The sequence below is a fragment of the Streptomyces sp. NPDC001544 genome (genome assembly GCF_042894285.1).
Classification (GTDB): domain Bacteria; phylum Actinomycetota; class Actinomycetes; order Streptomycetales; family Streptomycetaceae; genus Streptomyces.
On record NZ_JBIAVN010000001.1, the window covers coordinates 968374 to 1023939 of the forward strand.

The window sequence follows — 55566 nt, forward strand, 5'->3', positions numbered from 1 at the left end:
CCGGCCGCGACCAGGGCGGGGCCGAGGCGGTCGTCGGGCGCGTCGAGCAGCACCTCGTCACCGGCGGGCGGTCCGGCCGGTCGCGAGGGGATCCTCTTCATCCGGGTGGGGCGGATGAACGTGGGGAGAAGAGCCATGGTGCCGACCATTGAAAGACCGCTGGTCGGCGCCGCGCCACCCCCTGACGCAAGGCCGATGAAAGTTGTACGCGCCCCGGTCAAGGACCGGTAAAAGTTGATTACTTTTCAACTACTGATGGGTACCTGCCAAGCCGAGCCTCAGCTGCGCCGCAACAGCCGCGTCGCCCCCGCCGCCACCGTCGTCGCCAGGACCCAGCCCAGCAGCACCATCACCGCCGCCAGCCACTGCCAGCCGCCGCGCAGCTGCCACTGGCCCACCTGGCCCAGGTCGATGACCGGCAGCAGCAGGTCCAGGACGAACAGGGCCGGGCTCCAGGCCGGATGTCCGTCGGGGTTGGTCGGCGGATGGCCGGCGTGCGCGAAGGCGAGCGTGCCCGCCGCCCACAGCACCGCCATCCACACGGCCGCGCGGCCCGGCCGGTACCCGTAGGCGACCGTCCAGTCCTGCGCGTACCCCCACAGCTTGGCGGCCGGCGGCAGGGTCTCGCGGCGCCGGCGCTGCTTGGCGAGCAGCACCTCCCGCGCGTCCTCGTCCTCCCCCGCCCCGCGCAGCACGGCGGCCAGCCGCTCGTACGGCTCCGGGTTGTACTCGGCGGTCGCCGCCGCCACCCACTCCAGGCGCTCGGTCAGCGGGAACGGTCCCTGCGGCACCAGGCTCTCGTACGTGAAACCGCCCATGTGCAGGCTCCCCGGCCCCGGCCAGCTCGCCGCCCGGTCCACGAGGTTGACCACCCGCGCCCCCGACAGCACCACCTTGCCGCGCTGCGGCCGTTCCCCGAGGAAGCGCAGCTCGGGCGTCTGCACCCGGCGCAGCGACAGCTCCTGCTCGTCGGTGAAGACGAACCGGGCCCGCTCCAGGTCGACCGCGTCCCCGAACCGCCCGTCGTCGAAGCGCACCCCGCCCTGGCACTCGAAGCGCTGGATCCGCGTCCCGCGCGCGGGGGTGGTGCCGCTCAGCAGCGGGCTGCCCACCCCGGCGGGGGTCAGGTAGAGGGTGCGCTCGACGGTGAGCTGGGGGGCGTTCAGGGCCAGCCGCGCATACGGGTTGGTCAGCTTCGCGCCGCGCAGGCTCAGCGAGACGCCGACCTTGGCGCTGCGCAGGCTCAGCTCGCCGTGCGACTCCAGCAGCTCGGCCTGGAGGTCCTGGCCCACGGTCATGCCGTCGGCGGCGATGGAACGGCCGAGGCGGTCCCGGTGCACGATCGCCTGGTTGAGCAGCAGGTCCGTGCCGATGTGCGCGTCGGTGAGCCGGACGCCGCCGAGGAAACGACAGCGGGGCAGGTGCAGATCGCCCTCGGTGTGCACCCGGGCGGCCTCCAGACGGGGGACCGAGCAGTCCACCATGCGCAGGGTCGTGAAGCGGGCCTCGGGCAGCAGGACCTCCCGGTCGAAACGGCAGCCCTTGAGTTCCACGTACGGCACCACCGTGCCGCCCGCCAGGTCCAGGGTCCCGCTGATCCGCACGCCGGACAGCTTCAGCGACGACACCCGGCCGGCCAGCGCGGGCGGCCCGTCCAGCAGCAGCCAGCACACGATGCGCGCCCGTACGGTCCGCTCGGGCCCCCAGGGATGCCGCCCGTGCGGGTCGTCCACGACGGCGTCCCCGCTGCTCAGGTCGTACACGCTGCCGTTGCGGAAGGCCTGCCACATCCCCGCCTCGGCGGCGGTCAGGTCCTCCGGCAGGTCCCCCGCCCGGAGGCCGTCCTCCTCGGTCACCCTGTTCCCTCCCCCCTCGGCTACTCGTGGGTCGGCCCGCTGGTACAGCCGGTGATGCCCGCTGAGTGACGCCCGAACGCTATGCGTGAAGGGGATCTTCCGCGTTCCGGCCACGTTCTGTATCAGCCATTGATACGCGCGGACGACAGCCGACGCCGGTCTGAGAGAATTGAGCACGTGATCTCCCGAATCGATCTGCGCGGCGACGCCCTCCCGGAGGGACCCGCCCTGCGCGACCTGCTGCCCCGAGCCGACTTCGACGTAGCGGCCGCCCTCGAGAAGGTGCGTCCGATCTGCGAAGCCGTGCATCATCGGGGCGACGCGGCGCTGATCGACTTCGCCGAGAAGTTCGACGGAGTCCGGCTGGAGTCCGTACGGGTCCCCGCGCGGGCGCTCGCCGACGCGCTGGAACAGCTCGACCCGGCCGTGCGTGCCGCCCTGGAGGAGTCCATCCGCCGGGCCCGCCTCGTGCACCGCGAACAGCGCCGTACGTCCCACACGACCCAGGTCGTACCCGGCGGCACGGTGACCGAGAAGTGGGTGCCGGTCGAGCGCGTCGGGCTGTACGCACCCGGCGGCCGGTCGGTCTACCCGTCGTCCGTGATCATGAACGTGGTGCCCGCGCAGGAGGCCGGCGTCGAGTCGATCGCGCTCGCCTCCCCCGCCCAGGCCGAGTTCGGCGGCCTGCCGCACCCGACGATCCTCGCCGCCTGCGCGCTGCTCGGCGTCGACGAGGTGTACGCGGCGGGCGGCGCCACCGCCGTGGCCATGTTCGCCCACGGCACGGAGTCCTGCGCCCCCGCCAACATGGTCACCGGCCCCGGCAACATCTGGGTCGCCGCCGCCAAGCGCTACTTCACCGGCAAGATCGGTATCGACGCGGAGGCGGGCCCGACCGAGATCGCGATCCTCGCGGACTCCACCGCCGACCCGGTGCACGTCGCCGCCGACCTGATCAGCCAGGCCGAACACGACCCGCTCGCGGCGGCCGTGCTCGTCACCGACTCCACCGAACTGGCCGACGCGGTGGAGAAGGAGCTCGAACCGCAGGTCGCGGCCACCCGGCACGTCGACGACCGGATCGTTCCCGCCCTCAAGGGCAGGCAGTCCGCGATCGTGCTGGTCGACGGCATCGACGAGGGCCTCAGGGTGGTCGACGCCTACGGCGCCGAGCACCTGGAGATCCAGACGGCCGACGCCGCCGCCGTCGCCGACCGGGTGAAGAACGCGGGCGCGATCTTCATCGGCCCCTGGGCGCCCGTCTCGCTGGGCGACTACGCGGCCGGGTCCAACCACGTCCTGCCCACCGGCGGCTGCGCCTGCCACTCCTCCGGCCTGTCCGTCCAGTCCTTCCTGCGCGGCATCCACATCGTCGACTACACGAAGGACGCGCTGGCCGAGGTCGCCCACCACGTGGTGACGCTGGCGGAGGCGGAGGACCTGCCCGCGCACGGCGCGGCGATCAAGGCCCGTTTTGCCGGAGGCGAACGCGACAAGCACAGTGCCGGAGGCGAACGCGACAAGCACAGCGCCGGAGGCGAACGCGACAAGCACAGTGGGTGGAAGGTACCGACGAGCAAGTGAGCTTCGGAATCGACGATCTCCCCGTACGGGACGAACTGCGCGGCAAGTCCCCCTACGGCGCGCCCCAGCTGGACGTCCCCGTACGGCTGAACACGAACGAGAACCCCTACCCGCTGCCCGAGCCGCTGGTCGAGCGGATCACCGAGCGGGTGCGCGAGGCCGCCCGGAACCTCAACCGCTACCCCGACCGGGACGCCGTCGAGCTGCGCACCCGGCTCGCCAAGTACCTGACCGACACGACCGGCCACGAGGTCGGCCTGGCCGACGTCTGGGCCGCCAACGGCTCCAACGAGGTCATCCAGCAGCTGCTGCAGACCTTCGGCGGACCCGGCCGTACGGCGATCGGCTTCGAGCCGTCGTACTCGATGCACGCGCTGATCGCCCGCGGCACCGGCACCGGCTGGATCTCCGGCCCCCGCACCGACGACTTCACCATCGACCCGGCGGCGGCCGAGCGGGCGATCGCCGAGCACCGGCCCGACGTCGTCTTCATCACCACCCCCAACAACCCCACCGGCAACGCGGTCCCGCCCGAGACGGTGCTCGCGCTGTACGAGGCGGCTCAGGCGGCCAAGCCGTCCATGGTCGTCGTGGACGAGGCGTACGTCGAGTTCAGCCACGGCCGCTCGCTGCTGCCGCTGCTCGAAGGTCGGCCGAATCTCGTCGTCTCACGGACCATGTCCAAGGCGTTCGGGGCCGCCGGCCTGCGCCTCGGCTATCTCGCCGCGCACCCCGCCGTCGTGGACGCCGTCCAGCTCGTCCGGCTGCCGTACCACCTGTCGGCGGTCACCCAGGCGACCGCCCTGGCCGCCCTGGAACACACGGACGTCCTCCTGAAGTACGTCGAACAGCTGAAGGCCGAGCGCGACCGGCTGGTGAGCGAGCTGAGGTCCATCGGCTACCAGGTCACCGAGTCCGACGCGAACTTCGTGCAGTTCGGGCGGTTCGAGGACGCCCACGCGGCCTGGCGGAAGATCCTCGACCGGGGCGTCCTGGTCCGTGACAACGGCGTACCGGGGTGGCTGCGGGTGAGCGCCGGGACCCCGGCGGAGAACGACGCGTTCCTCGACGCGGTCCGTGACCTGAAGAAGGAGCAGAACACATGACTCGCGAGGCGCGTGTCGGAAGGATCGAGCGCACGACGAAGGAGACCTCGGTCCTCGTCGAGATCGACCTCGACGGCACCGGGAGGACCGACATCGCCACCGGCGTCGGCTTCTACGACCACATGCTCGACCAGCTCGGCCGGCACGGTCTGTTCGACCTGACCGTGAAGACCGACGGCGACCTGCACATCGACTCCCACCACACCATCGAGGACACCGCCCTCGCGCTGGGCGCCGCCTTCAAGCAGGCCCTCGGCGACAAGGTGGGCATCTACCGCTTCGGCAACTGCACGGTCCCGCTGGACGAGTCCCTCGCCCAGGTCACCGTCGACCTGTCCGGCCGGCCCTACCTCGTGCACACCGAGCCCGAGAACATGGCGCCGATGATCGGCGAGTACGACACCACGATGACCCGGCACATCCTGGAGTCCTTCGTCGCCCAGGCGCAGATCGCCCTGCACGTGCACGTGCCCTACGGACGCAACGCCCACCACATCGTGGAGTGCCAGTTCAAGGCGCTGGCCCGGGCACTGCGCTACGCCAGCGAGCGGGACCCGCGCGCGGCGGGCATCCTCCCCTCCACGAAGGGTGCGCTGTAACCCCATGAACGGTCTGTCCACCGTCCTGATCGTCGTCGGCCTCTTCCTGGTCGGCGGCATCTACTCCTTCGTCAAGCAGCAGATGCCGAAGAGCCTGATCGTGCTGCTCTCGATCGCCGCGGCGATGTGCCTGGTCGCCGGCGTCATGCGGCTGGAGGTGTGGAACTGATGAGCGCGCCGAGGAAGGTCGTGGTCTTCGACTACGGCTTCGGCAACGTCCGCTCCGCCGAACGCGCCCTCGCGCGCGCGGGGGCCGACGTCGAGATCACCCGCGACTTCGACAAGGCGATGAACGCCGACGGCCTGCTGGTCCCGGGTGTCGGCGCCTTCGCCGCCTGCATGAAGGGCCTGCGCGAGGCCCGCGGCGACTGGATCGTCGACCGCCGGCTGTCCGGCGGGCGGCCGGTGATGGGCATCTGCGTCGGCATGCAGATCCTGTTCGCGCGCGGCATCGAGCACGGCGTCGAGGCCGAGGGCCTCGACGAGTGGCCCGGCACGGTGGAGCCGCTGCAGGCCGACGTCGTGCCCCACATGGGCTGGAACACCGTCCAGGCGCCCGCCGGCTCCGCACTGTTCGCCGGCCTGGAGGCGGACGCCCGCTTCTACTTCGTGCACTCCTACGCCGTCCACGACTGGACCCTGGAGACCCACAACCCGGTGCTGCACCCGCCGAAGGTCACCTGGGCGACGCATGGCAAGCCCTTCGTGGCCGCCGTGGAGAACGGCGCCCTGTGGGCCACGCAGTTCCACCCCGAGAAGTCCGGCGACGCCGGAGCCCAGCTGCTCACCAACTGGATCGGAACCCTGTAGAGACATGGCCAAGCTCGAACTCCTCCCCGCCGTCGACGTCCGCGACGGCCAGGCCGTCCGCCTCGTGCACGGCGAGTCCGGCACGGAGACCTCCTACGGATCCCCGCTGGAGGCCGCCCTCGCCTGGCAGCGCTCGGGCGCCGAATGGCTGCATCTGGTCGACCTGGACGCCGCGTTCGGCACCGGCGACAACCGGGAGCTGATCGCCGGGGTCGCGCAGGCCATGGACATCAAGGTGGAACTGTCCGGCGGCATCCGCGACGACGCCTCCCTGGCCGCCGCGCTCGCCACCGGCTGCACCCGGGTGAACCTCGGCACCGCCGCCCTGGAGACCCCGGAGTGGGTCGCCAAGGTCATCGCCGAGCACGGTGACAAGATCGCGGTCGGTCTGGACGTCCGTGGCACGACCCTGCGCGGACGCGGCTGGACCCGCGACGGCGGCGACCTGTACGAGACGCTGGCGCGGCTCGACAAGGAGGGCTGCGCACGGTACGTCGTCACCGACATCGCCAAGGACGGCACGCTGCAGGGCCCCAATCTGGAGCTGCTGAGGAACGTGTGCGCGGCGACCGATCGCCCGGTCGTGGCCTCCGGTGGCGTGTCGTCGCTCGACGACCTGCGGGCCATCGCCGAGCTGGTACCCCTCGGTGTCGAGGGTGCCATCGTCGGGAAGGCGCTGTACGCGAAGGCGTTCACTCTCGAAGAGGCCTTGGAGGCGGTAGCCCAGTGAGCGATGTACGACGTGTCACGACCGGCGCGCCCTGGGAGGAGAGCTTCGGCTACTCCCGTGCGGTGGAGCTGCCGAACGGGCTGGTGCTGGTCTCCGGCTGCACATCGATAGTGGACGGCGAGATCGCCGGAGGCGACCCGTACGAACAGACGGTCAACGCCTTCAACGTCGCGTTCTCGGCGCTGGGGCAGCTGGGCCTCGGCCGTGACGACGTCGTGCGGACGCGCATGTACATCACGCACGCCCGGGACGTGGAGGACGTCGGGCGCGCCCACAAGGAGCTGTTCGACTCCGTCCGGCCCGCCGCATCCATGATCATCGTCTCCGGCTTCGTCGACCCCAGTCTGGTCGTCGAGGTCGAGGTGGAGGCGTTCCGAGGAGTGTCCGGAGCATGACCCTCGCCGTCCGAGTCATTCCCTGCCTGGACGTGGACAACGGCCGGGTCGTCAAGGGCGTGAACTTCCAGAACCTGCGCGACGCGGGCGACCCGGTCGAGATGGCCAAGGTGTACGACGCCGAGGGCGCCGACGAGCTGACGTTCCTGGACATCACCGCTTCGTCGGGCAACCGCGAGACGACGTACGACGTGGTGCGCCGAACCGCCGAGCAGGTGTTCATCCCGCTGACGGTCGGCGGCGGCGTCCGCACGGCCGAGGACGTGGACAGGCTGCTGCGGGCGGGCGCCGACAAGGTGGGCGTGAACACCGCGGCGATCGCCCGCCCGGACCTGATCCGGGAGATCGCCGAGCGCTTCGGCCGCCAGGTGCTGGTCCTCTCGGTGGACGCCCGCCGCACCCCGGAGGGCACCTTCGAGGTGACCACCCACGGCGGCCGCAAGGGCACCGGCATCGACGCCGTCGAGTGGGCGCACCGGGCGGCCGAGCTGGGCGCGGGCGAGATCCTGCTGAACTCCATGGACGCGGACGGTACGAAGGACGGCTACGACCTGGAGATGATCACGGCGGTCCGCAAGCACGTGACCGTCCCGGTGATCGCCTCGGGCGGCGCGGGCAAGCTCGCGGACTTCGCCCCGGCGGTCGCCGCCGGCGCCGACGCGGTCCTCGCCGCCTCCGTCTTCCACTTCGGCGACCTGCGGATCGGCGAGGTGAAGCAGGCGCTGAAGGAGGCCGGTCACCCGGTGCGGTGACGCCGCGCTGAGCTTCGGCCCCGGTTGCCACTCCGGCAGCCGGGGCCTTTCCACGCCCCGATAGGAAAGAGAAGTTGCGCAAAATATATTGCGCAAGTTTTCTTTCCTATCTAGGGTGGGGGCATGGCAAGCAAAGAGGACCGGCGCATCACTGACGTCGGGACGCTCAAGGCGTTCGCGCATCCACTCAGGGCGAACCTGTACCGGCTGCTGTGCGTCGAAGGGGTCGCGACGGCGTCCCAGCTCGCCGAACATGTGGACGAGGCCGTGTCGCTGGTCAGCTACCACCTGCGCAAGCTCGCCGAGCACGGGCTGATCGAGGAGGCGGAACCGCAGACCGGTGACGGACGGGAGCGCTGGTGGCAGCCCGCGTCGGGCGGGGTGACCATCCGGGGCGAGGACTTCCGCGGTGAACCGGCGAAGGCCGCGGCCCACCTCGCGGCCACCCGCCTCTTCCACGACCAGCGAGCCGACCGCTACCGCCGCTACCTGGACGAACGCCCCACCTGGAGCCCTGAGTGGAACACCGCGTCCGTGGACAGCGAGGCCTGGATGCGACTGACCCCGGCGGAACTCACCGAATTGAAGCAGGAACTGGTGTCGCTCCTGCGCAGGTACGACGAGCAGGGCCGCGCCGCCGAGGCCGCGGGCGAGACCGAGGGGCGCGAACACGTCGCCCTCTACATGTACGGCTTCCCCTTCCGTGTCTGAGAGAGGCCACCACCGTGACCACCGCGACCGCCCTACCCGTCGAGGAGCACGCCCAGGACCGCCCCGCCCATCGCGACCCCAACGTGCTGCGCTGGCTCGGGGCGTACGGGTCCTCGATGGTCGGGGACAGCGTCTACTACATCGCCCTGTCCTGGGCCGCCGTACAGACCGGGACACCCGCGCAGGCGGGGATCGTGATGTCGGTCAGCGCGCTGCCGCGGGCCGTGCTGATGCTGGGCGGGGGTGTGATCGCGGACCGGCTGGGGCCGCGCAGGGTCGTCATCGGCAGTGACGCGGTGCGCTGCGCGGCCGCGCTCGCGGTGGCCGCCCTGCTGTTCCTCACCAGCCCCGGCCTGTGGCCGCTGGCCCTGCTGGCCCTGGTCTTCGGCACCGTCGACGCCGTGTTCGTGCCCGCCGTGGGCGCCCTGCCAGCCCGGATCACCGGCAAGAACCAGCTCGCCCGGGTCCAGGGCATGCGCGGCCTCGCCATCCGCTTCGCGAACATCGTCGGCGCCCCGCTCGGCGGCCTCGGCGTGGCGCTCGGCGGCGCGGCGGCCGCGTTCGGGCTCGCCGGCCTGCTGATCGCCGTGTCGGTGCCGCTGCTGATCGGCGTACGGGTGCGGGAACTGCCCGCCGACGACACCGCCCCCGCCGGTACCGCCTGGAGCGACCTCGCCGCCGGCCTCCGCTACATCCGCGGCCACCGCGTCCTCGCCCCGCTGATGATCGTCATCGCCCTCGGCGACCTGGGCTTCGTCGGCCCGCTCAACGTCGGCCTGACCCTGCTGGCCGACCGGCGCGGCTGGGGCGCCTCCGGGATGGGCTGGGTGCTCGCGGGATTCGGCGCCGGCGCGGGCGCCGCCTCACTGCTGCTGACCGTCCGGGGCCGGCTGCCCCGGGCCGGACTGGTCGCTGCGCTCTCCATCCTCGCGGGCTCGGCCGCGATCGGCGCCCTCGCCTTCGTCCCGGATCTCGTCGGCGCCGCCGGGATCGCCCTGCTGATCGGGCTGCTGGCCGGACTCAGCGGCGCCATGTGCGGCGCCCTCCTCCAGACCCAGTCCGACCCCGCCTACCTGGGCCGGGTCACCGCGGTCTCCAGCCTGGTCAGCCTCGGTCTGACCCCGCTGAGCATGCCGTTCTCCGCCGCCGCGATCGGCGCGTGGGGCCTCGGCCCGGTGTACGCCGTCAGCGCCGCCGTGTGCGGCCTCGGCGGGGTCGTCGCCCTGTGCGTACCCGACCTGCGCCGCGCCGAACTGCCGCGCTGAGGCGTCACCCCTTCGGCTGGGCCAGCTGCACCAGGTTGCCCACGGTGTCGTCCAGCACCGCGGCGATCACCGGCCCCTGCTCCCGCGGCTCGTGGGTGAACCGCACCCCGAGCCCGCGCAGCCGCCCGTACTCCGCGACGATGTCGTCCACCGAGAAGACGATGGCCGGGATGCCGGCCTCGTACAGGGCCCGGTGGTACGGCTCCGCGATGGGGCCCGCCCCCGGCTCCAGCAGCAACTGCAGGTCCGGCTGGGCCCCGCCGGGCGCGCCCACCGTGACGAACAGCGTGCCGCCGCCGAGGTCCAGGTGGGTGCGGGTCTCGAAGCCGAGCACGTCCGTGTAGAAGGCGTGGGCCTTCGGCACGTCGTCGACGTACACGCCGGTCATCGCGACCTTGATCATGGCGGGCCCCTCACCTGCCGAGCTGCTTCTCAGAGGCCGAGCTGCTTCGACTCGTGCAACGTGGTGATCGCGTCCTCGTCGCCGTCCAGGTCCACCTTCGCGGCGTTCTGCCGGCCGAAGGCGAACAGCAGCAGCTCGGACGGCTCGCCGGTGACCGTCACCACCGGCGTGCCCCGGTGGGCGACCGCCGTCTGCCCGTCCGGCCGGCGCAGCACCAGGCCCGTCGGCACCCCCCGGCCCACCAGACGCGCGGTCCGCTCCAGACGGGACCACAGCGCGTCCTGGAAGACCGGGTCCAGCTCGCGCGAGCCCCAGTCGGGCTGGGCCCGGCGGACGTCCTCCGTGTGGACGTAGAACTCCACGACGTTGGCCGCCTCGTCGATCTGCTTGAGCTGGAAGGGAGAGAAACGCGGCGGGCCCGTACGGATCAGCTGGATCAGCTCCTCGTACGGCTTCGCGGCGTACTCCGCCATCACCTTCTCCAGCCGCGGCGCGAGCGGCTTGATCAGCGTGCCCCCGGCCGCGTCGGGGCGTCGCTCGCGCACCACCACGTGCGCGGCCAGGTCCCGGGTCCGCCAGCCCTCGCACAGGGTCGGGGCGTCCGGACCGGTCGTTTCCAAGAGATCTGCGAGCAGCAGCCGTTCACGCTTGGCGAAGGTCGACATACCGTCAGCCTACGACCCCGCACCGCGTCCGCGCAGTGGACACGGACCGGCTGCCCCCGTGCCGCCCGGCACAATGGCACCCATGACCAGTACGACCGGCACTCCCGGGCCCAGCAGCCTCGCCCCCGAGATCGCCGCGCGCCTCAAGCGCAGCGCGGACGGACTCCTGCCCGCCATCGCCCAGCAGTACGACACCGGAGAGGTGCTCATGCTCGGCTGGATGGACGACGAGGCGCTGCACCGCACGCTCACCACCGGCCGCTGCACGTACTGGTCCCGCAGCCGCCAGGAGTACTGGGTCAAGGGCGACACCTCCGGCCACTTCCAGCGGGTGAAGTCCGTCGCCCTGGACTGCGACGCCGACACCGTGCTGGTCAAGGTCGACCAGGTCGGCGCCGCCTGCCACACCGGAGCCCGCACCTGCTTCGACGCCGACGTGCTGCTCGGGGACGCCGATTCCGGCGCCCAGCCCTCGGATCAGTAAGGTCTGCCGCCATGGACCTCGAGACGTTCCACAAGCTCGCCGCCGACCGCCGCGTCATCCCGGTCACCCGCAAGCTCCTCGCCGACGGCGACACCCCGGTCGCGCTCTACCGCAAGCTCGCCGCCGAGCGCCCCGGCACCTTCCTGCTGGAGTCCGCGGAGAACGGCCGCTCCTGGTCCAGGTACTCCTTCGTCGGCGTGCGGTCGGCGGCGACGCTGACCGAGCGCGACGGCCAGGCCCACTGGCTGGGCACCCCGCCCGTCGGCGTCCCCACCGGCGGCGACCCGCTCGCCACCCTGCGCGCCACCATCGAGGCCCTGCACACCCCGCGCGACCTCGCCCACGACCTGGGCCTGCCGCCCTTCACCGGCGGCATGGTCGGCTACCTCGGCTACGACATCGTCCGCCGCCTGGAGAAGATCGGCCCCGGCGAGCGGGACGACCTGCGGCTCCCCGAGCTGACCATGCTCCTGACCAGCGACCTCGCCGTCATGGACCACTGGGAGGGCTCCGTCCTGCTGATCGCCAACGCGATCAACCACAACGACCTGGAGACGGGCGTCGACGAGGCGTACGCGGACGCCGTGGCCCGCCTGGACGCGATGGAGGCGGACCTGACCCGCGCGGTCGCCCAGCCGCCCGCCGTGCTGCCGCCCTCCGAACTGCCCGAGTACACCGCCCTGTGGGGCGGCCCCGACTTCCAGCGGGCCGTCGAGGACATCAAGGAACGCATCCGGGCGGGCGAGGCCTTCCAGGTCGTACCCTCGCAGCGGTTCGAGACGCCGTGCACGGCGAGCGCGCTGGACGTGTACCGGGTGCTGCGGGCGACGAACCCGTCGCCGTACATGTACCTGTTCCGGTTCGACGGGTTCGACGTCGTCGGCTCGTCCCCCGAGGCCCTGGTGAAGGTCGAGGACGGACGGGCCATGGTCCACCCCATCGCCGGCACCCGGCACCGCGGCGCCACCCCGCAGGAGGACCAGGCCCTCGCCGACGAACTGCTCGCCGACCCCAAGGAACGGGCCGAGCACCTCATGCTCGTCGACCTCGGCCGCAACGACCTCGGCCGGGTCTGCGAGCCCGGCTCCGTCGAGGTCGTCGACTTCATGTCCGTCGAGCGGTACTCGCACGTGATGCACATCGTCTCCACGGTGACCGGACGCGTGGCCGAGGGGCGCACCGCCTTCGACGTGCTGACCGCCTGCTTCCCGGCCGGCACCCTGTCCGGAGCGCCGAAGCCCCGCGCCATGCAGATCATCGACGAACTCGAACCGTCCCGCCGCGGCCTGTACGGCGGCTGCGTCGGCTATCTCGACTTCGCCGGCGACTCCGACACCGCCATCGCCATCCGCACGGCCCTGCTGCGCGACGGCACCGCCTACGTCCAGGCCGGCGCCGGCATCGTCGCCGACTCGGACCCGGCCGCCGAGGACCAGGAGTGCCGCAACAAGGCGGCGGCCGTGCTGCGGGCGGTGCACACCGCCAACCGGCTGGGCGAGTAGGGCGTTTGTCACGTTCCTCACGTGAACCCCGGGTGACGGTTCGCCCGGGGTTCGGGGGATAGTGGAGTACGTGACTGCTGTACCCAACCCCCGCTCCCAGGCGCCCGTGTCGTCGCCGTCCGGCCGCCGGAGCCTCGCCGTCGCCCTGCTGTGCGGTGCGCTCGGCGCTGCCGTGGCACTGCTCTCCACCCGGCAGCGCTGGTCGGAGGGCACCACGACGGTGGCCGGCGGCGCCTTCCCGCTGACCGCCAAGGGCAGCGACGTCACGGGCGTCCCCGCGGCCCTCGCCATAGTGGGCCTCGCCGCGCTCGTCGCCGTCTTCGCCGTCCGCCGGGCCGGCCGCTTCCTGGTCTCGGGGCTCCTCGCGCTCTCCGGCGCCGGCACCGTCGCCGCGGCCCTGATCGGCGCCTCCGACAGCTCGGCGCTCGACGAGAAGGCGGCCGAGACCACCGGCGACACCTCCGCCACGGTGGCCGCGCTCACCCACACCGGCTGGCCGTACGTGGCGGCGTTCGGCGGCGCCCTCCTGCTGCTCGCCGGTCTCCTCGCCCTGCGCTACGGCCGGCTGTGGCCCGCCATGTCCGGACGGTACGAGCGCGACGGCACCCCCCGCCCGCGCCGCACCGCCAAGAGCGCCGACCCCGACCGCCCCGAGGAGCTCTGGAAGGCCCTGGACCGCGGCGAGGACCCCACCGGCGCGTGACACCGTCGCCCGATGTGGCGAAAGAGACGCCCGTCACCGGCGACCCCCGCTCACGGCACGTCCACGCGTACGGGACAATGGACGGCGAGCGTCCGCCCCGGAGATGGCCGGGCCCGGACACGTACGCCACGTACGACACGCACACCACCACGAGGAGCAAGCAATGGCGGGCAGCAGCCACGGTCACACCCCGGCCGCCTGGACCGGTGTCATCATCGCCTTCATCGGTTTCTGCGTCGCGGGCGCCTTCATGGTGATGGCACAGCCGCTGGGCTTCTGGGCCGGCATGGTGATCGTGGCCCTCGGTGGCGTCGTCGGCGCCATCATGCGCGCCATGGGCCTCGGCCAGCCGAAGGAGAGCCACGGTGTGGCCCACGCCTCGGCCGCGACCCGCGAGCCGGCGAGCGCCGAGAGCTGAGCTTCCCCGCCCGCGCGTGAGGGGCGGACGGCACCGGTGAGGCGCCCGTCCGCCCCTCACGCGCGCGTGCGGCCCGTACGGGGCAGAATGCGAGGCGTGAACGCCTGCAGACGGCTGGCCGTGCCCGCCGGAATCCTCACGGCCGTCGCCGGGGCCTTCGCGTACGTCGGGGCCGTCGACCCGGGCCGGCCCGGCCACTACCCGGTCTGCCCCCTGCTGCGCTACACCGGCCTGTACTGCCCCGGCTGCGGCGGGCTGCGCAGCGCGCACGCCTTCGTCCACGGGGACCTCCTCACCGCGCTCCAGGACAACGCGCCGGCCGTGGCCGGCTACCTGGGCTTCGCCGTGCTGTGGACCGTCTGGACGGTCCACACGGCACGCGGCCGCCCGTTCCGGATCGACCCCTCGCCGGCGCAACTGTGGACCGCCGGGGCGCTGCTGCTGCTCTTCACCGTGATCCGGAACCTGCCGTTCGGGGGCTGGCTGCACCCGTGACGTGGGAGTGAACGTCCAGGGTGGGGGCACCTCCCGCCCGAGCCGGGCGAAGCTGGTACGAGGGTGGGGGAGGAATCGGCGCCGACCGGATGCGAGGCCTCGGCCCCGCTCCGGCTACCATCGCAGTGACCATGCCTTTTCAATGGCTTTTCAACCGTCTGGAAAAACCGTCTGGAAGGGGGCCGCTCGCGTGAGTGTGCTCGACGAGATCATCGACGGAGTCCGTGCCGACCTCGCGGAGCGGCAGGCGCGCGTCAGCCTCGACGAGCTCAAGGAGCGCGCGGCGAAGGCTCCCGCGGCCAAGGACGGCGTCGCCGCGCTGCGCGGCGAGGGCGTCAAGGTCATCTGCGAGGTCAAGCGTTCCAGCCCGTCCAAGGGCGCGCTGGCCGCGATCGCCGACCCGGCCGGGCTCGCCGCGGACTACGAGGCGGGCGGCGCGGCCGTCATCTCGGTCCTCACCGAACAGCGCCGCTTCGGCGGCTCGCTGGCCGACCTGGAGGCCGTCCGGGCCCGCGTGGACATCCCGGTCCTGCGCAAGGACTTCATCGTCACGTCGTACCAGCTGTGGGAGGCCCGCGCGTACGGCGCCGACCTCGCGCTGCTGATCGTGGCCGCCCTCGAACAGCCGGCTCTGGAGTCGCTGATCGAGCGCGCCGTCTCCATCGGCCTCACCCCGCTCGTCGAGGTGCACGACGAGGACGAGGTGGAGCGCGCGGTGGACGCGGGCGCCCGGGTGATCGGCGTCAACGCGCGCAACCTCAAGACCCTCGAGGTCGACCGCGGGACGTTCGAACGCGTCGCGCCCGAGATCCCGGACCACATCGTCAAGATCGCCGAGTCCGGTGTCCGTGGCCCGCACGACCTGATCGCCTACGCCAACGCGGGCGCCGACGCGGTCCTGGTCGGCGAGTCCCTGGTGACCGGCCGCGACCCGAAGAGCGCCGTCGCCGACCTGGTGGCCGCGGGCGAGCACCCGGCACTGCGGCACGGTCGGGGCTGACCTCCCGGTAGGCTGACACCCGATGACTCTCACCATGACCACCGTGGACCGCCACGCCCGCCTGGCGCGCGGCTGCCGGCCGAGGGGCTGCCGAGCCCCCGCCAGGCGCGTCCACGGCCGCCGCGTGCGGTACGTCATCGGTGACGAACCTGGGCAGGTGAACGGGCGCCGATGGCAGCGCCCCGGTAGGGGCGCGGGGCTGTATCCGATCTGCGGCCACCGCCGCGCGGGCGCGACCAGCCACCCACGGCCTGAGGCCGCCTGACGAACCCCCGCCCCCACGGCGACCAGTGCATTCCGCAAACTCACCGTGAGGTACACGCATGCCCAGCGACTTCTTCATCCCCGACCCGGAGGGTCAGGTCCCCAGCCCCGAAGGCTATTTCGGGAACTTCGGCGGCAAGTTCATCCCCGAGGCCCTCGTCGCGGCAGTCGACCAGGTGGCCGTCGAGTACGACAAGGCCAAGCACGACCCCGACTTCGCCCGAGAACTCGACGACCTGCTGGTCAACTACACCGGCCGCCCGAGCTCCCTCACGGAGGTGCCCCGCTTCGCGGAGCACGCCGGTGGTGCCCGGATCTTCCTGAAGCGGGAAGACCTCAACCACACCGGCTCCCACAAGATCAACAACGTGCTCGGCCAGGCCCTGCTCACCAGGCGCATGGGCAAGACCCGGGTCATCGCCGAGACCGGCGCCGGTCAGCACGGTGTCGCCACCGCCACCGCCTGCGCCCTGTTCGGCCTCGAGTGCACCATCTACATGGGCGAGATCGACACCGAGCGCCAGGCCCTCAACGTGGCCCGCATGCGCATGCTCGGCGCCGAGGTCGTCGCCGTGAAGTCCGGCAGCCGTACGCTCAAGGACGCCATCAACGAGGCGTTCCGCGACTGGGTGGCGAACGTCGACCACACCCACTACCTCTTCGGCACGGTCGCCGGCCCGCACCCCTTCCCGGCGATGGTCCGCGACTTCCACCGGGTCATCGGCGTCGAGGCCCGCCGCCAGCTCCTGGAGCGCGCCGGCCGCCTCCCCGACGCCGCGATCGCGTGCGTCGGCGGCGGCTCCAACGCCATCGGCCTCTTCCACGCCTTCATCCCGGACGAGACCGTCCGCCTGATCGGCTGCGAGCCGGCGGGCCACGGCATCGAGACCGGCGAGCACGCGGCCACCCTGACCGCGGGCGAGCCCGGGATCCTGCACGGCTCCCGGTCCTACGTCCTGCAGGACGACGAGGGCCAGATCACCGAGCCGTACTCCATCTCGGCCGGTCTCGACTACCCGGGCATCGGACCCGAGCACTCCTACCTCAAGGACAGCGGCCGCGGCGAGTACCGCGCCGTCACCGACGACGCGGCGATGCAGGCGCTGCGCCTGCTGTCGCGGACCGAGGGCATCATCCCGGCGATCGAGAGCGCCCACGCGCTCGCCGGGGCCCTGGAGGTCGGCAAGGAGCTGGGCAAGGACGGGCTGATCGTGGTCAACCTGTCCGGTCGCGGCGACAAGGACATGGACACGGCCGCCCGCTACTTCGGCCTGTACGACACCGACGCCGAGGTCGCCGCCAACGCGGCGGACACCGCCGAGATCGAGGGGGACGCCAAGTGAGCGGAAACATTCGGCTGCTGACGGACACCCTCGCCGCGGCCAGGGCGGAGGGCCGCTCCGCCCTCATCGCCTACCTCCCGGCCGGGTTCCCGACCGTGGACGGCGGCATCGAGGCGATCAAGGCCGTCCTCGACGGCGGCGCGGACGTCGTCGAGGTGGGTCTGCCGCACAGCGACCCGGTCCTCGACGGCCCGGTCATCCAGACCGCCGACGACATCGCCCTGCGCGGCGGGGTCAGGATCGCGGACGTGATGCGCACGGTCCGGGAGGCCCACGCGGCCACCGGGAAGCCGGTGCTCGTCATGACGTACTGGAACCCGATCGACCGCTACGGCGTCGAGCGTTTCACCGCGGAGCTCGCCGAGGCGGGCGGCGCGGGCTGCATCCTGCCCGACCTGCCGGTGCAGGAGTCCGCGCTGTGGCGGGAACACGCGGAGAAGCACGGCCTCGCGACCGTCTTCGTGGTGGCCCCGAGCAGCAGGGACGAGCGGCTCGCCGAGATCACCGAGGCCGGCAGCGGCTTCGTCTACGCGGCTTCCCTGATGGGTGTCACCGGCACGCGTGAGTCGGTCGGCGCGCAGGCGCAGGACCTGGTGGAACGGACCCGGGCCACCGGCACCGGCCTGCCCGTCTGCGTCGGGCTCGGCGTCTCCAACGCGGCCCAGGCCGCCGAGGTCGCCGGCTTCGCCGACGGCGTGATCGTCGGCTCCGCGTTCGTCAAGCGGATGCTGGACGCGCCGGACCACGCGACCGGTGTCGAGGCCGTGCGCGAGCTCGCCGGAGAGCTGGCGAAGGGCGTACGCCGACAGGCGTGACGGGGCACTACGGAACAGCAGGGAACAGTCAGGATCATTCGGTCACTCGAACGGGTGGACCTGGGACCGGGGAGGCGCGCTGCGCCTCCCCGGTTCGTTCTGGGGGTGTGAGCGAGAAGAACCCTGAGGGAAAGCGCACCGCCCGCGAGCGGTTGGCGGTCGAGCGCGAGAAGCAGAAGTCCGCGGAGAGGCGACGGCGGGCGCTGATCGTCGGCGCGAGCGTCGCCTGCGTCCTGGGCCTCGCGGCGGTGATCGGCGTGATCGCCGCGAACGCGGGAGGGCACAAGGGCGGCGAGAAGGCGGGCCCGGTCGTGGCGCCCTCGGGAGCCCTGGGCAAGGACAGCCTCGCCATCCCGGTCGGCAAGGACGGCGCCAAGTCGACGCTCACGGTCTGGGAGGACTTCCGCTGCCCGGCCTGCCAGGCCTTCGAGACGGCGTACCGCCCGACGCTCCATGAGCTGACCGACTCCGGCAAGCTCAGGATCGAGTACCACCTCGTGACCCTGATCGACGGCAACCTCGGCGGCAGCGGCTCCCTGCGCGCGGCCAATGCCGCGGCCTGCGCCCAGGACGCCGGGAAGTTCCGCGACTACCACGACGTGCTCTACCGGAACCAGCCCAAGGAGACCGACGACGCCTACGGCAGTGACGCCAAGCTCGTCGCACTGGCCGGCAAGGTCCCCGGCCTGAACACGGCGGCCTTCGGCAAGTGCGTCGACGACGGCACGCACACCAGCTGGGTGGTGAAATCCAACAAGGCCTTCCAGACGGGCGGCTTCACCGGCACACCGACCGTGCTGCTGGGCGGGAAGAACATCTACGAGGACCGGACGATGACCCCGGCCAAGCTGAAGCAGATGGTGGAGGACGCCGCCAAGTAGCCGACGACGGTAAGCGTTTCTCACGCCCCCGTTATGGACCCGTAGCCGGGCCGCCCGCCGTGTGCCCGGCCCGGCACGGTAGCGTCGACCCTGCCATGGAACTTGCCTACATTCCCAGCCCGTCGCGCGGGGTGATCCACCTCGGTCCCATTCCGCTGCGCGGCTATGCGTTCTGCATCATCATCGGTGTCTTCGTTGCCGTCTGGCTCGGCAACAAGCGCTGGATCGCCCGCGGCGGGCGGGCCGGCACGGTGGCCGACATCGCGGTGTGGGCGGTGCCCTTCGGCCTGGTCGGCGGCCGGCTCTACCACGTGATCACGGACTACGAGCTGTACTTCAGCGCGGGCCGTGACTGGGTGGACGCCTTCAAGGTGTGGCAGGGCGGCCTGGGCATCTGGGGCGCCATCGCGCTCGGTGCGCTGGGCGCGTGGATCGGCTGCCGGCGCCGGGGCATCCCGCTGCCCGCGTACGCCGACGCGATCGCCCCCGGCATCGCCTTCGCACAGGCCTGCGGTCGCTGGGGCAACTGGTTCAACCAGGAGCTCTACGGGCGCGAGACGCATGTTCCGTGGGCGCTGCACATCACCTCCTCCGAGGGCGGCCGGGTGCCGGGGTACTACCACCCGACGTTTCTTTACGAGTCCCTGTGGTGCATCGGCGTCGGCTTCCTGGTCATCTGGGCCGACCGCCGCTTCAAGCTGGGCCACGGCCGGGCGTTCGCGCTGTACGTCGCCGCGTACTGCGTGGGCCGCGGCTGGATCGAGTACATGCGCGTCGACGACGCCCACCACATCCTGGGCCTGAGGCTCAACGACTGGACCGCGATGATCGTGTTCCTGCTCGCGGTGGTGTACATGGTGCTGTCGGCGAAGAAGCGGCCGGGACGGGAAGCGGTGGTGGAGCCGGGCGCCCCCGACGGTCCGGCCGAGGGGGAGACCGAGGCCGAGGGCCAGGCCGAGGGGAAGACCGACGACAAGGCCGACCTCGAAAAGGCCAAGGTCAGGACCGAGGGCAAGGCCGCTGGCAAGACCGGGCCGGATGCCGGCGAGGCCGGGCCCGTGGACAAGGCCGAGCCGGCTGCCGCAGAGGCGAAGGACGAGGCCGAGTCGGCCGGCAAGAAGAGCTGACACCCGACCGTAGTACGCACGAGGGCGCCCCGATCGGGGCGCCCTCGGTGCGTCTCAGGACCTGTCCGCCAGTGCCAGCGTCCGCTGCGCCGCCGCCACCACCGCGGCGTCGACGAAGCGGCCGTCCGGAAGGGCCAGCGCGCCCTGGCCGGTCGCCGCGGCCTTGACGATCGTCTCGGCCTGTTCGATCTCGGCCCGCGTCGGCAGATACGCCCGCTCGATCACCGGAAGCTGCCGCGGGTGGATCGCGGCCCGGCCGAGGAAGCCCAGGGCCCGGCCATGGGCGCAGGAGGCGGCCAGGCCCTCCAGGTCGCGGATGTCGGGATGCACCGACTGGGTCGGCGGGGGCAGCCCGGCCGCACGCGCGGCGACGACCACCCGCGAGCGGCACCAGTCCAGACCCGCGTCGTCACTCACCCCCAGGTCGGCCCGGAGGTCGGCCTCGCCCAGGGCGACGCCCCGCAGCAGGGGATGGGCTGCGGCCACGGCGTAGGCCCGCTCGATGGCCAGCGCGCTTTCCAGCAGGGCGAACAGGGGCAGCCCGGTCCGCTCGGCCACGCCGACCACGTCCTGCGCCGAGGTGACCTTCGGCAGGCGCAGCCCCGCCACGCCCGGCAGCGCGGCCACCGCCCGGACGTCGGCCGCCGCCCACGGCCCGTCCAGGGCGTTGACCCGGACGTGCACCGGCACCGGCTGGGGTTCACCGAGCAGCTCCGCCGTGGCGTCCCGGGCGTACGCCTTGCGGTCGGGGGCGACCGCGTCCTCCAGGTCGACCACCACGACGTCGGCGCCGCAGGCCAGCGCCTTGGCGACCACGTGCGGCCGGTCACCGGGGGCGTACAGCCAGGTCAGCGGCAGGGCGGTCACAGCGCGCCCTCCTCACGCAGCGCACGCAGCTCCCGCGCCGACAGTCCCAGCTCGGTGAGCACGGCGTCGGTGTCCGCGCCGTGCGGGCGGCCCGCCCAGCGGATCGCGCCGGGCGTGGCGGACAGCCGGAACAGGACGTTCTGCATGCGCAGCGGCCCGAGCTCCGGGTCGTCGACGGTGGTGACGGTGTCCAGGGCCTGGTACTGCGGGTCGGTCAGCACACCCCGTACGTCCTGGATCTCCGCGATCGCGGCCTCCGCCTTCTCGAAGGCGGCCAGGACCTCGGTGCGGGTCCGCCCGGCGATCCAGCCGCCGACCGCCTCGTCCAGGACGTCGGCGTGCGCGGCCCGGTCGGCGCCCGTCGCGAACCACGGCTCGTCGACCAGTTCCGGCCTGCCCACCAGGCGCATCACCCGTTCCGCGACCGACTGCGCGGACGTGGACACGGCCACCCAGGTGCCGTCGGCCGTGCGGTAGGTGTTGCGCGGGGCGTTGTTGGCGGACCGGTTGCCGGTGCGTTGCTGCACGTATCCGAGCTGGTCGTACCAGGTGGGCTGCGGGCCCAGGACGGTCAGGATCGGCTCGATGATCGCCATGTCGACGACCTGCCCCGCGCCGGTGCGTTCGCGCGCCGCGAGCGCGGTCATGACGGCGTACGCGGTCGCCAGGGCGGCGATGGAGTCGGCGAGCCCGAACGGCGGGAGCGTCGGCGGCCCGTCCGGCTCCCCGGTGATCGCGGCGAAGCCGCTCATCGCCTCGGCGAGGGTGCCGAAGCCCGGCCGGTGGGCGTACGGGCCGAACTGCCCGAAGGCGGTGACCCGGGTCAGGACCAGCCGCGGGTTGGCGGCGGACAGCTCCTCCCAGCCCAGGTCCCACTTCTCCAGGGTGCCGGGGCGGAAGTTCTCGATCACGACGTCGGCGGTGGCGGCCAGGCGGAGCAGGGTGGTCCGGCCGCCGGGCTTGGACAGGTCCAGCGTGATCGTGCGCTTGTTGCGGCCGAGCAGCTTCCACCACAGCCCGACACCGTGCTTGGCCGGGCCGTGCCCCCGGGAGGGGTCGGGTTTCCGCGGATGCTCCACCTTGACGACCTCGGCGCCGAAGTCGCCGAGCAGGGTGGCGGCCAGGGGACCGGCGAACAGGGTGGCGAGATCGAGGACGCGGAGACCGCTGAGCGGTGGGGGAGTACTCATGCGGTGTACTGCGCCTCGATCTCCGGCCGGTACGGCATCGACACCGACGCCCCCGCCCGCTGGACGGAGATCGAGGCCGCCGCGGCTGCCCAGGCCAGGGCATCCCACACGGGCCGCTGCTCGGCGAGTGCCACCGCGAGGGCACCCACGAAGGTGTCGCCCGCGCCCGTGGAGTCCACGGCGGTCACCCGGGGCGCGGAGAACACGAGTGGTTGCGCGCCCCGGGTCGCGTAGAGGCCGCCCTCCGAGCCCAGCGTGATGACCACCTCCGGAACCTGGTCGAGCAGGGCGGCGATCGCGTTGAGCGGGTCGGTGCGGCCGGTGAGGGTGGTCGCCTCGTGCTCGTTCGGCACCAGCAGGTCGGTGGAGGCGAGCAGTTCGGGGGGCAGGGGGCGGGCCGGCGCGGGGGTGAGGATCGTCCGGACGCCGTGTCTGCGGGCCGCCTCCGCGGCGGCGAGCACGCCCTGGAGCGGGATCTCCAACTGGAGCAGCAGCGCGTCGGCGGTGGCGATGACGCCCTCGTCACCGGGGGTCAGGTGGTCGACGGTGCCGTTCGCGCCGGGGATCACGACGATCGCGTTGCCGCCCTCGTCGTCCACCACGATGTGCGCGGTGCCGGACGGGCCCTCGACCGTGCGCAGGCTGTCCGTGTCCACGCCGGAGTGCTCCAGGGTGGAGCGCAGCCGGGTGCCGAACGCGTCGTTGCCGACCGCGCCGAGCATGGAGACCGTGGCGCCGGCGCGGGCCGCGGCGATCGCCTGGTTGGCGCCCTTGCCGCCGGGGATCGTACGGAACTCCCGTCCCGTGACGGTCTCCCCGCGCTGCGGGGCCTTCTCGACGTACGCGACCAGGTCCATGTTGGTGCTGCCGAGTACGGCGATGTGGGTCATGGGCGGGTCACCTCCGGATGGGTGAGCGAGTGGGTGAGACGGGCCAGGGAGTCGAATCCGGTGCCGTCGAAGCCGGTGACCGATGTGGCGAGGCGGTTCTTCAGCGGGGCGGTCCAGCGGCCCGGGAGGGCGCCGGGGGAGCCGGCGAGGAGACCGGCGATGCTGCCCGTGGTCGCGCCGCCCGAATCCGTGTCCCAGCCGCCCGACACCGCCCGGCAGACGGAGCCGGTGAAGTCGCCGTCGGCGTGGGTGAGGGCGGCGGCGATCAGGGCGGTGTTGGGGATGGCGTGGACCCAGTGGTAGGTGGCGGAGTGGGTGGCGTGGAGTTCGTCCACGACCTCGTCGAAGTCCTCGTGGGTCCGGGCGAGCCGCACGGCGTGGTCGATCGCCTCGGCCAGCCGGGAGCGGGGCGGGACCACGGTGCGGGCGGTGTTCAGGCAGGCGTGGACGTCGTGGGTGCCGGTGGCGGCGGTGGCGATGGCGGCGGCGGTGAACATCGCCGCGTAGACGCCGTTGGCGGTGTGGGTGAGGGTGGCGTCGCGGTGGGCCTGTTCGGCCGCGGCGGCCGGGTCGCCCGGGTTGGTCCAGCCGTGGACGTCGGCGCGGATCAGGGCGCCGATCCATTCGCGGAAGGGGTTGCGGTGGCGGGCCGTGTGCGGGGGCTCGACACCGCTGAGCAGGTTGCGCAGGGCGAGGCGTTCGGCGGTGAAGGTGCGGCCGGGCGGGAGCTCGTCCAGCCAGAGTCCCGCCACGTCCGTGGTGGTGAAGGCCCTGCCGTGGCGCTGGAGCAGCAGAAGGTTGAGGAGGGGGTAGTTCAGGTCGTCGTCCTCGGGCATCCCGTCGATGTTCTCGGCGAGGGAGGTGGTGGCCGAGCGGCGGTTCCAGGGGTACTTCTCCGTCAGCTCGGCGGGGACTCCGCGGGCGGTGAACCAGGTGTTCAGGGGCCAGTTGCCGGTGGACCGGGCCAGTGCGCGGATGCCCTCCAGGGGGAGTTTCTCCACCGGCTTGCCCAGCAGGCAACCGGCGGCCCGGCCCAGCCAGGCGGCCTCCAGGGCGGGCGGAGCGGGAGCCGGCGCGGGCGTGGGGGACGGCCAGGCCGGGCAGGCGGCCCTGATCCCGGGCAGGTCGGTCGGTTCCCGGTCGGCGAGCCCGCTCGGCAGGTCGGCGAGTTCGTCCAGCAGGTCCTGCGCGAGCAGCCGCAGATACCGCGACGCGGGCCGCGGTGACGCGCCCGCCCGCGCCGGGGCCTCGCCGCCGCCCGCGGCCCGCCAGCGGGCCGCGATCGCCGACGGCTCCCGGCCGTCCTGGCGGGCCTGGTCGAGCTCATGGCCGAGGAGGTCCTCCGGCTGGACCCAGGTCAGGCGGAGCATCCGCCGCCCCCGAGCCGGTCGAACGCAGCCTCGTGGGAGCGGCGGCGGCGCACGTCCTCGGCGAAGACCTCCCGGGTCACCTCGGCCAGTGCGCGCGCCGGTTCCCACAGGTCCAGGCGGCTTGCCTCGGCCACCGCCTTCGACCAGTCCTCGGGCACCGGTGAGCCGAGGGCGCCGGCGAGCGCGCCCGCCATCGTGGCGATGGAGTCGCAGTCCCGGCCGTAGTTCACCGAGCCCAGCACCGCCTGCCGGTAGTCGCCGCCGGAGACGACCAGCATGCCGAGCGCGACGGGGAGTTCCTCGACGGAGTGCAGGCGGGAGGGGCGGCGGGCGGCGAGGGAGGGGGAACGATAGTCGGGGCCCACCGTGTCGTAGGGGGCGACCGCCTCCCGGACCGGGGTCAGGGCCGACTCGAAGTCCCGGTGGCGCGAGGCCACTTCGCAGACCCGGTCGATCGCCTCCCGCGTGCCGTCCTTCGCCAGGTCCAGGCACGCGGTGACCACCGACTCCGGGGTCGCGCCCGGCGTGGCCGCCGCCGCCACCGCCGCCGCGAAGACCCCGGCGGCCTCCCGGCCGTACGACGACTGGTGCGCGCCCGCGACGTCCAGCGCCTCGGCGTACGCGCCCGCCGGGTTGGCCGCGTTGACCAGGCCGACGGGCGCCATGTACATCGCCGCGCCGCAGTTGACGATGTTGCCCGTGCCCGCCTCCCGTGGATCGACATGACCGTAGGCCAGCCTCGCCACCAGCCACTTCTCCGCCAGGAAGATCCTCTGCAGCGGGAGCGCCTCCGCCTCCAGTTCCGGGATCCAGCGCGGGTTCGTCATCAGGTCGGGGACCAGGTGGTCGGCGATCGCGTACGCGTCGAGGTGGTCGCGGACCCGGGTGTACACCCGCACCAGGGCGTGGGTCATCAGGGTGTCGTCGGTGACGTGCCCGTCGCCCTTGTGGTACGGCGCGATCGGGCGGGCGGTGCGCCAGGCGTCCCCGTGCCACGGGCCGACGATGCCCTGGACGCGACCGCCGTGCCGCTCGGCGATCTGGTCGGGGGAGTAGCCCTCGACGGGGCCGCCCAGGGCGTCACCGACGGCGGCTCCGACCAGCGCCCCGGTGATCCGCTCGTCCAGACCGGGCCCACTGCATTCTTCTCCTTTGGGCGTCATGCCCTGAATCATCCTCCTGGTCGGCCCGGTTGCGCGGCTTCCAGGAGTCCGGCGAGTTCCACCAGGTCGGTGCCGGTGAGGCGGGGGAGCGCACAGCCGGACAGCGTGCGGCAGGCGTCCCGCCAGGCCTGCGGGATCGCCTCGCCGCCGCCGAGCGCCCCGGTCAGGGCGCCGGCCAGGGCGGGGGCGGAGTCGGCGACCCGGGACAGACAGGCCGCGGCGGGGACCGCCTCGCCGATCCGGCCGTCCGCGGCGGTGGCCAGGGCCAGGGCGACCGGGACGGTCTCGGCGGCGGCGATGCCGTAGCTGTAGACGTGGTCGACGATCTGGTGTTCGAGGAGTGGGACCAGTCCGAAGGCGGTGTCGGTGTCCTCGACGAGGGCAAGTGCGTGGCGGGCGTTGCGGCCGATCTCCGTCTCCGCGGGGAGCTGGTCGAGCGCCGCGGTCACGCAGGCACCGGCCGGGACCCCGGCCAGCGCCAGTGCCACGGCGGCGGCCATCGCCCGCGCACCGTGCACGCCGTCGCCGTCCTGGGTGTAGCGGGCGTCGAACTCGGCCAGGTCGGCGGCGCGGCGGGGGTCGCCCGGGTGGGCCACGGCGAGCACGCAGGCCCGTACGCAGGCCGCGTCGTCGAAGTAGTGCGGGTTGTCGTGGCCGGTGGCGGGCGGGCGCAACCCGGTGGCGAGGTTGCCGAGCCCGGTGCGGACCGAGATCCGGGCGCGCAGGGGCAGTACCGCCGACTCGACCTCGGGGGCGCGTTCGGCGGCGGCCGCGACCTCGGAGGCGACCGCGGTCCAGGTCAGGTCGATGGCGGCGCGCATCCGGCGGTCCCGGCTCAGGTCCCCGAGCGCGCTGTCGTCCCCGGCGCGCAGCACCGCCTCCGCCGCGAACGCCGCCCACTCCGCGTCGTCGGAGGGGCCGAGCCGCAGCGGCTCCGGGGGCTGGTTGAGCGCGATCGGCACCGGGAGCGTGGTCGTCGCGTTCTCCTCGGCGAAGGTGTCCAGCTCCCGCGTCAACCGCCGCGTCCACTCGGGCATCCGCGCGGCCCGGTGCCGAGCGGCAGGCCACCCGGCGGCGTCCCCGGCGGCGAGCCCGAGCAGCAGGCCCTCGACACGGCGGGTCATGGGCGTGCCTCGCTGTCCGGGGCGGCGGCACCGGTGGTGGGCAGGGGGGTGCCGCCGGGGGGCCGTTCCGTGATCGGCAGACAGAATGGTTCGCACTTCCCGGCGGCCGGACCGAGCAGCGGGCCCTCGACACGGCGGGTCATGGGCGTGCCTCGCTGTCCGGGGCGGCGGCACCGGTGGCGGGCAGGGGGGTGTCGCTGGGGGGCCGTTCCGTGATCGGCAGACAGAATGGTTCGCACTTCCCGGCGGCCGGCCCGAGCAGCAGGCCCCCGACACGGCGGGTCATGGGCGTGCCTCGCTGCCCCGGGCGGCGGCACCGGTGGTGGCCGGCAGGGGTGGGGTGCCGGCCAGAAGCTGTTCCACCGCCGGCAGACAGCCCGGTATCACCACCTCCGCTCCCCACTTCCCGCCCTCCTCCGCCACCAGCAGTTCCGCCACGTCCAGTACGTGGTGGCCCGCCATGGAGGGCAGACAGGTGCCGCGGGCCGGGCCGATCGCGGCGGCCCAGTCGGCCGGGATGGCGCACACGCCCTGGGTCGCCCCGGCCAGGGCGCCCGCGACCGCGGCCGTGGTGTCGGCGTCGCGGCCCATGTTCACGGCCGTGAGCACCGCCTCCCGGAAGTCGCCGTCGGCCGCCGCGTATGCGCCGAAGGCGAGGGCGACCGCCTCGGGGGCCAGGTCGGTCCAGGGGTAGCCGCCGATGACGACGGCGGAGCGGACCGCGCGTTCCCCGCGGTGGGCGACGGCCGCCGCGCGGCGCAGGGAGCGGGCGGTCCAGGAGTCGTCCGGGACCACCGCGAGGGCGGCGGCCACCACGGCGACCGTCGGCGCGCCCGCCATCGCCGCCGCGACCCCGGCCGCCACCGCCTGGCCGCCGTAGATGCCCTCGCCCTCGTGACTGACCGAGCCGTCGACCGTCACCAGCCGGGCGGCCTCGGCGGGGCGGCCCACCGCGAACACCCCGAAGGGAGCCGCCCGCATCGCCAGCCCGTCGCTCCAGGCGTGGCGGTGCTGGGCGGAGATGGGGGCGGCCAGGCCCCGGCGGAGGTTCTCCAGCGTGCCGCGCTCACTGAAGCCGGCGCCCCGGAAGGGGCCCTCGTGACCGTCGGCGATCCACTCGTGCCAGGCCGCCTCGACATGGGCCGGGGTGAGCGCCGAGCCGTGCCGGGCCAGCAGGAGGCCGGAGAAGATCGCGTACTCGGTGTCGTCGGTACCGGCCGGCCTGTCGGCCACGTAGCCGGTGATACGGCCCCAGCGGGCGCGGATCTCGGAGGGCTTCATGTTCTCGGCCGGTGCCCCGAGGGCGTCCCCGACGGCCAGACCGAGCAGCGCGCCGCGCGCCCGCTCGCGGATCGAAGTCACGGGGGCCGCGGGGGCCGAAGCCGCGGGGGCCGATACAACAGGGGCCGATGCCATGGGGGCCTCACCTCCGGAGGGCTCCGCCGGGGGCGCGGAGCCCTTTGCGGAGGTGTCCCACCCGGGCGCCCCCGGTAGCGCCGCCGAAGCCGCCAAGTCACCCGGTCGGCACTCAAAACCGCAGGTTAGCCCAGCCTTTCCTTGCTGGCGGGGGAGGAATTCGAGGCGTACGTTCGGTGTTGTCGAAAAGTAGAACTCGTCCAAAGTTAGCTTTGGCTAAGCTTCCTGGGGGACCCCCGTATGGCGATCATCGAGACCGAGGCGGTGCTGCATGAGGCGCACCGCGACAACCACACGCACCGGGACGTGAACGGCGGCTGGCTGCGCCCCGCCGTGTTCGGTGCGATGGACGGCCTGGTCTCCAACCTCGCCCTGCTGACCGGCGTCGCGGGCGGTTCGGTCGGACAGCACACCATTGTGATCACCGGCCTCGCCGGCCTGGCCGCCGGGGCCTTCTCCATGGCGGCCGGCGAGTACACCTCCGTGGCCTCCCAGCGCGAGCTCGTCGAGGCCGAGCTGGACGTCGAGCGCCGGGAACTGCGCAAGCACCCCCAGGACGAGGAGGCCGAGCTCGCCGCGCTCTACGAGGCACGCGGCGTCGAGCCGGCGCTGGCGCGCGAGGTGGCCCGGCAACTGTCCAAGGACCCCGAGCAGGCCCTTGAGATACACGCCCGCGAGGAACTGGGCATCGACCCCGGCGACCTGCCGTCGCCGCTGGTCGCGGCCGTGTCCTCGTTCGGATCCTTCGCGCTGGGCGCCCTGCTGCCCGTGCTGCCGTTCCTGCTGGGCGCGACCGCGCTGTGGCCGGCCGTGCTGCTCGCGCTCGCCGGGCTGTTCGGCTGCGGTGCCGTGGTGGCCAGGGTGACCGCACGCACCTGGTGGTACAGCGGCCTGAGGCAGCTCGTGCTCGGCGGCGCCGCGGCCGGTGTGACGTACGCCCTGGGCAGCCTGTTCGGAACGGCCGTAGGATGACGCGGATGCTACTTATGCGATGGGCCGCATAAGTAGCCGTTACTCGCTGGTTTCGAACGCTTAATCACCGGGCATGAGCCGTAAGCGCTGCGGGCAATGAGGCCTGCCGCGCACCCATGGAACGGGCGATGACGCTTTCCCCGTTCCCCCGGACCGACGGACACCGATCTGACCGATCTCGTCCTGTTGCGTCCCCCATACTTCCCACCGCCGTGCGCGGTGCCCCACCGCGACCGCGGTGTCCGCATGCTGGAACGGAGTATCCGCTTCCCGAGAACCGCTCCATCATGTAACCTGCACGAAATTTTGCTACTCACGCAGAGGGCCAGCGTCGTCCCTCGGCACCAGCACATGCCAGATGACGACGACGGGAGAGCCGATGCGTACGCCGCGCCAGCCGTCCCAGCATTCCGCGAATGGCCAGAACTGGTCGTTCATGGATGCTCGCCCTGCTGCGCAGGGTATGTACGACCCCCGCGATGAGCACGACGCCTGCGGCGTCGGCTTCGTGGCCACCCTCACCGGCGAGGCGAGCCATGCGCTGGTCGAGCAGGCGCTGACCGTTCTGCGCAACCTCGAACACCGTGGTGCCACCGGCTCCGAGCCCGACTCCGGCGACGGCGCGGGCCTGCTCTCCCAGGTGCCCGACGCCTTCTTCCGTGAGGTGGCCGGATTCGATCTGCCCGCGGCCGGCTCGTACGCCGTCGGCATCGCCTTCCTGCCCGAGGAGGGGACCGAGGACGCCGTCTCGAAGATCGAGACGATCGCGGCCGAGGAGGGCCTCACCGTCCTCGGCTGGCGCGAGGTCCCCGTCGCCCCCGAGCTGCTGGGCGCCACCGCCCGCTCCACCATGCCGGCCTTCCGACAGGTCTTCGTCACCGACGGTGCCAGTGAGGGCATCGCGCTGGACCGCAAGGCCTTCGTGCTGCGCAAGCGTGCCGAGCGCGAGGCGGACGTCTACTTCCCGTCCCTGTCGGCCCGCACGATCGTCTACAAGGGCATGCTGACCACCGGCCAGCTCGAACCCTTCTTCCCGGACCTGTCCGACCGCCGCTTCGCCTCCGCGATCGCGCTCGTGCACTCCCGGTTCTCCACCAACACCTTCCCGAGCTGGCCGCTCGCGCACCCCTACCGCTTCGTCGCGCACAACGGTGAGATCAACACCGTCAAGGGCAACCGCAACTGGATGGTCGCCCGCGAGTCCCAGCTGGTCTCCGACCTCTTCGGTACGGACGACAAGGCCCTCGAGCGCATCTTCCCGGTGTGCACGCCCGACGCCTCCGACTCGGCGTCCTTCGACGAGGTCCTCGAACTGCTCCACCTCGGCGGCCGCTCGCTGCCGCACTCCGTGCTGATGATGATCCCGGAGGCGTGGGAGAACCACGACTCCATGGACCCGGCCCGGCGGGCCTTCTACCAGTACCACTCCACGATGATGGAGCCCTGGGACGGCCCCGCCTGCGTCACCTTCACCGACGGCACCCAGGTCGGCGCCGTGCTCGACCGCAACGGTCTGCGCCCCGGCCGCTACTGGGTCACCGACGAGGGTCTCGTCGTGCTCAGCTCCGAGGTCGGCGTCCTCGACATCGACCCCGCCAAGGTCGTCCGCAAGGGCCGCCTGCAGCCCGGCCGCATGTTCCTCGTGGACACCGCCGAGCACCGCATCATCGAGGACGACGAGATCAAGGCGCAGCTCGCCGCCGAGCACCCCTACGCGGAGTGGCTCGAGGCCGGCGAGATCGAGCTGGGCGACCTGCCCGAGCGCGAGCACATCGTGCACACCCACGCCTCGGTCACCCGCCGCCAGCAGACCTTCGGCTACACCGAGGAGGAGCTGCGCGTCATCCTCGCCCCGATGGCCAAGGCCGGCGCCGAGCCGATCGGCTCGATGGGCACCGACTCGCCGATCGCGGCCCTCTCCGAGCGTCCGCGGCTGCTCTTCGACTACTTCACCCAGCTGTTCGCGCAGGTCACCAACCCGCCGCTGGACGCGATCCGCGAGGAACTGGTCACCTCCCTGCGCTCCTCGCTGGGCCCGCAGGGCAACCTGCTGGAGCCGACCGCGGCCTCCTGCCGGTCCGTCGTGCTGCCCTTCCCGGTGATCGACAACGACGAGCTGGCCAAGCTCATCCACATCAACGCCGACGGCGACATGCCCGGCTTCAAGGCCGCGACCCTCTCCGGCCTGTACCGGGTCTCCGGCGGCGGTGACTCCCTCGCCGCGCGCATCGACGAGATCTGCGCCGAGGCCGACGCCGCGATCGAGAACGGCGCCCGGCTGATCGTCCTGTCCGACCGCCACTCGGACGCCGAGCACGCGCCGATCCCGTCGCTGCTGCTCACCGCGGCCGTCCACCACCACCTCATCCGCACCAAGCAGCGCACCCACGTGGGCCTGCTGGTCGAGGCCGGTGACGTCCGCGAGGTCCACCACGTCGCCCTGCTCATCGGCTACGGTGCCGCCGCGGTCAACCCGTACCTGGCGATGGAGTCCGTCGAGGACCTCGTCCGGGCGGGCACCTTCCTGCCGGGCATGGACGCCGAGAAGGCCATCCGCAACCTGATCTACGCCCTCGGCAAGGGCGTGCTGAAGGTCATGTCCAAGATGGGCATCTCGACCGTCGCCTCCTACCGCGGCGCCCAGGTCTTCGAGGCCGTCGGCCTCGACGAGGCCTTCGTCGAGAAGTACTTCAGCGGCACCACGACCAAGATCGGCGGTGTCGGCATCGACGTCGTCGCCAAGGAGGTCGCCGCCCGCCACGCCAAGGCCTACCCCGCCTCCGGCATCGCCCCCGCGCACCGCGCGCTGGACATCGGCGGCGAGTACCAGTGGCGTCGCGAGGGCGAGCCGCACCTGTTCGACCCGGAGACGGTCTTCCGCCTCCAGCACTCCACGCGCACCGGCCGCTACGACATCTTCAAGAAGTACACGGAGCGTGTGAACGAGCAGTCCGAGCGCCTGATGACGCTGCGCGGCCTGTTCGGCTTCAAGTCGGACCGTCAGCCGATCTCCATCGACGAGGTCGAGCCGGTCAGCGAGATCGTCAAGCGCTTCTCCACCGGCGCCATGTCGTACGGCTCCATCTCGCGCGAGGCGCACGAGACCCTCGCCATCGCCATGAACCAGCTGGGCGGCAAGTCCAACACCGGTGAGGGCGGCGAGGACCCGGACCGCCTGTACGACCCGGCCCGCCGGTCGGCCATCAAGCAGGTCGCCTCCGGCCGCTTCGGTGTGACCTCCGAGTACCTGGTCAACGCGGACGACATCCAGATCAAGATGGCCCAGGGCGCCAAGCCCGGTGAGGGCGGCCAGCTGCCCGGCCACAAGGTCTACCCGTGGGTCGCCAAGACCCGGCACTCCACCCCGGGTGTCGGCCTGATCTCCCCGCCGCCGCACCACGACATCTACTCCATCGAGGACCTGGCCCAGCTGATCCACGACCTGAAGAACGCGAACCCGCAGGCGCGGATCCACGTCAAGCTGGTCTCCGAGGTCGGTGTCGGCACGGTCGCCGCGGGTGTGTCGAAGGCGCACGCGGACGTGGTCCTCATCTCCGGTCACGACGGCGGTACCGGTGCCTCCCCGCTGACCTCGCTGAAGCACGCGGGCGGCCCCTGGGAGCTCGGTCTCGCCGAGACCCAGCAGACGCTGCTGCTCAACGGCCTGCGCGACCGCATCGTCGTACAGACCGACGGTCAGCTGAAGACCGGCCGTGACGTGGTCATCGCCGCGCTGCTCGGCGCCGAGGAGTTCGGCTTCGCCACCGCCCCGCTGGTGGTCTCCGGCTGCATCATGATGCGCGTCTGCCACCTGGACACCTGCCCGGTCGGCGTCGCCACCCAGAACCCGGTGCTGCGCGAGCGCTTCACCGGCAAGGCCGAGTACGTCGTGAACTTCTTCCAGTACATCGCCGAAGAGGTCCGCGAGATCCTCGCCGAACTGGGCTTCCGCTCCATCGAGGAGGCCGTCGGCCACGCCGAGGCGCTCGACGTCACGCGTGCCGTCGACCACTGGAAGGCGCAGGGCCTGGACCTGGAGCCGCTGTTCCACGTGCCCGAGCTGGCCGAGGGTGCCGTGCGCCACCAGATCGTCGCCCAGGACCACGGCCTGGAGAAGGCGCTGGACAACGAGCTGATCAAGCTCGCGGCCGACGCGCTGGCCGCCGACGCGGCGACCGACGCCCAGCCGGTACGCGCCCAGGTCACCATCCGCAACATCAACCGCACGGTCGGCACCATGCTCGGCCACGAGGTGACGAAGAAGTTCGGCGGCGCCGGCCTGCCCGACGACACCATCGACATCACCTTCACCGGTTCCGCGGGCCAGTCCTTCGGCGCCTTCCTGCCGCGCGGTGTCACGCTGCGCCTGGAGGGCGATGCCAACGACTACGTCGGCAAGGGCCTCTCCGGCGGCCGGGTGATCGTCCGTCCCGACCGGGGCGCCGACCACCTCGCCGAGTACTCGACGATCGCGGGCAACACCATCGCCTACGGCGCGACCGGTGGCGAGCTGTTCCTGCGCGGCCGCACCGGTGAGCGGTTCTGCGTCCGCAACTCCGGCGCGCTGGTGGTCTCCGAGGGCGTGGGCGACCACGGCTGCGAGTACATGACCGGCGGTCACGCGGTGGTCCTCGGCGAGACGGGCCGCAACTTCGCGGCCGGCATGTCGGGTGGCATCGCCTACGTGATCGACCTCGACCGCGACAACGTCAACGCCGGCAACATCGACTCGGTCGAGGCGCTCGACGACACGGACAAGCAGTGGCTGCACGACGTGGTGCGCCGCCACGCCGAGGAGACCGGGTCCACGGTCGCCGACAAGCTGCTGGCCGACTGGGACCAGGCCGTCACACGCTTCAGCAAGATCATCCCCAGCACGTACAAGGCAGTGCTCGCCGCCAAGGACGCCGCCGAGCGAGCCGGTCTCACCGAGACCGAGACCCACGAGAAGATGATGGAGGCGGCGATCAATGGCTGACCCGAAGGGCTTCCTGAACCACGGCCGTGAGGTCGCCAAGACCCGCCCCGTCGACGAGCGCGTCAAGGACTGGAACGAGGTCTACGTTCCCGGTTCCCTGCTGCCGATCATCAGCAAGCAGGCCAGCCGGTGCATGGACTGCGGCATCCCGTTCTGCCACAACGGCTGTCCGCTCGGGAACCTGATCCCCGAGTGGAACGACTACGCCTACCGCGAGGACTGGGCGGCCGCCTCCGAGCGGCTGCACGCGACCAACAACTTCCCGGAGTTCACCGGCCGCCTCTGCCCGGCCCCCTGCGAGTCGGCGTGCGTGCTGGGCATCAACCAGCCGCCGGTCACCATCAAGAACGTCGAGGTCTCGATCATCGACAAGGCGTGGGAGACCGGGGACGTCGCCCCGCAGATCCCCGAGCGCCTGTCCGGCAAGACCGTCGCCGTGGTCGGCTCGGGCCCGGCCGGCCTGGCCGCCGCCCAGCAGCTCACGCGGGCCGGCCACACGGTCGCGGTGTACGAGCGCGCGGACCGCGTCGGTGGCCTCCTGCGCTACGGCATCCCCGAGTTCAAGATGGAGAAGCGGCACATCAACCGCCGCATCGAGCAGATGCGCGCGGAGGGCACCCGCTTCCGCACCGGCATCGAGATCGGCCGCGACCTCAAGGCGACCGACCTGAAGAAGCGGTACGACGCGGTCGTGCTGGCCGTCGGCGCGACGACCGCACGCGACCTGCCGGTCCCGGGCCGCGAGCTCAAGGGCATCTACCAGGCGATGGAGTACCTGCCGCTGTCCAACAAGGTCCAGGAGGGCGACTTCGTGGCGCCCCCCATCTCGGCCGAGGGCAAGCACGTCGTCGTCATCGGTGGCGGTGACACCGGCGCGGACTGCGTGGGCACCGCCCACCGCCAGGGCGCGGCCTCCGTCACCCAGCTGGAGATCATGCCCCGCCCGAACGACGAGCGGCACCCGACGAACCAGCCCTGGCCGACCTTCCCGATCCTCTACAAGGTCACCTCGGCCCACGAGGAGGGCGGCGAGCGCATCTACTCGGCGTCCACCACCCACTTCGAGGGCGACGAGGACGGCAACGTGCAGTGGCTGCACCTGGCCGAGGTCGAGTTCGTCGACGGCAAGCTGACCCAGAAGCCGGGCACGGAGCGCAAGATCCCCGCCCAGCTGGTCACCCTCGCCATGGGCTTCACGGGCACCGACCGTGAGAACGGCCTGGTCGAGCAGTTCGGCCTGGACCTCGACGAGCGCGGCAACATCGCCCGCGACGCCGACTTCCAGACCAACGTGCCGGGCGTGTTCGTCGCCGGCGACGCCGGCCGCGGCCAGTCCCTCATCGTCTGGGCCATCGCGGAGGGCCGCTCGGCCGCCCGCGGCGTCGACCGCTTCCTCGCCGGAACGAGCGACCTGCCGGCCCCGATCCGCCCGACGGACCGCGCACTGATGGTCTGACGGCCACGGGGGAACCCCCGAGAGACGTCCCGTACAAAGGCGTACGGAACAACAGACGGCGCCTGCCCAGTCCCCGACCGGACTCCCGGGCAGGCGCCGCCGTATGTCCGCCTACTCGTACCAGACGCCGCTGACCGGCCCCCGGTCCGCGACGGCGGGCACCCCGGGCGGCAGGGCCGCCGCGTGCAGCTCACCGCGGATGTGCTGGTAAAAGGTGGGGGCGGGCAGACCGGCGGTCTGTATCCAGCCCCTGCCGCGCACATGTCCGGCCGCGATCAGCTGTTCCTCCTGCCCCGGCGGGGCGAGGTCGCGCCGGTAGAGCTGACTGATCGTCTCGTCGTCGTCGGCGAAGGCGAACCGCGCCGCGTACGCCCGCCGTTCCTCGTTCAGCCACACATAGAGCACGACGGGCTTGCGCAGCACGGTCCGGAACCAGTCGGCGGACCGCTCCGCCAGCTCCTCGACCGTGCCACGGGCCTCCAGCGCCCAGTCCGACGGCCGGTCGGGCAGCGTGTAGAGCTGGTTGTGCAACCGGTCACCGCGGACCAGGTCACCGGTGAAGTGCAGGCCGACGTCTATCAGATGGACCTGAGCCCCCGGATCCCTGAAGGACAGGTACGCGACCAGCGAGTCCCACTCGTCCGTCCGCCCGACCAGGCTGCTGACGTCGTCCGCGGCCCACTGCTCGGTGTGTTCCCGAAGCGCGGCCACGAAGGCCCGCTCGTGATCGGTGAACTCGTAGTACTCGTCGTCGGATTCGTCGATCGCGAACCACGGCTGCTTCGGCATGCCCGGAGCCTAGGACCGCCGGTCGGGGCGGGCCACGCGATTTACCGGAAACCCGCAGTCGGGTACGGCGCCCTCGGCCGGCCATGCTGCGGATGGGAAGGTGGGGCCATGGTTGCGATCAGTCTCAGCAAGGTGGAGCAGACCGCGCCCGCGCTGGTCAGCCTGTACAAGAGCGCCGGGGTGTCGCTCACCCGGCACGGGCTGGAGGGGCTGCGGGCCGCCGTCTATCTCGTGGTCGACTACTCGGGGTCCATGAAGCCGTACTACGACGACGGCAGTGTGCAGGCGCTCGCCGACCGTGTGCTGGGTCTGTCCGCCCACCTCGACGACGACGGCCGGGTGCCCGTGGTGTTCTTCTCCACCGACGTCGACGCCGTCACCGACATCTCCCTCGCCGACCACCAGGGGCGGGTCGAGCGGATCGCGGCCGGACTCGGGCACATGGGCAGGACCAGCTACCACCTGGCGATGGACGCCGTCATCGACCACTACCTCGACAGCGGATCCACCGCCCCCGCCCTGGTCGTCTTCCAGACGGACGGCGGCCCGGTCAACAAGCTCGCCGCCGAACGGTACCTGTGCAAGGCGGCCAAGTTGCCCCTCTTCTGGCAGTTCATCGGCTTCGGGGATCCGGGCAGCAAGCAGTTCCAGTTCCTGCGCAGACTGGACGAGCTGGCGGTGCCCGGCAAGCGGGCCGTCGACAACGCCGGTTTCTTCCACGCGGGCACCGATCCGGGGACCGTGCCCGACGCCGAGCTGTACGACCGTCTCGTGGGCGAGTTCCCCAAGTGGCTGGCGGCCGCACGGGCGGCGGGCGTCGTACGGGACTGACGCGCCTCTCACCGGCGGCCGACGGCCCGGCTGAGCACCAGGTCCCGGCACCCGTCCGGCCCGCCCCAGGCGGTGCGCAGCGCACGGGCCCGGGTCAGCCAGAGCGACAGGTCGTACTCCGCCGTGTAGCCGATCGCGCCGTGCAGCTGGAGAGCCGTGCGGGCGGTGGTGTACGCCGCCTCGCATGCGCTCAGTTTGGCGGCGGCCGCATCGGCCGGGTCCATCGTCACGGCGGCGCCGAAGACGAGGGGACGGGCGAACTCCAGGGCGATCTTCGCGTCGGCCAGCCGGTGCTTCACCGCCTGGAAGGAGCCTATGGGCACGCCGAACTGGACGCGCCGCCCGACGTGGGCGACGGTGGTGTCGAGGAGCGCGAGTCCGACGCCGAGCGCCTGCGCGGCGGTGGCCAGCCGGGCCCAGGTGAGGGCATCGTCCAAGGGCGGGCCGGCGGTGAGGAGTTCGCCGCCCGGGGCGAGTGGGGTGAGGCGGCGCGCGGGGTCCAGGCAGGGCCGGACCGGGCCGGGCCCGGGGGACAGGCGCAAACCGTCGGGGGAGAGGGCGAGGTGGAGGTCCGCCGCGTCGCCGTCCAGGGCGTACCCCGTGGCGGCGACGGTGGCCATCGTCCCGCCCGCGGCGAGCGGGGGCAGGAACCGCTCGGCCAGGCCCGGCCCCGTGAGCAGCGCGGCGGCCGTCACCGTCTCCACCAGCGGGCCCGGCACCGCGTGCCTGCCCAACTCGACGAAGGCCACGGCGAGTTCCACCGGCAGCGGGCCCACCCCGTCGTACGCTTCCGGAACCGCCAGGGCGAACACCCCCGCCTCGGCGACCCGGGCCCACAGCGCGCGCCCGCTCGCGTGGTCGCCGCGGCTCCAGTCCCGTATCACCGTCGGGGTGTCCGCCGCCGCCAGCATCGCGTGCAGCGAGTCGGCGAAGGCGCGCTGCTCGGTGTCGAGGAGGAAACGCATCAGCGGCGTCCCTTCGGCAGGCCGAGCAGGCGCTCGGCCACGATGTCCCGCTGGATCTCGTTCGTGCCCGCGTAGATCGGGCCGGCGAGGGAGAAGACGTACCCCTGCGACCAGGCGCAGTCCGTGAACCCGCCCTCGGCGCCGAGAAGATCGAGGGCGGTCTCGTGCAGCGCCAGATCGTACTCCGACCAGAAGACCTTGTTCAGGCTGGACTCCGGGCCGAGGCGCTCGCCGTCCAGGAAGCGGGAGGCGGCCGCGTGGGTGAACAGCTGGTGGGCGCGGGCGCCGATCAGGGCGTCGGCCACCCGGGCGCGTGCCGAGGACGGACTGCCGCGGTCCCGCCACAGGGCGAGGAGCCGGTCGGCGGCGGCGAGGAAACGGCCGGGGGAGCGCAGGGTGAGGCCCCGTTCGTTGCCCGCCGTGGACATCGCGATCCGCCAGCCCTGGCCGGGCTCGCCGATCACGTCCTCGTCCGGCACGAACACCTCGTCCAGGAACAGCTCGGCGAAGGCGGGCTTGCCGTCCAGTCGGCCGATCGGGCGGACCGTGACGCCGGGCGCGCGCAGGTCGAACATCAGGTAGGTCAGGCCCTGGTGGGGTTTCGGGGCGTCCGGGTCGCTGCGGAACAGGCCGAAGGCGCGGTCGGCGAACGCGGCCCGCGACGACCATGTCTTCTGTCCGCTCAGACGCCAGCCACCGTCGGTGCGCACGGCCCTGGACCGGAGCGAGGCCAGGTCGGAGCCCGCCTCCGGCTCCGACCACGCCTGTGCCCAGACCACCTCGCCGGTCGCCATGGGCGGCAGCACGCGCGCCCGCTGCTCGGCCGTGCCGTGGTCGAGGAGGGTCGGTGCGAGCAGGCTGATCCCGTTCTGCCCGACCCGGCCCGGCGCGCCCGACGCCCAGTACTCCTCCTCGAAGACCAGCCAGCGGACCAGGCCGCAGTCCCGCCCGCCGTACTCCTCCGGCCAGTCGACGACCGACCAGCGGTCCGCGGCCAGCTCGGCCTCCCACGCCCGGTGGGCCGCGAAGCCCTCCGCCGTTTCCAGGGAGGGCAGCGGGGCGGCGGGCACATGAGCCTCGAGCCAGGCCCGGGCCTCTGCGCGGAACCGCTCGTCCTCCGGAGTGTGGGTGAGGTCCACGACCGGGTCACCATCCTTCCCTAACAAGTGTTTGGTAGGTTAGCGTGGCCCTATGACAGGCGTCGAGAGCCCGGTGTACGTGCCCGGGCACGGGCTGCTGGAGGGGCGCACCGCCGTCATCACCGCGGCGGCGGGAGCGGGGATCGGCGGGGCGACCGCGCGCCGCTTCCTGGAGGAAGGCGCACGCGTCCTGATCAGCGACGCGCACATACGGCGGCTGGCGGAGTCCGAGACCGAGCTGAGCCGGGAGTTCCCCGGAGCGGTGACAGCCGTGCTCTGCGACGTCACCGACGAGTCCCAGGTGCGGGCCCTGTTCGACACCGCCGTGCGCGCACACGGGCGACTCGACGTCGTCGTCAACAACGCCGGTCTCGGCGGCACCTCGGACCTCGTCGACATGACCGACGAGCAGTGGTCCCGGGTTCTGGACGTGACGCTGAACGGCACCTTCCGCTGCACCCGCGCGGCCCTGCGCGCCATGAGGGAAACCGGGAGCGGCGTCATCGTCAACAACGCCTCCGTCGTCGGCTGGCGCGCCCAGGCCGGGCAGGCGCACTACGCCGCCGCGAAGGCCGGGGTGATGGCGCTGACCCGGTGCGCGGCCGTGGAGGCGGCCGCGTACGGGGTGCGGGTCAACGCGGTGTCGCCGAGCCTCGCCATGCATCCGCACCTGGTGAAGGTGACGACCCCCGAACTGCTGGCGGAACTGACCGCCCGCGAGGCCTTCGGGCGGTACGCGCAACCCTGGGAGGTCGCCAACGTGATCGTGTTCCTGGCGTCCGGCTACTCCTCGTACATGACGGGAGAGGTCGTCTCCGTGAGCAGCCGACATGCCTAGGGCGGCCCGGTCCGGGACGACAATGGTGCCGTGCCGACCAAGAAGAAGCCCCAGGTGACCGCCGCGAGCAAGCCCACGGCTGCCACTCACGACCGCCGCCGCGAACTCCTCGGCACCGCCGCCGAGGTGTTCGCCGAGCAGGGCTACAACGCCACCACCGTACGCAAGATCGCCGACCACGCGGGCATGCTCGCGGGCAGCCTTTACTACCACTTCGACTCCAAGGAGTCGATGCTGGAGGAGATCCTGCGGACCTTCCTCGACGAACTCTGGGACGGCTACGACACCGTCCTGGCCGCCGGACTCGGCCCGCGCGAGACGCTCGAGGCACTGGTCACCGAGTCGTTCCGGGAGATCGACCGGCACCGCGCCGCCGTCGCGATCTACCAGAAGGAGAGCAGGCAGCTTGTCGCCCAGGAACGGTTCACGTTCCTCGCCGACTCGCAGCGCAAGTTCGAGAAGGCGTGGCTGTCCACGCTGGAGCGCGGAGTCGCCGCGCATGTCTTCCGGGCCGACCTCGACGTCCGGCTCACCTACCGGTTCGTCCGCGACACCGTGTGGGTCGCCGCGTCCTGGTACCGGCCCGGCGGACAGCACAGCCCCGAGGAGATCGCCCGGCAGTACCTGTCGATGGTGCTGGACGGGATCGCCGTACGCGCCCAACCATTGTCCGCGAGGGAGTCGTCATGGCCGAGGCCTACATCGTCGAAGCGGTCCGCACACCCGTCGGACGGCGCGGGGGAGGGCTGAGCGCGGCCCACCCGGCCGATCTCGGCGCCCACGTGCTGAACGAGCTGGTCAGGCGCTCGGGCATCGACCCGGCCGCCGTCGAGGACGTCGTCTTCGGCTGCCTCGACGCGGTGGGCCCGCAGGCCGGGGACATCGCCCGGACCGCCTGGCTGGCGGCCGGCCTGCCCGAGGAGGTGCCCGGCGTCACCGTCGACCGGCAGTGCGGCTCCTCCCAGCAGGCCCTGCACTTCGCCGCGCAGGCCGTGCTCTCCGGCACCCAGGACCTGGTGGTCGCGGGCGGCGTGCAGAACATGTCGCAGATCCCGATCGCCTTCGCCACCCGGCAGGCCGCCGAACCCCTCGGGTTCACCGAGGGCCCGTTCGCGGGCAGCGAGGGCTGGCGCGCCCGGTACGGCAGCCGGCCGGTCAACCAGTTCGCCGGCGCCGAGATGATCGCCGCCAAGTGGGGGATCAGCCGCGAGGACCAGGAGCGGTTCGCGCTCCGCTCGCACCGCCGGGCGGTGCGCGCCATCGACGAGGGCCGCTTCGACCGGGAGACCGCGCCCTACGGCGACGTCGCCGTCGACGAGGGCCCGCGCCGGGACACCTCCCTGGAGAAGATGGCCGCACTGAAGCCGGTCATCGACGGCGGCACCGTCACCGCCGCCTGCTCCTCCCAGGTCTCCGACGGCGCCGCCGCCCTGCTGCTGGCCTCGGAGCGGGCGGTGCGGGAGCACGGACTGCGCCCCCGCGCCCGTGTGCACCATCTCTCCGTGCGCGGGGAGGACCCCATCCGGATGCTCACCGCGCCCATCCCGGCCACCGCGCACGCCCTGAAGAAGACCGGCCTGACCATCGACGACGTCGACCTCGTCGAGATCAACGAGGCCTTCGCGCCGGTCGTCCTCGCCTGGCTGAAGGAGACCGGCGCGAACCCGGAGAAGGTCAACGTCAACGGCGGAGCCATCGCCCTCGGCCACCCGCTCGGCGCGACCGGCGCCAAGCTGATGACGACCCTGCTGCACGAACTGGAGCGCACCGGCGGCCGCTTCGGACTGCAGACGATGTGCGAGGGCGGCGGCCAGGCCAACGTGACGATCGTCGAACGACTCTGACACCTGCGAGGGCGGCGGCCGGCCGGAGCGCCCTGCGTCTCGCGGCGCGCGGCCGCCACCGCCCTCCGGCGAGCTACCCCCGTCCGCCGCCAGGGCTCCCCGACCGACCGCGTCATCCGGGCATTGCGGCATCCACCCACCCGCCCGGGGCCGCCGCCAACTCGCCGATGACCTCCCCGGCTTGCGCCATCACCCCCTCCACCAGCTCCGCACACGACGGCAGATCCCCGATCACCCCCGCCACCTGTCCCGCGGCCATCACCCCGAGGTCCGTACGCCCGTCCACCATCGCCGATCGGAGCAGCATGGGCGTGTTGGCCGCCAGCAGCACCTGACTCCACGACAGGTCCTTGCCGTGCTTGAGGGCGATGCCGTCGCGCACCATCCGCCGCCAGGTGAGCCCGGACAGCCGCCGGAACCCGGCCGCGTGCCGGACGGCGTGCAGCAGCGCGCGGGCACGGCCGGACCGTTCCAGGGCGTCCACCAGCTCCGTGCGCAGCATGCGGTGCGGCAGTCCGTCGACGGCCCGGGTGACCGTGACGTCCTTCACCGTCGCCGCCAGGTAGCGCGCCTTCACCGCGTCCGGCACCGTCGAGTCCGAGGTCAGCAGGAACCGCGTGCCCATCGCCACCCCCGCCGCCCCGTACGCCAGCGCCGCCACCAGGCCCCGCCCGTCGAAGAAGCCGCCCGCCGCCACGACCGGTATCCGCACCGCGTCCACCACCTGGGGCAGCAGCACGCTGGTCGCCACCTCGCCGGTGTGCCCGCCGCCCTCGCCGCCCTGCACGATCACCGCGTCCGCCCCCCAGGCCGCTACCTTCTCCGCGTGCCGCCGCGCCCCGACGGACGGGATCACGACCACACCGGCCTCCTTCAGCTCGGTGATCAGCTCACGGGAGGGGGCCAGAGCGAAGGACGCCACCCGGACCCCCTCGTCGATGATCAGACGGACCCGGTCGCCGGCGTCGCCCGCGTCCGCCCGGAGGTTCACCCCGAACGGCGCGTCCGTGCGCGCGGCGACCTCGCGTACCGCCGCGCGCAACCGGTCGAGGGTCATCGTCGCCGAGGCCAGGATGCCCAGGGCGCCCGCGTTCGCCACCGCCGAGACCAGACGCGGGCCCGCCACCCAGCCCATCCCCGTCTGCACGACCGGGTGCCGGACCCCGACCAGCCGGGTGAGCGCGGTCTCCATCAGTCCCTCACCCCCTCGGGCACCTCCCGCGCCCGGGCGCCGTCCGGATCGAGCACCTCGCGGATCAGGCGCAGCTCCTCACCCGTCGGCTCCCGCGTGGCCGGCACCTCGTCAGGCACCTCCAGCGCGAAGCCCGTCGCCTCCACGACCTGCGTGACGCCCACACCCGGGTGCACGGAGGCCAGCCGCATCGAGTGGTCGGGCGTGGCGAAGTCGAACACGCCGAGATCGGACACGACCCGTGGGATGCGGTGGTGGCGGGCCGTGCCGGGATGCCCCGCGGCACGGTCGTACCCCACCCCGCACACCATGTCGACCCTCTCCACGAAGACCCGGCGGGAGTGCCTGGGTATCCAGTAACTCGTCGGGTTGTTCAGCGTGTTGAGCGGCGCCCCGCGCACGCCGAGCAGTTGCCGCCGGGGTCTCGCCCAGTCCCCGATGCACGAGATGTTCTGATTGCCGAAGCGGTCGATCTGGCTCGCCCCCATCATCACGTGCCGTCGTCCGCCGGCCACCAGGGTCAGGTGCTGCCGGTAGGGCAGCCAGCCCTCGGGGGTACCGTCCGGCCGGACGAGCAGTGCCTCGCCGTCGGTCAGCAGCAGGTCCGGCGCGAAGGTGAGCCGGGCCAGCCGCGCCCCCAGCGACGGGATCAGACCCATCGGGCTGGCCAGGATCTCCCCGGAGCCGCGCCAGGCGTCGGCGCAGGCGATCACGCAGTACTCGGCGCGGGTCGGCCCACTCATCGCCGCTCCCCCTGCCAGGTGCGCACCGCCGACCGGTACGTCTCCTCGTCGCCGCCGAGGAACCGCTCGGCGAACTCCGGCCACGGCGTGGCCGCATACGCCCTCTGGAACGCCTCGTCCCGCCCGTACTCGGGGGCGCAAGAGGTGAAGTGCGCGCCGTTGGGCGCCTCCACGACACCGGTCACCACATGTCGCTTCACCAGCAGCGACTGCGGCGCCGCCGCCTTCGTCAGCTCGGCCGTGTCCACGATCTGCTCGCAACTGACGTAGGCCGTGTCCGCCGCCTCGCAGAAGAGGTCGTCGAAGTACGGGTCCGGGCCCAGGTACTGCCCGTTGCCCAGCCGGTCGGCGCGGTTGACGTGGACCAGGGCCGCGTCCAGCCGCAGGGCGGGCATCGCCACGAACGTCTCCCCGTCCTCGTACGGCGACGTCACCGTCCGCAGGCCGGGGTTGACCCGCATCACGTCCGAGCCGATCCCGGCCCGCACCGGCAGGAAGGGCAGCCGGTTCGCGGCCGCCCGCAGTCCCCACATGAACATCCCCTCGTCGACCTCCGTCAGCTCGAAGTCCCCCCGCTCGCGCGCCGCCCGGTAGTGCGGTTCGAGCGGGACGGAGTCCAGCGTGACGAAGGCGGCGACCAGCTTGCGGATCCGTCCGGCGGCGGCCAGCATCCCGACGTCCGGGCCGCCGTACGAGACGACGGTGAGGTCACCGATCCCGGACCGCAGCAGAGCCCTGACCAGGGTCATCGGTTTGCGACGGGACCCCCAGCCGCCGATGCCGAGGGTCATGCCGCTCTCCAGCCGCGAGACGACCTCGTCGGCGGTCATCGTCTTGTCCTTCACCTACGCCCCCTCCTTCCCGAACGTGTCACGGACCCGGTCGGCCACGCCGCTCAGGGCGGCCTCGAAGGTGAAGCCCTGCTCGAAGCGGTAGCTGCGGCGCACGTCGACGGGGTCGATCCCGTTGATGGCGGCCTTGGCCAGACGCAGCAGCCGACCGTCCTTGGCGGCGATCTCCCGTGCCAGCTCCAGTGCGGCCGCGCGCAGTTCCTCGCGCGGTACGACCCGCCACACCGAGCCGTGGGCGTGCAGCTCGGCAGCGCTCGCCGTGCGCGAGGTGTAGTACAGCGTCCGCATCAGATGCGGCGGGACCAGACGGGCCAGATGGGTGGCCGCGCCCAGCGCGCCCCGGTCCAGCTCGGGCAGCCCGAAGACGGCGTCCTCGCTCGCCACGATCGCGTCCGCGTTGCCCACCAGGCCTATCCCACCGCCCAGACAGAAGCCGTGCACCGCCGCCACCACCGGGGTCTCGCACTCGTACACCGCCGCGAAGGCCTCCGCGCAGCCCCGGTTGGCACCGAGCAGGGCGCCGTTCCCGTCCGCCTGTATCTCCTTGATGTCCACCCCCGCGTTGAAGCCCCGGCCCCGCGCGGTCAGCACCACGCACCGGGTCCCGGGGTCGCGTCCGGCCGCGCGCACCGCTTCCGCCAGCGCGAACCAGCCGCGAACCGGCAGCGCGTTCACCGGCGGGGCGTCGACCGTGACGACCGCGATCCCCTTTTCCGGGGACGAGGTGGAGACACTCATGGGTACATCAGCTACCTTTCCACCAAACATTTGTTAGGTGTGAGGCTTCGAAGCTAGCAGTCGGCTCGGACAAGCGGGAGGCCCTGTGGATAACTCGCTGCGCGGCCGGACCGTCGTCGTCACGGGCGGTACACGGGGCGTCGGGGCCGGGATCGCCCGGGCCTTCGCCGAGGCCGGTGCCCAGGTGCTGGCCTGTGCCCGCCGACCGCCCGAACCACCCCTCGGCGGCGTCGGCTTCGCCCCGCTCGACCTCCGCGACCCGCCCGCCGTACGCGCCTTCTTCGACGCCCTGCCCCGCGTCGACGTGCTCGTCAACAACGCGGGCGGCACCCCCTACCGGCCGCTCGCCGACGCGGACGCCGAGCGGCACGCCCGGGTGATCGAACTGAACCTCGTCACCCCGCTGACCGCCTCCCTCGCCGCGTACGAACACCTGAAGAGGAGCCGGGGGACGGTGGTGATGATCGGCAGCGTCAGCGGCAGCCGTCCCTCCCCGGGCTCCGCCGCCTACGGCGCGGCCAAGGCAGGGCTGGAGAACCTGGCCAGGTCGATGGCGGTGGAATGGGCGCCGGAGGTCCGGGTCAACACTCTGGTCGTGGGCATGGTCCGCACCGAGCTGGCCCACCTGCACTACGGCGGCCAGGACGGAATCGAAGCCGTCTCCCGCACCGTCCCGCTCGGACGCCTCGCCGCCCCGTCCGACGTCGGCGCCGCCGCCGTCTTCCTCGCCTCCGACGCGGCCCGCTACATCAGCGGGGCGAGCCTCCTCGTACACGGGGGCGGAGAGCGGCCGGCCTTCCTGGACGCGGCAACCGCCAACAAGGAGGACTGAGATGAGCGGAATCTGCACGGGCCGGGTCGTCGTCGTCACCGGAGCCGGGCGCGGACTCGGCCGGGCCCACGCGCTCGCCTTCGCCGCCGAGGGAGCCCGGGTCGTCGTCAACGACCTCGGTGTCGGTCTCGACGGCCTGCCGGGACCGGACAGTCCCGCCGGGGCCGTCGTGGACGAGATCCGGGCGGCGGGCGGCGAGGCGGTGGCCCACGGCGGCGACATCGCGACCACCGAGGGGGCCGCCTCGCTGATCAGGACCGCTGTGCGGACGTACCGCCGTCTCGACACCCTCGTCAACAACGCCGGATTCCTGCGCGACCGCATGCTGGTCAACCTCGACGAGGACGACTGGGACGCCGTTCTCCGCGTCCATCTCAAGGGGCACTTCCTGCCGCTGAAGCACGCCGCCGCGCACTGGCGGGCCGAGGCCAAGGCGGGGCGGACGCCGGCCGCCCGGGTCGTCAACACCAGCAGCGGCGCGGGACTGCTCGGCTCGGTCGGGCAGGGGAACTACAGCGCCGCCAAGGCGGGGATCGTGGGTCTCACCCTGGTCGCGGCGGCCGAGCTGCGCAGGTACGGGGTGCAGGTCAACGCCATCGCCCCGGCGGCCCGCACGCGCATGACGGAACGCACCTTCGCCGAGACCATGGCGGCCCCGGGCACCGGCTTCGACGCCATGGCCCCCGGGAACGTCTCCCCGCTGGTGGTCTGGCTGGGCTCGGCCGCGTCCGCCGGCGTGACCGGCCGGGTCTTCGAGACGGAGGGCGGCCGCATCACCGTCATGGAGGGCTGGCGGCCGGGCCCGACCGCCGACAAGGGTGCGCGGTGGACGCCGGCCGAGGCGGGGGAGGCGGCACTGAAGCTGCTGGCGGAGGCGGAGGTTCCGGGGGCGGTGTACGGGGCGTAGCGACCTACCGGGGCGGGGCTCAGCCGGTCAGCCGGGCGGCGGCCGCCTGCTGCCGCTCGCTCATGATCCCGAGGAAACGGATCACGGTGTTCAGTTCCTCCGTGCTGAACGCCTCGCACGCCTCGACGACGTCGCGCGCCCAGTCCTCGAAGAACGCGGCCAGTTCGGTGAGTTTCTCCTTGTTCAGCTCGACGAGCACCCGGCGTTTGTCCGTGGGGTGTCCGACCCTGCGGACGAACCCCTTGCTCTCCAGGCGGTCCACCAGCCCGGTGACGGAGGCGGGCGCCAGGCCGGTCAGCTCCGCGAGGTCCTTCGCGGTGAGCGGGCCCTTGCGCTGCAGGTAGTCGAGGGTCTTCGTCTCAGTGGCGTTCAGCCCCTGCTTCGCGGCGACCGCCGAATGGAACATGATCGTGACGGCGCTGTGCGCGCGCCCCACGTCCATCAGCCGCCGCAGCGTCTCGGCCCGCGCGTCCGCCTCGGCCCGCGCGTCCGCCTCGGGCCACCCGCCCGCCTTGTCCTGTGTGCCGGTCATGTGTCCAGGCTACCAACAATTTCGTTCGGTCGAACTAAGTACTTGCGGAGGCGCTCCCGTCCGTGCCAGTCTTTCGTTCGGTCGAACGAAATAAATCCGGATCCAACGGGAGACACCCATGTCCGCAGCTCTCGCCCCATCCCCGCCCGCCACGGCGGAGCCCCACCCCCACCGCTGGGCCGCCGCCGTCGTGATGATGATCGCGGCGCTGATGGACCTCATGGACGTGACCATCGTGAACGTCGCGATCCCGTCCATCGGCCACGACCTGCACGCCTCCCCGAGCGACCTGCAATGGCTGGTCTCCGCCTACCTCCTCGGATTCGCCGCCGCCCTGATCGTGTGCGGCCACCTCGGGGACCGCTTCGGACGCCGGGCACTCTTCCTCGCCGGTACGGCGGGCTTCGGACTGGCGAGCCTGGCCTGCGGGGCGGCGCAGTCGCCCGGCCAGCTCATCGCCGCCCGGGCGGTGCAGGGCGTGATGGCGGCGGTGCTGGTGCCGCAGGTGATCGGTTCCTTCCGCACCCTGTTCCAGGGCAAGGAACGCGGGGCCGCCTTCGGGATGTACGGTGCCGTCGCCGGATTCGCCTCGGCGGTCGGGCTGCTGCTCGGCGGACTGCTCACCGACGCCGACCTGTTCGGCTGGGGCTGGCGGTCGGTGTTCCTGGTGAACGTGCCGGTGGCGCTCGCCACCTTCGCCGCCGGACTGCTGCTGGTGCCGGCCACCCGGGAACGGTCGGCGGGACGCCCGGACGTACTGGGCAGCCTGGTCCTGGCCGCCGGTCTGGTGGCGATCGTGCTGCCGCTGGTGCAGGGCCGGGAGAACGGCTGGCCGCTGTGGGGCTGGGCCTGCCTCACCGCCGGCACGGCCGCGGTCGCCGGACTCGGGGTGTACGAGGCGCGGCGCCGCCGGGCTCGGACCGTGCCGCTGCTGCCCGCACGGGTCTTCCGGCTGCCCGCCTTCTCCGTCGGCGTCCTGGTCCAGCTGCTGTTCTCCCTCGGCATGCAGGGCTTCTTCCTCGTCTTCGCCATCTGGCTGCAGGGCGGCGAGGGCTACACACCGCTGCAGGCCGGCGTGGTGACCGTGGCCTTCTCCGTCGGCAGCTTCCTGACCGCGCCCGCCGCCGACGTGCTCGCCGTGAAGTACGGGCGGAGCGTGCTCGGAGCCGGCGCGCTGCTCATGGCGGGCGGCTTCGGCTGGGTGTGGGCAGCCGTCGACCGTGCCGCCGCCGTGCACACCGGGGCCTGGCCGCTGGCGCCCGGACTGGTCGTCGCCGGGGCCGGCCTCGGCTTCCTCGTGGTGCCGCTGGTGAACGTGGTGCTGTCCGCGGTGCCCGGCGAACTCGCCGGCGGAGCCTCCGGGATCTTCTCCACGGCCCAGCAGTTCGGTGGCGCACTCGGTGCGGCGGTGGTCGGAACGGTGTTCTTCGACCACGCCGACCACGGACTGACCGATGCCCTCGAAACCGCGATGCCCTGGGTGACCGGAGGGTTCCTGGTGTGCGCCGCCCTGTGCGCCGCACTGCCCCGGCGGGCCGTGACGGACCACGAGGGATGACACGAGCGCCGCACGGCGCCACCGCGGGGGCGGGATCCGCACCACGGATCCCGCCCCCCGCCGTTCCTACGTGTCGCACTCCAGCACCGTCCGGCACAACGAGCACCGCGCCCGCACCCGCCCCCGTACCGGCACCCGGATCCGCTGGTGGCACGTCGGGCAGGGGAAGGACACACGCAGCCGGCCGCCGCCGTCGGGGGAGAACGCGTAGGGGAGGCCGGGCTCGGCACCTGGGCCGTGACGGCGGTCCCGCGCGTAACGGCGCCGCCCCGCCCAGCCGGCCGCGGTCAACGGCGGCTGCTGCTCGTCCCGGCGAGCCCGGGCCATGCCCTTCACATACGCCGTGTACGCCTGCGGGCTGGTGAACCACACCGAGGGATCCTCGTGAAAGACCAGGGCTCGCTTGGCCAGCACATAACCGAACTCCTCCGGCGTGAGGTAGCCCAGCTTCTGCGAGGAGGCGGCGTCCTCCCGGTAGGCGTCCAGCAGCAGCCAGCCCGCCCCCAGATACGTCGCCGCGGTGTCCGTGAGGATCTCGTTCTCCGCCGTGCTCGGGAAGGACAGGTCCAGACGGTGCAGATAGACGTGCGTCACCTCATGGGCGAGCGCCGCGCCGATGTCCCTGCGATGGGTGCGGAAGCGGTCGTTCAGCTCCACGAAGTACTCCGGCCCCGCCGCGAGTTCGACGTTCGCCGCATGCGTCATCTCGCGAAAGCCCACGATCAGCCGGGCATCCGGCAACCGGAAGTGCCGCACCAGCTCACGGGCCACGCGATGCGCCCCCAGATACAGGTCGTCGGTGTCGCAGAAGGCCACGTCCGCCGGGGCCACCGAGGTGGCGAAGGTCTGGACCGTGTCGCACGACAGACGCCTGTACAGCGCGGTGACGGCGGCCCGCACCGTCTCCAGATGTGGGTAGCCGTGCTCGACCGGTCCGCCGTTCGCCACGTCCGTACCCCCAAAGACGTTCGGGCCTCCCCTCCACTCTATGCGGGGACCCGCGGCACAGCGCCCGCCGACGAAGACACCCTCGCCCCTTAGGGTGGACATCCATGACCACCAGCAACACCGGTACCGGTGCCGTCGACCCGTCCGTCCGCGAGGAACTCGAGCGACTGCGGGACAGCATCGACAACATCGACGCGGCCGTCGTCCACATGCTCGCCGAGCGCTTCAAGGCCACCCAGCAAGTGGGTCGGCTCAAGGCCGTCCACCAGCTGCCGCCGGCCGACCCCGACCGCGAGGCCCGCCAGATCGCCCGCCTGCGCAGCCTCGCCGAGAACGCGAAGCTCGACCCGGCGTTCGCCGAGAAGTTCCTCAACTTCATCATCGCCGAAGTCATCAGGCACCACGAACGCATCGCCGAGGACACCGTCAACCACCAGGCATCCAACGCCGGCTGACCACCGACCGCAGGCCCCGGCGGACCGCCGGCGCGCACGCATCGTCAATCGGCGGGCACCCGCTGTCAGTGCCCGGACGTAAGCTGGATGTCCACGCGGGAGGGACGTCGGGCCATGCTGTCGGATGCCAAGATCCTCATCGTCGACGACCACAAGGACACGCTGTACGCCCTGGAGAGCGCGCTGGCCCCGCTGGGCTACCGGCTCGGCCGCGCCACCAGCGGCGACGAGGCACTCAAGCAGGTGCTGCGCGGCCAGGTCGGCCTCCTGCTGCTCGACGTGCGCATGCCCGGCGTCAGCGGCCTGGACGTCGTCCGCTATCTGCGCCGCCTCGAACAGACCCAGCACATACCGGTCATCCTGCTCACCGGCTTCGGCCCCGACCAGGAACTCACCGCCACCGCCTTCGCCCTCGGCGTCGCCGACCTCGTCCTCAAACCCGTCGACCCCTGGGCCCTGCGCACCAAGGTCCGCTACCTCTACGACACCCACCAACGCCGGCTCGCACTGGAACAGGAGATCCGCGACCTACGCGCCCTCGTCAAAGGCCCCGCCCAGGCCCAGGACCACACCCCGCCCCCCTCCCCGCCCCACCCCGACACCCACGGGGCGCCCCGGCGCGACGCGCACCGCACCGGCGCGACGCACGAACGACCCTGACCCGGCGCACACCCCAACGCCCCGGAGCAGACCGGACATACGCCGCGTACCGATCCGCCCCTGTGCCGTCCCGACGACATCAGGCAGCATGTCGTGCATGTCCGTACTGACGCGCGACGAAGCGCAGACACGTGCCCAGATCCTCGACGTCCACCGCTACACCATCGACCTCGACCTGACCACAGGCGACGAGGCCTTCGACTCGCACACCGCCATCCGGTTCACCGTGCGGTCGGACAGCGCCACCGTGGACACCTTCGTCGAGATCAAGCCCGCCGAACTGCGCTCCGTCACCCTCGACGGACAGCCCCTCGACCCGGAAACCCTCGACCAGAACCGGCTCCCCCTCAAAGACCTCACCCCCGGTGAGCACGAACTGCGCATCGACGCACAGATGCGCTACTCCCGCACCGGCGAGGGAATGCACCGCTTCACCGACCCCACCGACGGCGAGACCTACGTCTACACCCAGGGCTTCCTCGACGACGTGCAGCGCATCTTCGCCGCCTTCGACCAGCCCGACCTCAAAGCCGTCTTCGAACTGACCGTGAAGGCCCCCGAAGGCTGGACCGTCCTCACCAACAGCATCACCGAACGCCTGGACGACGGCCGCTGGCAGGCCGCCCCCACCCCCGCACTGTCCACCTACCTCGTCGCCGTCGCCGCCGGCCCCTTCCACTCCGTACGCACCGAACACCGCGGCCTGCCCTTCGGCATCCACTGCCGCCGCTCCCTCGCCCCCCACCTCGACGCCGACGCCGACGAGATCCTCGACGTCACGCGCGCGTGCTTCGACCGCTACCACGAGAAGTTCGACGAGCCCTACCCCTTCGACTCCTACGACCAGGCGTTCGTCCCCGAATTCAACGCCGGCGCCATGGAGAACCCCGGACTCGTCACCTTCGCCGACAAGTTCGTCTACCGCTCCGCCGTCACCGACACCGAACGGCAGACCCGCGCCATGGTCATCGCCCACGAGATGGCCCACATGTGGTTCGGCGACCTCGTCACCCTCAAATGGTGGGACGACATCTGGCTCAACGAGTCCTTCGCCGAGTTCATGGGCTACCAGACCACCCTCGAAGCCACCCGCTTCACCGAACCCTGGGTCGAATTCGGCGTCGTCCGCAAATCCTGGGGCTACGACGCCGACCAACGTCCCTCCACCCACCCCGTCGCCCCCGAAGCCGTCGACGACACCGCCGCCGCCCTCCTCAACTTCGACGGCATCTCCTACGCCAAGGGCGCCTCCGCCCTGCGCCAGCTCGTCGCCTGGCTCGGCGAGAAGGACTTCCTGGCCGGCATCAACACCCACTTCGCCCGCCACAAGTTCGCCAACGCCACCCTCGCCGACTTCATCGACTCCCTCGCCGCCACCACCGAACGCGACGTCCACGCCTGGGCCGACGCCTGGCTGCGCACCACCGGCGTCGACACCCTCACCCCACGCCTCACCACCGCCGACGGCACCTGCACCCTCACCGTGGAACACGCCGGCAGCCGCCCCCACCGCATCACCGCCGGCCTCTACGACCAGGACCTCGGCGACGACGGCCGGCTCACCCTGCGCGAACGCATCGACATCGACGTCCCGCAGACCACCCCGCAGTCCCTCGGCAAACACCCCGCACTGCTCGTCCTCAACGACGGCGACCTGACCTACGCCAAGATCCGCTTCGACCCCGACTCCTTCCAGGCCGTACGAGAGCACCTGTCCGGCCTGCCCGACCCGCTCACCCGGGCCGTGGTGTGGAACGCCCTCAGGGACACGGTCCGCGACGGCGAACTCCCGCCCACCGCCTACCTGGACACCGCCCGCGCCCACCTCCCGCACGAGACCGACCTCGCCCTCGTCCAGGCCGTACTGGACTTCGCCCACACCCACATCGCCGACCGCTACCTGACACCCGAGGAACGGCCCGCCGCCCTCACCACCCTCACCGCACTGTGCCGCGACCTCATCCGCCGCACCGAGGACGGCGACCACCCCGACCTGCGCCTGATCGCCGTACGCCACTTCATCGACGTCGCCGCCCACCCCGACACCATCGCCGCCTGGCTCGCCGACGGCACCGTGCCCGGCGGACCGGAACTCGACCCCGAACTGCGCTGGCGCATCCTGGGCCGGCTCGCCGTCCTCGGCGCCACCGACGACACCGCCATCGCCGCCGAACTCGAACGCGACCCGAGCGCCAGCGGCCAGGAAGGCGCCGCCCGCTGCCGGGCCGCCCTGCCCGACCCGGACACCAAGCGCCGCGCCTGGGAACAGATGTTCACCGACGACAACCTCTCCAACTACCTCTTCGCGGCCACCGCCCAGGGCTTCTGGCAGCCCGAACAAGCCGACCTCGTACGGGAGTACTTGCCCCGCTACTACGAGGACGCCGTCGCCGTCGCCGCCCGCCGCGGACCCGCCATCGCCGTCGCCGCCGGCCGCGTCGCCTTCCCCGCCCACGCCGTCGACACCGAGAACCTCAGCCTCGGCGAGGCCTGCCTGCGCGACGCCGCCCCCGTCACCGCCCTGCGCCGCAAACTCGCCGACGAACTCGACGACCTGGCCCGGGCACTGCGCGTACGCCAGGCCCACAACCAGCCCTGACACCGGCGAGCGGGCCACGCCCCCTCCCCGCCGACGACGCCATGGACCGGTCGTCGCTCCAGGCCCACCACAGCCCCGAGCACGACCGGCCGGGCGGCGCGGTTCGCGTCAGCCCCCGCCGACGCGCAACTCGGCCCGCCGCACACTCCGTTCCCGCGGACCCGCCCGCCGGTTGCCGACCTCCGGACCCAACGCCGACTCCTCCTCCAGCACGAAACCGAGCCGCTCGAGGAAACACTCACCCGGCCGCCAGCCCGGCGGCACCGTCGCCCGCACCCGGGAGACACCCTCCGCACGCTCCAGCAGCGAACCGGCCACCGCCCGGCCCAGCCCCCGGCCACGCGCCCACGGCGCCAGCAGGAACATCCCCACCGACACGGCACCGGGCTCCGGATGGTCCCGCACCGCGTCCACGAGCCCCGTCACCACCCCGTCCCGCTCCACCACCAGGAGCACCTTGTCCTCAGGCCGCGCCCCCTCCGGCAGCCCGTAGAACAGACTCTGCACATCACCCGGCGCCGACGGCAGCCCGGTCGCCGCCACGAACCAGTCCTCACACGCATCGAACAAGGCCAGCAGCGGCCCCTCGTCCGCCGGCACCGGCTCCCGGACCACCACCCGCTCACCGGGCACGTCCACCATCCACGTATCAGTCATCCGAGGAAAACTACCCACCCTCCGGCACTCACCCAACACACTTTCCCCGCACGCGAGTACCCACTTTCGGGTTGAGATCGCCGGGCTTCCCGGGCGCGCCGCCCCCTCCCCGTACAAGCTGGAACCACAGCCGCGGACGCACCCTCGCCCGCGCCCGGAGGAGAGCCCATGAGCATGCCGCCCCTCGCCTCAGGACCCGACGGCCCCGCAGCCCTGCGGCCGCTGCTCGACACCGTCCTCGACGCCCTGCGCGAAGGCAACCGCGCACGCGGCGGCCCCCTGCCCGAAGGCGGCCCGGAAACCGTCGCCGCCCGCATCGCCGACACCGTGGGCGACGTCCTGCCCCACAACGGCGACCCCGACGCCCTGCACACCCTCGTCCACGCCCTCGCCGAAGGCTCCGCCGACCCCGCCGACCCCCTGTGCACCGCCCACCTGCACTGCCCACCCCTCGCCGTCGCCACCGCCGCCGACCTCGCCGCCAGCACCCTCAACCCCTCCCTCGACTCCTGGGACCAGGCCCCGGCCGCCTCCGCCCTCGAAAACCTCGTCACCCGCGCCCTCGCCCACGAAATCGGCCTCGCCGACGCCCTCGTCACCACCGGCGGCACCGAGGCCAACCAACTCGCCCTGCTCCTCGCCCGCGAAGCACACGGCGGCAGCACCCGGCTCGTCTGCGCGGCGAGCGCCCACCACTCCCTGCCCCGCGCCGCCTGGCTGCTCGGCCTCCCCGACCCCGTCATCATCCCCGCACCGGCCGGCACCCTCGACCCCGCCGCCCTCGACGAAGCCCTCACCCGCCTGCCACGTCCCCTCACCGTCGCCGCCACCGCCGGCACCACCGACGCCGGACTCATCGACCCGCTCCCCGAGATCGCCGGCCTGTGCGCCGCCCACGGCGCCCGCCTCCACATCGACGCCGCCTACGGCGGCAGCCTCGTCTTCAGCGAACGCCACCGGGAAAAACTCGCCGGACTCGAAGCCGCCCACACCGTCACCCTCGACCTGCACAAACTCGGCTGGCAACCCATCGCCGCCGGACTCCTCGCCGTCGCCCGCCCCCGCGACCTCACCCCCCTCCACCAGCGCGCCGACTACCTCAACGCCGACGACGACACCGAAGCCGGCCACCCCGACCTGCTCGGCCGCTCCCT

At 72.5% G+C, this 55566-nt stretch carries 55 protein-coding genes and 1 pseudogene (2 of these 56 cut by a window edge); 35 read left to right on the forward strand and 21 right to left on the reverse strand.

Translation table 11 applies throughout. From position 1 onward, the window contains the following. On the reverse strand, nucleotides 1-149 hold the 5' end (the start) of the coding sequence (locus tag ACFY0F_RS04410; RefSeq protein WP_388788657.1) for a hypothetical protein. Its footprint begins 877 nt before the window's first position; only the first 149 of its 1026 coding nucleotides appear in the window; it begins with the start codon at nucleotides 147-149; the stop codon falls past the left edge of the window. A 129-nt stretch (nucleotides 150-278) separates the two neighbouring features. After that, complete coding sequence (locus tag ACFY0F_RS04415; RefSeq protein ID WP_388788659.1) at nucleotides 279-1856, reverse strand: oxidoreductase; 1578 nt, start codon at nucleotides 1854-1856, stop codon at nucleotides 279-281. 177 nt (nucleotides 1857-2033) lie between these two features. Here ACFY0F_RS04415 and hisD point away from each other — a divergent pair, with 177 nt between their 5' ends. From hisD to ACFY0F_RS04465, 10 genes are all read left to right on the forward strand, one after another. Beyond that, the gene (gene hisD, locus ACFY0F_RS04420) at nucleotides 2034-3440 is read left to right on the forward strand and encodes a histidinol dehydrogenase (RefSeq protein WP_388788661.1); all 1407 of its coding nucleotides are present in this window, start codon (nucleotides 2034-2036) and stop codon (nucleotides 3438-3440) included. Next, nucleotides 3437-4546, forward strand: coding sequence for a histidinol-phosphate transaminase (locus ACFY0F_RS04425; protein WP_388788664.1), 1110 nt, complete (start codon nucleotides 3437-3439; stop codon nucleotides 4544-4546). The genes hisD and ACFY0F_RS04425 overlap by 4 nt, the downstream gene beginning before the upstream one ends. Beyond that, the gene (gene hisB, locus ACFY0F_RS04430; protein ID WP_388788666.1) at nucleotides 4543-5145 is read left to right on the forward strand and encodes an imidazoleglycerol-phosphate dehydratase HisB; all 603 of its coding nucleotides are present in this window, start codon (nucleotides 4543-4545) and stop codon (nucleotides 5143-5145) included. The genes ACFY0F_RS04425 and hisB overlap by 4 nt, the downstream gene beginning before the upstream one ends. Before the next feature lie 4 nt (nucleotides 5146-5149). Next, on the forward strand, nucleotides 5150-5314 hold the full coding sequence (locus ACFY0F_RS04435; RefSeq protein ID WP_361810975.1) for a hypothetical protein: 165 nt from the start codon (nucleotides 5150-5152) through the stop codon (nucleotides 5312-5314). Further along, entirely contained in the window at nucleotides 5314-5955 is a 642-nt protein-coding gene (hisH, locus tag ACFY0F_RS04440) for an imidazole glycerol phosphate synthase subunit HisH (RefSeq protein WP_388788669.1), read from the forward strand. The genes ACFY0F_RS04435 and hisH overlap by 1 nt, the downstream gene beginning before the upstream one ends. Before the next feature lie 4 nt (nucleotides 5956-5959). Continuing rightward, complete coding sequence (gene priA, locus ACFY0F_RS04445) at nucleotides 5960-6685, forward strand: bifunctional 1-(5-phosphoribosyl)-5-((5-phosphoribosylamino)methylideneamino)imidazole-4-carboxamide isomerase/phosphoribosylanthranilate isomerase PriA (RefSeq protein WP_388788672.1); 726 nt, start codon at nucleotides 5960-5962, stop codon at nucleotides 6683-6685. Further along, nucleotides 6682-7080, forward strand: coding sequence for a RidA family protein (locus ACFY0F_RS04450; protein ID WP_388788675.1), 399 nt, complete (start codon nucleotides 6682-6684; stop codon nucleotides 7078-7080). The genes priA and ACFY0F_RS04450 overlap by 4 nt, the downstream gene beginning before the upstream one ends. Then, nucleotides 7077-7832, forward strand: coding sequence for an imidazole glycerol phosphate synthase subunit HisF (gene hisF / locus ACFY0F_RS04455; protein WP_388788678.1), 756 nt, complete (start codon nucleotides 7077-7079; stop codon nucleotides 7830-7832). The genes ACFY0F_RS04450 and hisF overlap by 4 nt, the downstream gene beginning before the upstream one ends. Before the next feature lie 123 nt (nucleotides 7833-7955). Next, a complete protein-coding gene (locus tag ACFY0F_RS04460) occupies nucleotides 7956-8543 on the forward strand; it encodes a helix-turn-helix domain-containing protein (protein WP_388788681.1) in 588 nt (195 codons plus the stop codon). Between the two features lie 14 nt (nucleotides 8544-8557). After that, entirely contained in the window at nucleotides 8558-9808 is a 1251-nt protein-coding gene (locus ACFY0F_RS04465) for an MFS transporter (protein ID WP_388788684.1), read from the forward strand. Nucleotides 9809-9812: 4 nt separating this feature from the next. On the opposite strand, the gene ACFY0F_RS04470 is transcribed toward ACFY0F_RS04465, so the two are convergent. Both ACFY0F_RS04470 and ACFY0F_RS04475 read right to left on the reverse strand, forming a co-directional pair. Further along, nucleotides 9813-10211 carry a VOC family protein gene (locus tag ACFY0F_RS04470; protein ID WP_388788687.1) on the reverse strand — a complete coding sequence of 133 codons (399 nt, stop codon included), beginning with the start codon at nucleotides 10209-10211 and terminating at the stop codon, nucleotides 9813-9815. A 29-nt stretch (nucleotides 10212-10240) separates the two neighbouring features. Then, nucleotides 10241-10876, reverse strand: a complete 636-nt coding sequence (locus tag ACFY0F_RS04475; protein WP_388788690.1) for a TIGR03085 family metal-binding protein — start codon at nucleotides 10874-10876, stop codon at nucleotides 10241-10243. An 82-nt stretch (nucleotides 10877-10958) separates the two neighbouring features. On the opposite strand from ACFY0F_RS04475, the gene hisI reads away from it, so the two are divergent. The 11 genes from hisI (at nucleotide 10959) to lgt (ending at nucleotide 19908) form a co-directional block, all read left to right on the forward strand. Next, nucleotides 10959-11360 carry a phosphoribosyl-AMP cyclohydrolase gene (gene hisI / locus ACFY0F_RS04480; protein ID WP_388788693.1) on the forward strand — a complete coding sequence of 134 codons (402 nt, stop codon included), beginning with the start codon at nucleotides 10959-10961 and terminating at the stop codon, nucleotides 11358-11360. A gap of 11 nt (nucleotides 11361-11371) precedes the next feature. Then, nucleotides 11372-12862 carry an anthranilate synthase component I gene (locus ACFY0F_RS04485; RefSeq protein ID WP_388788696.1) on the forward strand — a complete coding sequence of 497 codons (1491 nt, stop codon included), beginning with the start codon at nucleotides 11372-11374 and terminating at the stop codon, nucleotides 12860-12862. Nucleotides 12863-12923: 61 nt separating this feature from the next. Then, nucleotides 12924-13565, forward strand: coding sequence for a TIGR02234 family membrane protein (locus tag ACFY0F_RS04490; RefSeq protein WP_388788698.1), 642 nt, complete (start codon nucleotides 12924-12926; stop codon nucleotides 13563-13565). 163 nt (nucleotides 13566-13728) lie between these two features. Beyond that, the gene (locus ACFY0F_RS04495) at nucleotides 13729-13983 is read left to right on the forward strand and encodes an HGxxPAAW family protein (RefSeq protein ID WP_388788701.1); all 255 of its coding nucleotides are present in this window, start codon (nucleotides 13729-13731) and stop codon (nucleotides 13981-13983) included. Between the two features lie 87 nt (nucleotides 13984-14070). Further along, the gene (locus ACFY0F_RS04500) at nucleotides 14071-14478 is read left to right on the forward strand and encodes a DUF2752 domain-containing protein (protein WP_388788704.1); all 408 of its coding nucleotides are present in this window, start codon (nucleotides 14071-14073) and stop codon (nucleotides 14476-14478) included. A gap of 190 nt (nucleotides 14479-14668) precedes the next feature. After that, a complete protein-coding gene (gene trpC, locus ACFY0F_RS04505) occupies nucleotides 14669-15478 on the forward strand; it encodes an indole-3-glycerol phosphate synthase TrpC (protein ID WP_388788706.1) in 810 nt (269 codons plus the stop codon). Nucleotides 15479-15512: 34 nt separating this feature from the next. Next, a complete protein-coding gene (gene trpM, locus ACFY0F_RS04510; protein ID WP_388789198.1) occupies nucleotides 15513-15743 on the forward strand; it encodes a tryptophan biosynthesis modulator TrpM in 231 nt (76 codons plus the stop codon). 58 nt (nucleotides 15744-15801) lie between these two features. Next, complete coding sequence (trpB, locus tag ACFY0F_RS04515; RefSeq protein WP_388788709.1) at nucleotides 15802-17085, forward strand: tryptophan synthase subunit beta; 1284 nt, start codon at nucleotides 15802-15804, stop codon at nucleotides 17083-17085. Beyond that, a complete protein-coding gene (trpA, locus tag ACFY0F_RS04520) occupies nucleotides 17082-17900 on the forward strand; it encodes a tryptophan synthase subunit alpha (RefSeq protein WP_388788711.1) in 819 nt (272 codons plus the stop codon). The genes trpB and trpA overlap by 4 nt, the downstream gene beginning before the upstream one ends. 107 nt (nucleotides 17901-18007) lie before the next feature. Beyond that, nucleotides 18008-18781, forward strand: coding sequence for a DsbA family protein (locus tag ACFY0F_RS04525; RefSeq protein ID WP_388788714.1), 774 nt, complete (start codon nucleotides 18008-18010; stop codon nucleotides 18779-18781). Nucleotides 18782-18876: 95 nt separating this feature from the next. Then, nucleotides 18877-19908 carry a prolipoprotein diacylglyceryl transferase gene (lgt, locus tag ACFY0F_RS04530; RefSeq protein ID WP_388788717.1) on the forward strand — a complete coding sequence of 344 codons (1032 nt, stop codon included), beginning with the start codon at nucleotides 18877-18879 and terminating at the stop codon, nucleotides 19906-19908. Between the two features lie 54 nt (nucleotides 19909-19962). Here the strand turns inward: lgt and ACFY0F_RS04535 are convergent, their stop codons facing one another. The 7 genes from ACFY0F_RS04535 to ACFY0F_RS04565 all read right to left on the reverse strand — a co-directional run bounded on the left by ACFY0F_RS04535 (nucleotide 19963) and on the right by ACFY0F_RS04565 (nucleotide 27928). Next, nucleotides 19963-20775, reverse strand: coding sequence for an HpcH/HpaI aldolase/citrate lyase family protein (locus tag ACFY0F_RS04535; protein WP_388788718.1), 813 nt, complete (start codon nucleotides 20773-20775; stop codon nucleotides 19963-19965). Continuing rightward, a complete protein-coding gene (locus ACFY0F_RS04540; RefSeq protein ID WP_388788721.1) occupies nucleotides 20772-21965 on the reverse strand; it encodes a CaiB/BaiF CoA transferase family protein in 1194 nt (397 codons plus the stop codon). The genes ACFY0F_RS04535 and ACFY0F_RS04540 overlap by 4 nt, the downstream gene beginning before the upstream one ends. After that, nucleotides 21962-22855 (reverse strand): ribokinase, encoded by an 894-nt coding sequence (gene rbsK / locus ACFY0F_RS04545; RefSeq protein ID WP_388788724.1) that lies wholly within the window; start codon nucleotides 22853-22855, stop codon nucleotides 21962-21964. Before rbsK ends, ACFY0F_RS04540 begins: the two co-directional genes overlap by 4 nt. After that, entirely contained in the window at nucleotides 22852-24225 is a 1374-nt protein-coding gene (locus ACFY0F_RS04550) for an ADP-ribosylglycohydrolase family protein (protein WP_388788727.1), read from the reverse strand. The genes rbsK and ACFY0F_RS04550 overlap by 4 nt, the downstream gene beginning before the upstream one ends. Then, nucleotides 24213-25388: an ADP-ribosylglycohydrolase family protein gene (locus ACFY0F_RS04555; RefSeq protein ID WP_388788729.1), complete on the reverse strand. Its 1176-nt coding sequence runs from the start codon at nucleotides 25386-25388 to the stop codon at nucleotides 24213-24215. The genes ACFY0F_RS04550 and ACFY0F_RS04555 overlap by 13 nt, the downstream gene beginning before the upstream one ends. An 8-nt stretch (nucleotides 25389-25396) precedes the next feature. Further along, nucleotides 25397-26512 carry an ADP-ribosylglycohydrolase family protein gene (locus ACFY0F_RS04560; protein ID WP_388788732.1) on the reverse strand — a complete coding sequence of 372 codons (1116 nt, stop codon included), beginning with the start codon at nucleotides 26510-26512 and terminating at the stop codon, nucleotides 25397-25399. A gap of 282 nt (nucleotides 26513-26794) precedes the next feature. Then, nucleotides 26795-27928: an ADP-ribosylglycohydrolase family protein gene (locus tag ACFY0F_RS04565; RefSeq protein WP_388788735.1), complete on the reverse strand. Its 1134-nt coding sequence runs from the start codon at nucleotides 27926-27928 to the stop codon at nucleotides 26795-26797. Between the two features lie 240 nt (nucleotides 27929-28168). Here ACFY0F_RS04565 and ACFY0F_RS04570 point away from each other — a divergent pair, with 240 nt between their 5' ends. From ACFY0F_RS04570 to ACFY0F_RS04580, 3 genes are all read left to right on the forward strand, one after another. Further along, nucleotides 28169-28900 carry a VIT1/CCC1 transporter family protein gene (locus ACFY0F_RS04570; protein ID WP_388788737.1) on the forward strand — a complete coding sequence of 244 codons (732 nt, stop codon included), beginning with the start codon at nucleotides 28169-28171 and terminating at the stop codon, nucleotides 28898-28900. A 379-nt stretch (nucleotides 28901-29279) separates the two neighbouring features. Beyond that, nucleotides 29280-33878: a glutamate synthase large subunit gene (gene gltB / locus ACFY0F_RS04575; RefSeq protein ID WP_388788740.1), complete on the forward strand. Its 4599-nt coding sequence runs from the start codon at nucleotides 29280-29282 to the stop codon at nucleotides 33876-33878. Then, nucleotides 33871-35334 (forward strand): glutamate synthase subunit beta, encoded by a 1464-nt coding sequence (locus tag ACFY0F_RS04580; protein ID WP_388788742.1) that lies wholly within the window; start codon nucleotides 33871-33873, stop codon nucleotides 35332-35334. Before gltB ends, ACFY0F_RS04580 begins: the two co-directional genes overlap by 8 nt. A 111-nt stretch (nucleotides 35335-35445) precedes the next feature. Here ACFY0F_RS04580 and ACFY0F_RS04585 read toward each other — a convergent pair whose 3' ends face one another. Further along, entirely contained in the window at nucleotides 35446-36123 is a 678-nt protein-coding gene (locus ACFY0F_RS04585; RefSeq protein ID WP_388788744.1) for a hypothetical protein, read from the reverse strand. A gap of 108 nt (nucleotides 36124-36231) precedes the next feature. Here ACFY0F_RS04585 and ACFY0F_RS04590 point away from each other — a divergent pair, with 108 nt between their 5' ends. Further along, a complete protein-coding gene (locus ACFY0F_RS04590) occupies nucleotides 36232-36954 on the forward strand; it encodes a VWA domain-containing protein (protein ID WP_388788747.1) in 723 nt (240 codons plus the stop codon). 8 nt (nucleotides 36955-36962) lie between these two features. Here ACFY0F_RS04590 and ACFY0F_RS04595 read toward each other — a convergent pair whose 3' ends face one another. Further along, complete coding sequence (locus tag ACFY0F_RS04595) at nucleotides 36963-37919, reverse strand: acyl-CoA dehydrogenase family protein (RefSeq protein ID WP_388788750.1); 957 nt, start codon at nucleotides 37917-37919, stop codon at nucleotides 36963-36965. Further along, complete coding sequence (locus tag ACFY0F_RS04600; protein WP_388788752.1) at nucleotides 37919-39058, reverse strand: acyl-CoA dehydrogenase family protein; 1140 nt, start codon at nucleotides 39056-39058, stop codon at nucleotides 37919-37921. The genes ACFY0F_RS04595 and ACFY0F_RS04600 overlap by 1 nt, the downstream gene beginning before the upstream one ends. A gap of 52 nt (nucleotides 39059-39110) precedes the next feature. On the opposite strand from ACFY0F_RS04600, the gene ACFY0F_RS04605 reads away from it, so the two are divergent. From ACFY0F_RS04605 to ACFY0F_RS04615, 3 genes and pseudogenes are all read left to right on the forward strand, one after another. Then, the gene (locus tag ACFY0F_RS04605; RefSeq protein WP_388788755.1) at nucleotides 39111-39896 is read left to right on the forward strand and encodes an SDR family oxidoreductase; all 786 of its coding nucleotides are present in this window, start codon (nucleotides 39111-39113) and stop codon (nucleotides 39894-39896) included. 30 nt (nucleotides 39897-39926) lie between these two features. Further along, nucleotides 39927-40553, forward strand: a pseudogene (locus ACFY0F_RS04610) (TetR/AcrR family transcriptional regulator); the annotation flags it as partial. A 29-nt stretch (nucleotides 40554-40582) separates the two neighbouring features. Then, nucleotides 40583-41740 (forward strand): acetyl-CoA C-acetyltransferase, encoded by a 1158-nt coding sequence (locus tag ACFY0F_RS04615; RefSeq protein WP_388788758.1) that lies wholly within the window; start codon nucleotides 40583-40585, stop codon nucleotides 41738-41740. Nucleotides 41741-41852: 112 nt separating this feature from the next. On the opposite strand, the gene ACFY0F_RS04620 is transcribed toward ACFY0F_RS04615, so the two are convergent. From ACFY0F_RS04620 to ACFY0F_RS04635, 4 genes are read right to left on the reverse strand one after another with little or no spacing between them, the layout of a single operon-like run. Then, nucleotides 41853-42932, reverse strand: coding sequence for an NAD(P)H-dependent flavin oxidoreductase (locus ACFY0F_RS04620; RefSeq protein WP_388788760.1), 1080 nt, complete (start codon nucleotides 42930-42932; stop codon nucleotides 41853-41855). Further along, nucleotides 42932-43675: a CoA-transferase subunit beta gene (locus tag ACFY0F_RS04625; RefSeq protein WP_388788763.1), complete on the reverse strand. Its 744-nt coding sequence runs from the start codon at nucleotides 43673-43675 to the stop codon at nucleotides 42932-42934. Before ACFY0F_RS04625 ends, ACFY0F_RS04620 begins: the two co-directional genes overlap by 1 nt. After that, complete coding sequence (locus tag ACFY0F_RS04630) at nucleotides 43672-44520, reverse strand: CoA transferase subunit A (RefSeq protein ID WP_388788766.1); 849 nt, start codon at nucleotides 44518-44520, stop codon at nucleotides 43672-43674. Before ACFY0F_RS04630 ends, ACFY0F_RS04625 begins: the two co-directional genes overlap by 4 nt. Next, nucleotides 44521-45264: an enoyl-CoA hydratase family protein gene (locus ACFY0F_RS04635; RefSeq protein WP_388788768.1), complete on the reverse strand. Its 744-nt coding sequence runs from the start codon at nucleotides 45262-45264 to the stop codon at nucleotides 44521-44523. It abuts the gene before it with no gap. A gap of 85 nt (nucleotides 45265-45349) precedes the next feature. Between ACFY0F_RS04635 and ACFY0F_RS04640 the strand changes: the two genes are divergently transcribed. Both ACFY0F_RS04640 and ACFY0F_RS04645 read left to right on the forward strand, forming a co-directional pair. Continuing rightward, the gene (locus ACFY0F_RS04640; protein ID WP_388788771.1) at nucleotides 45350-46096 is read left to right on the forward strand and encodes an SDR family oxidoreductase; all 747 of its coding nucleotides are present in this window, start codon (nucleotides 45350-45352) and stop codon (nucleotides 46094-46096) included. A gap of 1 nt (nucleotide 46097) precedes the next feature. After that, on the forward strand, nucleotides 46098-47003 hold the full coding sequence (locus ACFY0F_RS04645) for an SDR family oxidoreductase (RefSeq protein WP_388788774.1): 906 nt from the start codon (nucleotides 46098-46100) through the stop codon (nucleotides 47001-47003). A 19-nt stretch (nucleotides 47004-47022) separates the two neighbouring features. Here ACFY0F_RS04645 and ACFY0F_RS04650 read toward each other — a convergent pair whose 3' ends face one another. Then, nucleotides 47023-47535, reverse strand: a complete 513-nt coding sequence (locus ACFY0F_RS04650) for a MarR family winged helix-turn-helix transcriptional regulator (RefSeq protein ID WP_388788777.1) — start codon at nucleotides 47533-47535, stop codon at nucleotides 47023-47025. Nucleotides 47536-47653: 118 nt separating this feature from the next. On the opposite strand from ACFY0F_RS04650, the gene ACFY0F_RS04655 reads away from it, so the two are divergent. Further along, entirely contained in the window at nucleotides 47654-49093 is a 1440-nt protein-coding gene (locus tag ACFY0F_RS04655) for an MFS transporter (protein WP_388788780.1), read from the forward strand. 66 nt (nucleotides 49094-49159) lie between these two features. Here the strand turns inward: ACFY0F_RS04655 and ACFY0F_RS04660 are convergent, their stop codons facing one another. After that, nucleotides 49160-50041 (reverse strand): hypothetical protein, encoded by an 882-nt coding sequence (locus tag ACFY0F_RS04660; protein WP_388788783.1) that lies wholly within the window; start codon nucleotides 50039-50041, stop codon nucleotides 49160-49162. 104 nt (nucleotides 50042-50145) lie between these two features. Here ACFY0F_RS04660 and ACFY0F_RS04665 point away from each other — a divergent pair, with 104 nt between their 5' ends. The 3 genes from ACFY0F_RS04665 to pepN all read left to right on the forward strand — a co-directional run bounded on the left by ACFY0F_RS04665 (nucleotide 50146) and on the right by pepN (nucleotide 53755). Continuing rightward, entirely contained in the window at nucleotides 50146-50496 is a 351-nt protein-coding gene (locus ACFY0F_RS04665) for a chorismate mutase (RefSeq protein ID WP_388788787.1), read from the forward strand. Between the two features lie 114 nt (nucleotides 50497-50610). Further along, entirely contained in the window at nucleotides 50611-51156 is a 546-nt protein-coding gene (locus ACFY0F_RS04670) for a two-component system response regulator (RefSeq protein WP_388788789.1), read from the forward strand. 97 nt (nucleotides 51157-51253) lie between these two features. Continuing rightward, nucleotides 51254-53755, forward strand: a complete 2502-nt coding sequence (pepN, locus tag ACFY0F_RS04675) for an aminopeptidase N (RefSeq protein WP_388788792.1) — start codon at nucleotides 51254-51256, stop codon at nucleotides 53753-53755. Nucleotides 53756-53863: 108 nt separating this feature from the next. Here the strand turns inward: pepN and ACFY0F_RS04680 are convergent, their stop codons facing one another. Then, a complete protein-coding gene (locus tag ACFY0F_RS04680) occupies nucleotides 53864-54412 on the reverse strand; it encodes a GNAT family N-acetyltransferase (RefSeq protein WP_388788795.1) in 549 nt (182 codons plus the stop codon). A gap of 168 nt (nucleotides 54413-54580) precedes the next feature. Here ACFY0F_RS04680 and ACFY0F_RS04685 point away from each other — a divergent pair, with 168 nt between their 5' ends. After that, nucleotides 54581-55566, forward strand: the 5' portion of a protein-coding gene (locus tag ACFY0F_RS04685) for a pyridoxal phosphate-dependent decarboxylase family protein (RefSeq protein WP_388788798.1). Its footprint extends 373 nt past the window's final position; 986 of the gene's 1359 nt are visible here — the first part of the coding sequence; its start codon is at nucleotides 54581-54583; its stop codon lies off the right edge, out of view.

Coding starts and splice junctions, on each gene's coding strand:
- ACFY0F_RS04590 (WP_388788747.1), top strand. CDS start 36,232: ATGGTTGCGATCAGTCTCAGCAAGGTGGAGCAGACCGCGCCCGCGCTG.
- ACFY0F_RS04560 (WP_388788732.1), bottom strand. CDS start 26,512: ATGACCCGCCGTGTCGAGGGCCTGCTGCTCGGGCTCGCCGCCGGGGAC.
- ACFY0F_RS04650 (WP_388788777.1), bottom strand. CDS start 47,535: ATGACCGGCACACAGGACAAGGCGGGCGGGTGGCCCGAGGCGGACGCG.
- ACFY0F_RS04550 (WP_388788727.1), bottom strand. CDS start 24,225: ATGCTCCGCCTGACCTGGGTCCAGCCGGAGGACCTCCTCGGCCATGAG.
- ACFY0F_RS04605 (WP_388788755.1), top strand. CDS start 39,111: ATGACAGGCGTCGAGAGCCCGGTGTACGTGCCCGGGCACGGGCTGCTG.
- ACFY0F_RS04460 (WP_388788681.1), top strand. CDS start 7,956: ATGGCAAGCAAAGAGGACCGGCGCATCACTGACGTCGGGACGCTCAAG.
- hisB (WP_388788666.1), top strand. CDS start 4,543: ATGACTCGCGAGGCGCGTGTCGGAAGGATCGAGCGCACGACGAAGGAG.
- ACFY0F_RS04595 (WP_388788750.1), bottom strand. CDS start 37,919: ATGCGTTTCCTCCTCGACACCGAGCAGCGCGCCTTCGCCGACTCGCTG.
- hisH (WP_388788669.1), top strand. CDS start 5,314: ATGAGCGCGCCGAGGAAGGTCGTGGTCTTCGACTACGGCTTCGGCAAC.
- hisF (WP_388788678.1), top strand. CDS start 7,077: ATGACCCTCGCCGTCCGAGTCATTCCCTGCCTGGACGTGGACAACGGC.
- ACFY0F_RS04615 (WP_388788758.1), top strand. CDS start 40,583: ATGGCCGAGGCCTACATCGTCGAAGCGGTCCGCACACCCGTCGGACGG.
- trpM (WP_388789198.1), top strand. CDS start 15,513: ATGACCACCGTGGACCGCCACGCCCGCCTGGCGCGCGGCTGCCGGCCG.
- pepN (WP_388788792.1), top strand. CDS start 51,254: ATGTCCGTACTGACGCGCGACGAAGCGCAGACACGTGCCCAGATCCTC.
- lgt (WP_388788717.1), top strand. CDS start 18,877: ATGGAACTTGCCTACATTCCCAGCCCGTCGCGCGGGGTGATCCACCTC.
- rbsK (WP_388788724.1), bottom strand. CDS start 22,855: ATGACCCACATCGCCGTACTCGGCAGCACCAACATGGACCTGGTCGCG.
- ACFY0F_RS04500 (WP_388788704.1), top strand. CDS start 14,071: ATGCGAGGCGTGAACGCCTGCAGACGGCTGGCCGTGCCCGCCGGAATC.
- gltB (WP_388788740.1), top strand. CDS start 29,280: ATGCGTACGCCGCGCCAGCCGTCCCAGCATTCCGCGAATGGCCAGAAC.
- ACFY0F_RS04485 (WP_388788696.1), top strand. CDS start 11,372: ATGGACCTCGAGACGTTCCACAAGCTCGCCGCCGACCGCCGCGTCATC.
- ACFY0F_RS04670 (WP_388788789.1), top strand. CDS start 50,611: ATGCTGTCGGATGCCAAGATCCTCATCGTCGACGACCACAAGGACACG.
- ACFY0F_RS04495 (WP_388788701.1), top strand. CDS start 13,729: ATGGCGGGCAGCAGCCACGGTCACACCCCGGCCGCCTGGACCGGTGTC.
- ACFY0F_RS04470 (WP_388788687.1), bottom strand. CDS start 10,211: ATGATCAAGGTCGCGATGACCGGCGTGTACGTCGACGACGTGCCGAAG.
- ACFY0F_RS04645 (WP_388788774.1), top strand. CDS start 46,098: ATGAGCGGAATCTGCACGGGCCGGGTCGTCGTCGTCACCGGAGCCGGG.
- ACFY0F_RS04435 (WP_361810975.1), top strand. CDS start 5,150: ATGAACGGTCTGTCCACCGTCCTGATCGTCGTCGGCCTCTTCCTGGTC.
- ACFY0F_RS04570 (WP_388788737.1), top strand. CDS start 28,169: ATGGCGATCATCGAGACCGAGGCGGTGCTGCATGAGGCGCACCGCGAC.
- ACFY0F_RS04540 (WP_388788721.1), bottom strand. CDS start 21,965: ATGAGTACTCCCCCACCGCTCAGCGGTCTCCGCGTCCTCGATCTCGCC.
- ACFY0F_RS04620 (WP_388788760.1), bottom strand. CDS start 42,932: ATGGAGACCGCGCTCACCCGGCTGGTCGGGGTCCGGCACCCGGTCGTG.
- ACFY0F_RS04665 (WP_388788787.1), top strand. CDS start 50,146: ATGACCACCAGCAACACCGGTACCGGTGCCGTCGACCCGTCCGTCCGC.
- ACFY0F_RS04555 (WP_388788729.1), bottom strand. CDS start 25,388: ATGACGCCCAAAGGAGAAGAATGCAGTGGGCCCGGTCTGGACGAGCGG.
- ACFY0F_RS04625 (WP_388788763.1), bottom strand. CDS start 43,675: ATGAGTGGGCCGACCCGCGCCGAGTACTGCGTGATCGCCTGCGCCGAC.
- ACFY0F_RS04585 (WP_388788744.1), bottom strand. CDS start 36,123: ATGCCGAAGCAGCCGTGGTTCGCGATCGACGAATCCGACGACGAGTAC.
- ACFY0F_RS04655 (WP_388788780.1), top strand. CDS start 47,654: ATGTCCGCAGCTCTCGCCCCATCCCCGCCCGCCACGGCGGAGCCCCAC.
- ACFY0F_RS04565 (WP_388788735.1), bottom strand. CDS start 27,928: ATGGCATCGGCCCCTGTTGTATCGGCCCCCGCGGCTTCGGCCCCCGCG.
- priA (WP_388788672.1), top strand. CDS start 5,960: ATGGCCAAGCTCGAACTCCTCCCCGCCGTCGACGTCCGCGACGGCCAG.
- hisI (WP_388788693.1), top strand. CDS start 10,959: ATGACCAGTACGACCGGCACTCCCGGGCCCAGCAGCCTCGCCCCCGAG.
- ACFY0F_RS04475 (WP_388788690.1), bottom strand. CDS start 10,876: ATGTCGACCTTCGCCAAGCGTGAACGGCTGCTGCTCGCAGATCTCTTG.
- ACFY0F_RS04680 (WP_388788795.1), bottom strand. CDS start 54,412: ATGACTGATACGTGGATGGTGGACGTGCCCGGTGAGCGGGTGGTGGTC.
- ACFY0F_RS04580 (WP_388788742.1), top strand. CDS start 33,871: ATGGCTGACCCGAAGGGCTTCCTGAACCACGGCCGTGAGGTCGCCAAG.
- ACFY0F_RS04635 (WP_388788768.1), bottom strand. CDS start 45,264: ATGAGTGTCTCCACCTCGTCCCCGGAAAAGGGGATCGCGGTCGTCACG.
- trpB (WP_388788709.1), top strand. CDS start 15,802: ATGCCCAGCGACTTCTTCATCCCCGACCCGGAGGGTCAGGTCCCCAGC.